Below are 53,634 nucleotides of genomic sequence, written 5' to 3' on the forward strand. Positions count from 1 at the left end.
TGAACCAGCTTCTCGGCCTGGGGCTTCAACATTCCCTTTGGTGGGTATGCGACGGACATGATCGGACCTGTGCACCATCGGCGGATCGCGGTCGACGATATCGACGTGTTCTATCGGGAGGCGGGACCGCCTGAGGCGCCCGTGGTGCTGTTACCGCATGGCTATCCGTGTTCGTCCTATGCATACCGCAACCTCATGGCGGCGCTGGCCCACCGGTGGCGGTTGATCTCGCCCGACATGCCCGGATTCGGTTACAGCGCAACCCCGTCGCCAGACGAGTTTGCCTACACCTTTGACGCCTACGCAGCGTTCTTGCAGGCATTCGTCGATGCCGTGGGCCTGTCGCGCTACGTGGTGTGGCTGCATGACTACGGGTCGCAGTTCGGTTTTCGGTTGGCGCTGCACCGTCCGGATCGGATTGCGGGCCTCGTCATCCAGAACGGTGACATCTACGAGGACGCGTTCGGGCCCAAATACGAATTCCTCAAGAAGTTGTGGGATGACCCGGGCGCGGCGTCGCGGCGTCGCATCGCCGAACACGTGACGCTGGAGGGTTTCAAGAGCGAATTCGTCGGAGAACTGCCGGCCGACATCGCTGACCGCATCAGCCCCGACCTGTGGACGCTGCACTGGTCGTTGATGTCGACGCCGCAGCGCCTCGCCAACACCATCCGGCTGCTCGAAGATCAGCCGTCGACACTCGAATGGTTCCCGCGTGAGCAGGCCTACCTGCGCGAGCACCGGCCGCCCACGCTCATCGTGTGGGGTCCGTACGACGGCTACATGCCCGAGCAATCGGCCAGGGCCTACCTGCGTGACCTCCCCGATGCACCACTGCATCTGCTCGGCGGTGGCCACTGGTTGTTGGAAACCCATCTCGATGAGGTCGTCCCGCTCGTCGACGACTTCCTCACCGCAATCTAAGGCCCCGCGGCGTCCGGCTGAAACCCGCGCCGACCAACGCGTCCTGCACGGTCGTGCGCTCGCTGTCGACGTCCGGGTCCAACACCGCGACTCCGTTCACGCGCTCCACGAGCAGCGACGATATGCGGCCGGCGCTCACCAGGCCCGCGAGCGCCGACGCGGCTGCCCGTTGCGCTTCGGGGTCAGCGCCGAAACTCAGCAGGGATTTCCCGCCGCGCTCCAAGAACCACACCAGCTGGCCGTCCACCAGCGCCACCACGGCGCCGGCCTTGCGTCCGGGGCGGTGACCGGACTCGCCGTCGTCGGGCCACGGCAATGCGGCGCCGTACGGGTTGGCCGGGTCGGTCGCGGCGAGCACCACCGCGTGGTATTCGGGACGTTGGGGGTCCACGCTGTCGAGATAGGACCGTAGCCGGTCGACGGTCGATGCGACCGCGAACTGAGCCCCGCCCAGGGACTCCACGAAGTACCCGCGCTGGCAGCGCCCGGCATCTTCGAACGCGCTCAACACCTTGTAAAGCGTGGCGAATCCGCCGGGCACTCCTTCGAGGCCCACCGCGCCCTTGGTGAGGACGCCGTACCGGTTGAGCAACAGCTCGGCCTGGAAATGCGCGCGGATGGTCGAATCCGGCTCGGGCGCAGGCAACGCCGACCACCGGCCGGACACCATCGGATCGGCGGCGCGGGCCTGAGGATGCGCGACGCTGTAGCGGCTCAGCCGTGGTGGACGTTGCCGTTGCCGATGCGCGGGGGCGCCGGAGCGACGCGGCCCGGACAGCACCGCGCGCACGGGCGCGAACGTGTCGCCCGTGACCCAGCCGGCCCAGATGAGTTCCCACAGTGCGGCTTTGAGCTCGTCGGTGGCAGTGCCGTCGGCCAGCTGACGGAAGAAGTACGCGCCGCCGGGAGACAAGGTCTCCATGATGGCGCGATGCGTGTCCGTGAACTCGATCTCGGCCGGCGCCGCGAGCGTGAGCGGTGCGGAATCGGCGAGGTGGAACGCGACCCAGCCGTCGCCGGCTCCGATCTGCCCGGCGCCCGACCACGTGACCTCACCCGACGCGAGCAGCTCGTCGAGCATGGCCGGCTGATAGTCGGCGACGCGTTGACCGAAAACCAGTGATTCGACCGCTGATGCCGGCATCGCCACCCCGGCGAGCTGTTCGATCACCGCGGCCAGTCCGTCGATACCGCTGCTGTGTACCGAGCCCACGTGCTGCCACGGGGGCAGGAACCGGCCGTAGGCCGCGGTGCTGACAGGCTCGACCTGCGCCCGCAGGGCGGCCAGCGATCGCCGGCGCAGAATCTTGAGCACCTCGGCGTCGCACCACTGATCGCCTGCCAGGTCGTCGACGAACTCGCCGCGTACCAGCCGCCCGTCGATCGCCATGCGGCCGAGCACATCCGAGGTCACCCGGAGGCCCAGACCGAACCGCGCGGCCACCTGATCGGTGCTGAACGGCCCATGAGTCCGGGCGTAGCGGCCGATCAGATCGCTCAGCGGGTCGGTGACGGATTCGGTGAACGCCGCCGGAACCCCGACCGGAACCGGCACACCGAGCCCGTCGCGCAACAACCCGATGTCTTCCACCGCGACCCACCAGGACTGGCCCGCGAAGGTCACCGGAAGCGCGCGTTTGGCCGCCTGCAGACCGTCGAGCCAGCCGCCGACGTTGTCTGTGGTCGAGCGCTCGGCGATCTCGGCCTCGGTGAGTGGGCCGAGCAGCCGCAGCAGGTCGGCCACGGCCTCGGCGTCGCGTGCTGCGCGTTCGGCGGTGAGGTGCTGCAGCTGTGCGGCGGTCGAGGCCACCACGGCGGGCTCGAGCAGCTCGCGCAGTTCGATGCGGCCCAGCAATTCGGCGAGCAGCACGGTGTCCAGTGCCAGCGCCGCCGCGCGGCGCTCGGCCAGCGGGCTGTCGCCCTCGTACATGAAGGCCCCGACGTAGCCGAACAACAGCGACGCCGCGAACGGCGACGGTGTCGCGGTTTCGACCTCCACAACCCGTAACCGGCGCTGCGCAACCCTGCGCATGAGCTCGGTGAGCGCGGGCACGTCATAGACGTCCTGCAGGCATTCCCGCACCGCTTCCAGCACGATGGGGAAATCGGGGTACTTCCTGGCGATGTCGAGCAGCTGTGCGGCGCGCTGACGTTGATGCCACAGCGGTGACCGCTTGCCCGGATGCCGTCGCGGCAGCAGCAGCGCGCGGGCGGCACACTCCCGGAAGCGGGAGGCGAACAGTGCCGAGCCACCGACCTCGGCGGTCACAATGGCTTCGACCTCATCGGCATCGAACACGAAAAGATCGGCGCCGGGCGGATTCTCGCCGCTGTCGGGCAGCCGCACGATGATGCCGTCGTCGGAGGCAGTGGGCTTCTCGTCGATGCCGTACCGTTCCCGCAGCCGCCGGCCGACCGCGAGCGCCAACGGGCCGTGCACGCGCAACCCGTACGGCGAATGCAGGATCACGCGCCAATCGCCGAGCTCGTCACGGAACCGCTCGACCACGAACGTGGTGTCGCTCGGCACCACGCCCGTAGCCTGCCGCTGCTCGGCCAGCAGCTGATGGAGGTTGTCCGTCGCGTATCCGGCGAAACCCATGTCCTGGCACTGCTCGTCGAACTCCGCGCGGTCGAGACTCGCCAGCTCGCCCGTGAACGCTCCGACCGCGGCACCCAGTTCCGCGGGACGGCCCACGCTGTCACCCCGCCAGAACGGCAGCCGTGCGGGCTGGCCCGGTGCCGGGATGACCAGCACCCGGTCATGGGTGATCTCGGTGATGCGCCAGCTGGTGGCGCCAAGTGATATCACGTCGCCCGGCCGCGACTCGTACACCATCTCCTCGTCGAGTTCGCCTACCCGCGAAGGCTTTTCCGAATCGGTCGCGAGGTACACGGTGAACAGGCCACGGTCGGGGATGGCGCCACCCGAGGTTACCGCGAGGCGCTGCGCGCCGGGCCGGGCCGTGAGCGTGCCTGCGTCGCGGTCGTACACCAGCCGGGGCCGCAGCTCGGCGAACTCGGTCGACGGATACTTGCCCGACAACAGATCCAGCGTGGCCTCGAAGGCGCTGCGCGGCAGGGTCGCGAACGGCGCACTGCGGCGGACCGCGTCGAACCACGCGTCGGCGTCGACGGGCTCCAGCGCGCACGCCGCGACGGTGTGCTGCGCGAGCACGTCGAGCGGGTTGGCCGGCACCCGCATGGTTTCGATGTCACCCGAACGCATGCGCTGCACGGTCACGGCGCAGCCGATCAGATCGGTGCGGTGTTTGGGGAAGAGCACGCCCTGCGAGATCTCTCCGACCTGATGCCCGGCACGCCCGATGCGCTGCAGCCCGCTGGCCACCGACGGCGGTGCCTCGACCTGGATCACCAGGTCGACCGCGCCCATGTCGATGCCCAACTCCAGGCTGGATGTGGCGACGACGGCGCGCAGCCGCCCGCTCTTGAGATCCTCCTCGACCTGTGCGCGCTGTTCCTTGCTGACCGAACCGTGGTGGGCCCGGGCCAGCAGCGTCGGCGCCCCGTTGGCCTGACCACTGGCCATCAGCTGGGCCGGTGCGCCGCCCCCGACCTGCGGATTGTGGTCGAGCGACAATTGGATTCCGGCGCGTTCGGCGTGGATCTCGTTGAGCCGCGACGTCAGGCGCTCGGCGAGGCGTCGGGAATTGGCGAACACGATCGAGGACTGATGCGATTCGACCAGATCGACGATGCGTTCCTCGACGTCGGGCCAGATGCTGTTGTTGTCGAGGTTGGCCATGTCGGGCACCGGAACCTGCACCGACAGGTCGAAGGTCTTGGCCGCCGGCGGCGCGACGATGGTGGTCGGGGCCTGCCCGGACAGGAAACGCGCCACTTCCTCCGGCGGCCGCACGGTCGCCGACAGCCCGATGCGCTGCGCAGGCCGGTCGAGGAGCTGGTCCAGCCGTTCGAGCGAAAGCGCAAGGTGGGCACCGCGTTTGGTCGCCGCGACCGCGTGCACCTCGTCGACGATGACGGTCTGCACCGTGGCGAGCGTCTCGCGCGCCGCCGACGTCAGCATCAGGAACAGCGATTCCGGTGTGGTGATCAGGATGTCCGGCGGCTGCGCGATCATCGCGCGCCGCTGATTGGGCGGCGTGTCACCGGACCGAACGCCCACACTGATCTCGGGGGCGGGCAGCCCGTGGCGTTCGGCGACGCGCGTGATGCCGGTCAGCGGCGTGCGCAGGTTGCGTTCGACGTCGACGGCCAGCGCCTTGAGCGGCGACACATAGAGCACCCGGGTGCCCTTCTGCGGTGGCTCAGCGGCCAGCCGGTCGATCGCCCACAGGAACGCGGCCAGGGTCTTGCCCGACCCCGTCGGTGCGATGACCAGCGTGTTGTCGCCCTCGGCGATCGCCGACCAAGCCTGAGCCTGCGCGGCTGTGGGAGCCGGGAAGGCAGCCGTGAACCACTCCCGGGTCAGCGCGCTGAACCGGGTCAGCGGATCGGGGTGAGCCATCCACCCATACTGCCGCGCGGCACCGACAAGAAGCGGTCAGCGGTGCTCAGGGGATGCCGCGGCCACCAGTTCGGCGGGTAGGCCCGGTACCCGGCCTACCGCGTCGAGCAGGGCGTGCGCGCAGGAATCGGCGACGAAGCCCGCGTCGATGGACGGGTCGATGACGCGCTGGCGGCACAGCTCGAACGTCAACGCGAGCCAGCCGTAGATGGTGGCCCGCAGGTCGCGTTCCACCTTGGCATCCAGCGGCTGGCCCACCGTCTCGCGGATGCGCTCCATGATCCGGTTGGCCTGCCGGTCGTTGTCGACGTCGTCGATACCCCGCAGCACGGGATCGGCACGCCCCATGCCCATGTAGGCCGCCCACGCGCCGTGCGGATGTTCCTCGTCGTAGCGCAGGTAGGCGAGCACGCCTGCGCGCAGCTGGTCGAAAAGGCTCTGGCCGGGTTCGGCCGGAGTGTTGGTGGCCTCGAACAGGCGCTCACCCTCGGTGCGTACGACGGCGGAGAAGAAGGCCCGCTTGTCGGGGAAGTAGTGGTACATCAGCGCGCGGGACACCCCGGCGCGTTCGGCGATCTCGTCGATCCGGACCTCGTCGTACGGTCGTTGGCCGAACACTTCGGCCCCCAACGCCAACAGCTCACTGCGCCGATCGGCGGGGGAGAGCCGTCGCCTCGACTCAGCACCCACGCGCTCAGCTTACTTGACACCTGTTGAACATCCCGGCAGGACCGCCGGGTCAGTGGCCTGACGGATCCGCGTCGTGCTCGGCGCGGGCCTCGGACCCGGTCTGGCCGGCGTCGAAGTCGTCTTCACCGCTCGCGCGGCCCACGTAGCGACCACCGCGACGCGAGCGCGCGACGTGCTCGTCGGCTTCCACGTCTGATTCCGGCTTGTCGCCACCGTCGCCCGTCATGAACGTCGAATTACCCGGTCGCATCAGGTATCAAACGCGGTGCCGCGGGGTACCGTCTGAGGTGGACGGACCCCAGCGTCCGCCGAGGTACGGCATGGACTGGTTCACGGCAACCGACTACTGGCTCGCCAGGCAGGTGGTGCAGCGGGGGACCGCGGCGATCTATCTGATCGCGTTCATCGCGGCCGCTCGCCAGTTCCGTGCGCTCATGGGCTCCGCGGGCCTGCTGCCCATCCCGCAATTCCTCGCACGCACCTCGTTCCGCAACGCGCCGAGCATCTTTCACCTGCACTACACCGACCGGTTCTGCGCCACGATCTGCTGGCTCGGTGCCGCGCTGTCGGTGCTGCTGCTGGCCGGTTTCAGTGATGCGGTGCCGTTGTGGGCGGCGATGCTGACCTGGCTGTGCGTCTGGGCCCTTTATCTGTCGATCGTCAACGTCGGGCAGACGTGGTACTCGTTCGGCTGGGAGTCGCTGCTGCTGGAAACCGGCTTCCTGGTGGTGTTTCTGGGCAATGACGACACCGCGCCGCCCATCCTGGTGCTGCTGCTCGTGCGGTGGCTGGTTTTCCGGGTCGAGTTCGGCGCGGGCATGATCAAGCTGCGCGGTGACCGCTGCTGGCGCACGCTGACCTGCCTGTACTACCACCACGAGACGCAACCCATGCCGGGCCCGCTGAGCTGGTTCTTCCACCACCTGCCCAAGCCGCTGCACCGTATCGAGGTGGCGGGCAACCACTTTGCACAGCTCGTCGTTCCGTTCGCGCTGTTCGCTCCGCAACCGGTGGCGAGCTACGCCGCCGCAATCATCATCGTCACGCAACTGTGGTTGGTGGCGTCGGGCAACTTCGCGTGGCTCAACTGGGTGACCATCGTGCTGGCGTTCGGCGCGGTGTCGGATTCCGTTCTGCCGGTCACCACGCCCGATTTACCGCCTGCACCAGCCTGGTTCATCGTCGTCGTGCTTGCGTTCACCGCGACGATCGTCGTGCTGAGCTACTGGCCCGCGCGCAATCTGGTCTCGAAGCGCCAGCGAATGAACGTGTCCTACAACAGGTATCACCTGGTCAACAGCTACGGAGCCTTCGGCGTCGTCGGGCGGACGCGTGACGAGGTGATCATCGAAGGCACCGCCGACGCACATTTGACCGAGCACACCGTGTGGCGGGAATACGAGTTCAAGGGCAAGCCCGGCGACGTGCACCGGTGGCCGCGTCAGTACGCGCCGTATCACCTGCGCCTGGACTGGCTCATGTGGTTCGCCGCCATCTCGCCTGCCTACGCCAAACCGTGGTTGCGCACGCTGCTGGTCCGGCTGCTGGAGAACGACCGCGAAACGCTCAAGCTCTTGCGCAGCAACCCCTTCGGGGACGCGCCGCCACGACATGTCCGGGCGCAGCTGTACCGCTACCGGTTCAGCACCTGGGCAGAGCTCAGGCACGAGCACGTGTGTTGGCATCGGACCCTGCTCGGCCAATACCTGCCGCCGGTCACGCTCCGCACGCCCCACGGGCAGACCGCCGGCGGCTGAATCAACCTTCGCGCAGTGAACGCTGGTAACGGCGCATGCCGGCGATCCAGCGGTCGTAGTCGGAACCCTTGTGCCGGTACATGTCCAGCACCTGCGGGTGCGGCAGCACCAGGAACCGATCGGCCCGCACGGCGTCCACCGTCGCGACCGCGACATCTTCGGCACTGATGACGCTGCCGGAGCGGACGATCGACTCGGCGCCGGCCTGTGTGTCCGGGTCGTCCGCCGCGCGCACGGCATTCAGCAGTGGGGTGTCAACGCCGAGCGGGCACACGCAACTGACGCCCACACCGTCGTCGCCATAAGTGATGGCGAGCCATTCGGCGAAGCCCACCGCCGCGTGCTTGGTCACGGTATATCCCGCCGCGCCGATCTGCGACAACAGCCCGGCGGCTGAGGCCACCGAGACGAAATAGCCGCCACCGCGGGAAACCCATTGGGGTATCAGCACATCCGCCGCCCGAATGTGGGCCCGCAGGTTGACGTCGAGGATGACATCCCACTGCTCGTCGGTACCGAGACCCGACGCGCCGATGATCCCGGCGTTCGCGACGTAGATGTCGACCGGGCCGAATTCGGCTTCGGCCAGGGCTACCAGGCGCTCGATGTCAGCGGTCGCGGCCGCATCGGCACGGGCAGCGATGGCGGCGCCGCCCGCCGTTCGGATCGTGTCGGCCGTCGCGGCGGCCTGACGCTCGTCGATGTCGCTGACCACCACGCGGGCCCCGGCTGCGCTCAGAGTCTGCGCGATGGCCCGGCCGATACCTGAGCCCGCGCCGGTGACGATCGCCACCCGGTCTTCGATGTGCATCCCATCTGCCTACCGAATTTCGGCGGCGCGCGTGCGAACCGGGCGCGACACGCCGAAAATTCCCCGCAGCGACCACATCGTGAGGGCCACGACCACCAATTCTGCGAGCAGGCTGAGCAACGCGTGCGGCGCCGGCTGCAGTCCGCGCTCGCCGAACCCGAACAACCCGGTGGTGCGGGACAGCGCGAACGCCGCGACCGCGCCCGCTGATCCCACGAGCGCCGCGAGGTGCAGCCAGGCCGGCCCGCCGACCGCGATGAGCACCCCGAGCGCGCCGAAGGTCGCGACCAGTACGAGAAACCCCGGACCGATCATCGGGATGTGCTGGTAGCCATGCAGATACAGGTAGGCATGGCTGCCCGCACTGGCGAACAATCCGCACGCGATGCCGAGATTGACCGTGGTGTCTGGGATGTTCATTGTAGTGTCTCCTCTTTGAGCGCCAGCGCGGTCTGGCCCGTGGTGTAGGTGACCTCCCGGATGCCGAGCGCGTCATGCAGCTGTCCCGCGGGGAGCGTGAGTGGCTTCGGCGCGGGACCGGCGCCGGGGTGGGGCAGCGGATAGGCCGTGGTGGTCCCGCTGTAGAACGTGACGTTGCCCTCGGTCTTCGAGAACAGCTGGTGCACATGCCCGTTGAGACACGTCACCGACGCGAACCGGCGCAGGTAGCTCAGTGCCCGGCCGGCATCGTCGGTGCCCCAACCCCAGTCCGGATACATCGCGAACAGTGGGATGTGGCTGAACACGACGATCGGCGTGTCGGACGACAACGGCGCCACGTCTTTCTGCACGAACTCCAGCTGATCTTCCCCGAGGTGGCCGAGCTTCTTGAGGTTGAGTGTGTTGACCAGGCCGATCACATGCACGCCCGCGATGTCGAAGCTGTACCACCCGTCGCCGCGCGTGCCCGCGCCGAACACCGACCGGTACTTCTGCCCGGCGTCGTCGACCGAATCGTGTTCGCCCGGCACCGTGAACACGTGCGGGGTGTGGAGCCCGGACATCATGTGCTTGACCTGATCGAACTGTTCGGGGGTCGCCAGATGCGTGAGATCGCCCGTGTGGATGACGAAGTCCGGTTGGTGGTCGAGGTTGTTGATCTGCTCGATGGCCCGGCCGAAAGATCCGACCACGTCGGGATTGGCGGTGCCGATGAACCCGATGTGGCTGTCGCTGACCTGAGCGAACCGCAACGTGGGGCGATCGATGTGCGCAGCCGGTGCGGCCGCCGCGTGCGACAGCACCTCGCCGCCCACCACGGCGAGCCCGACTGCGGCGCCGAACCATCCGCTGTGACGCAGGAGCTGACGGCGCGTCATGGTGTTGGGATCGCAAGCTTCGCTCATGCTGTCACCACCACGGTGCCCCGCATGAACGGGTGGATCGAGCAGATGTAGTCGAAGCTTCCCGGCGTGCTGAACGTGAAGCTGTAGGTACCGTTGGCATCCATCCCGGGGGAGTGGAAGGATCCGTCGCCCGCGGCCACGGTGTGCGGTTCCTCGTCGTGGTTGGTCCATGTGACGGTCTCGCCGCGCTTGACGGTCAACGTCGCCGGTACGAACGCGAAGTTGTCGATGCGTACCTCGGTGCCCGCGACCGGGGATGCCGGCGGGTCCATCGATGTCGCGGCAGGCATCGGCATGGCGGACATGCCCGTCATGGGCGCCATGCCGACCGACGTGCCGCCGTTGGCGCCGAAGTCGACGATGGTCGGGGGATCGGCAGGCGAAGGCGAGCAGGCCACCACGCCTGCCGCGGCGCTCGCCGCCGCGACGGCGATACCGATCCGCGCAAGCGCCGTGTGGCGCCGCGATTCTCGTTGCATGGGAAACCTCCGGGATGTGAGCGGTTCCACACCCGTAGATATGCCGCCGGGTTACACGTGATTCGGCTCCGGGGCCGCGTGTTCGGGTGGATCCTGAAACCGGCGGAAGCCCGTGTAACCCGGCGGCATATCTACGGGTGTGGAACCGCTGACGATGAGAGGTGTGCCGATGGCGGCGGAGACTTCCGGTGCCCGCGCAAGGTGATCCCGGCGGCGAGCCACGGCCCAGGCCCGAGTTGCACCTCGTGGGAGCGTCCGACAGCGGCCAGGCGCCGTACGCATCGTGGGAGGCGGTGTACGAGGACAACGTCACGTGGGTGTACCGGCTGCTGTTCGCGCGGCTCGGCAGCCGGGCCGACGCCGAGGATCTCACGTCGGAGGTGTTCTTGGCGGCGCTGCGCCCGCTGCGCTTGACCGCCAGCGCGGCAGAGGTCCGGGCCTACCTGCGAGCTACGGCCCGTACGGTGCTGGCCGCGCACTGGCGCGCCACGATGGGTCGCGAGATCACCACGATCGACGACGTCGAAGCGACGGGTGACCCCGACGATGCCGTCAGCACCGCGCCTGAGCGCGTCGCGACCGTGCTCGAATCGCTGCCACCGCAGTACCGGCGGGTGCTGGAACTGCGGTTCCTTGAGGGCCGGTCGATTCGCGAGTCAGCCGCCGACATGGGGGTGAGCATCGCCAACGCCAAGGTTCTGCAGCACCGTGCCCTGCGGCTGGCTGCCCAGATCAACGAGGGAGGGCACCGGTGACCAAGCGCGGGGTGCGCAAGTACGTCGACGACCTTCTCAACGGTCGCCGCCCAAGGCCTTTCCGCGCCGACGGCTTCGAAGCCGCCCAGGTGCGCACGGCCATCGAGTTGCGGGCTGCCCGCGACGGCGACGGCGACCCACGCCCGGAATTCGTCGATGCCCTCAAGCGCCGCATCGCCGAACAACTTTCGAGCGACGAGCCCGAGCGCAAAGCGCCGTCGGCCACGCGCCGCCAGGTCATCGTGGGCACGACCGCGGCGGCCACCGCGGCAGTGGTCGCGGTCTCCGTCGACCACCTGGTGACCGGCCGCCCGGCCGAGCCGCCCGCCGATGCGGAGCTGGTCCCGAACGACGGATCGTGGCAGCCCGTCGCGCAGAGTTCCGAAGTGGCGGACGGGGACATGCGGAAGTTCGACCTCGGCACCGTGACCGGATTCGTCCGCCGGGTCGACGACCGGGTCGAGGCGGTGTCCGGCGTGTGCACGCACCAGGGCTGCAAGCTGTGGTTCGACCGGGCCGACGACCGGTTGCACTGCCCCTGCCATCTCACGTCGTTCTCACCTGCCGGCGAGGTCGTGACACACCAGTTGCCGACAGCGCCGAAGCCATTGCCGCACTTTGAGGTTCGGGAGAACCACGGCGTGATCGAAGTGCTTGCGCCGCAGCCCCCGACCGAGCCGGCGTAGCCCGTGTAACCCCGGTGCGTATCGATGTATGACGCTACGCACACAGGAGTTCCCGATATGAAGACCGTCCTGGCCATCGCCGTTGTCGCAACCGCAGCCATCCCCGGTGCCGGTCTGGCCGCCGCGGCTCCTACGGCGGGCATGACCGCACCGGATGTGGTGCGCGACTTGACCGACGCCGGTTACACAGTTGCGATCAACGGTGCGGCAGGTGTGCCGCTGTCGCAGTGCACCGTGACCGGCGTGCACGGTGTGCCCGCTGACAACCACCGTGCCCCAAACCAATTCACCACGGTCTACGTCGACGTCGAGTGTGAATCGGAAGGCTGAACCGGTCAGCCGAAATGCACGCCTTGGGCCAGCGGCAATTCCGACGAGTAGTTGACCGTGTTGGTGGCGCGGCGCATGTAGGCCTTCCATGCGTCGGATCCCGATTCGCGACCGCCGCCCGTGTGCTTCTCGCCGCCGAACGCACCGCCGATCTCGGCTCCCGACGTGCCGATGTTGACGTTGGCGATGCCGCAGTCCGAACCGTCGGCGGCCAGGAACCGTTCCGCCTCGCGCACGTCGGTGGTGAATATTGCCGAGGAAAGACCTTGCGGCACTGCGTTGTTCAAGGCAATCGCGTCGTCGAGCTGATCGTAGGTCATCACGTAGAGGATGGGCGCGAACGTCTCGGTGTGCACGACCTCGGTCTGGGCGGGCATTCGTACCACGGCCGGCGCGACGTAGAACGCACCCTCGTCTCCCATGTCGTGACGCTCACCGCCGAACACGATGCCGCCGTCGGCAGCGGCCTGCTCGAGCGCACCCACCATGTCGCGGTACGCACGCGCGTGGATCAGCGGACCGACCAGGGTGCCCTCGGCGTCCGGAACCCCGATTGGCAGCGTCCGGTACGCGGACACGATGCGTTCGACCAATTCGTCGGCCACCGACGAGTGCACGATCAACCGGCGCAACGTCGTACACCGCTGGCCCGCGGTGCCCGCCGCGGAGAACACGATGGCGCGGACCGCGAGCTCCAGGTCGGCCGACGGCGTCACGATGGCCGCGTTGTTGCCGCCCAGTTCCAGCAGCGCCTTGCCGAATCGGGCGGCGACGCGTGGTCCGACCTGTTGGCCCATGCGCACCGAACCGGTGGCACTCACCAGGGCCACGCGGGGGTCGTCGACCAGGCGTTCGCCGAGTTCGCGACCGCCCTGAACGAGCCGGCTCACGGCCGCGGGCGCGCCGACGTCGGCCGCGGCCCGTTCGATCAACGCCTGGCAGGCCAGCGCGGTCAGCGGGGTCAACTCGGACGGCTTCCACACCACGGTGTCGCCGCACACCAGGGCCACAGCGGCGTTCCACGACCACACGGCGACCGGGAAGTTGAACGCGGTGATGACACCCACGACACCCAGCGGATGCCAGGTCTCCATCAACCGGTGGCCGGGCCGCTCGGAAGCGATGGTGCGGCCGTAGAGCTGGCGGGACAGCCCGACGGCGAACTGACAGATGTCGATCATCTCCTGCACCTCGCCGAGTGCTTCGGAGGTGATCTTCCCGGCTTCTATCGTCACCAGGGTCGCGAGGTCGGCCTTGTGCTCGACCAGCAGCTCGCCGAGCCGGGCCACGAGTGCACCGCGGACCGGGGCCGGCGTGGTACGCCAGACCGAGAATGCCTGTGCGGCTTCGGCAATCGCGGCATCGACCTGTTCGGGCGAGTCCGCGGGCAGGGTGAACAACACGTCGCCTGTGATGGGCGTGCTCGCGAGCAGACCGTGGCCGGATGTCGCCGCCGGGGCGGCTCCATGCTCGCTCGGCCCGCCCAGAGTGCTCCGCGCGCCGACGGCGTCGAGCGCGGCGCGTACCCGGGCGCGCAGCTCGTCGGCCGTGGGCAGGTGGGTGCGCTCGGTCGTCGTCGGGGAAGTGGTCATGGTGACGCCTTTCTGATTGGGGATACAGTGCGGGCCATGGGCGAACCCGACGAACAACCGCTGGACGCTATCGATCGGATTCTGGTGCGTGAACTCGTTGCCGACGGCCGGGCCACCTTGGCGCAGCTGGCGTCGGTCGCGGGATTGTCGGTGTCGGCCGTGCAGGCGCGGGTCCGTCGGCTGGAGTCCCGCAAGGTCGTGACGGGGTACGCCGCGCGGCTCAACCCCGAGGCGCTCGGGAACATGCTCTCGGCGTTCGTGGCCATCACCCCTCTCGATCCCTCTCAACCCGATGATGCCCCCGCCCGGCTGGAACACATCCCCGAAATCGAGTCGTGCCATTCGGTCGCCGGTGAGGAGAGCTACGTGCTGCTGGTGCGGGTCGCGTCGGCGCGGGCGCTGGAAGACCTGCTGCAACGGATCAGGACTGCCGCGAACGTGCGCACGCGAAGCACCATTATCTTGCAGACATTTTACACCGGCAGGGACTTCATTCCGTAACTCTTGCGGTTGTCAACGTATCAGAGCGTAAAAATTGCGCTAATGTGGTGGCATGACTGCAGTGCTGACCCCTGTGACCGCTCTCGTGCCCGACCGGGTGCGCGACGTGCTGGCTCGCAGCATCCTGGTCGACGGTTTCGATTTCGTGCTCGATCTCGACCGGTCGGCCGGATCCACTCTGGTGGACGCCCGCACCGGTGAGCGGTTCCTCGACATGTTCACGTTCTTCGCGTCCTCGGCGCTGGGCATGAACCATCCCGCGATCGCGGGTGACGAGGCGTTCCGCGCCGAACTCGCGCAGGCCGCGGTCAACAAGCCGAGCAACTCCGACATCTACAGCGTGCCGATGGCGCGGTTCGTCGACACGTTCCGCCGCGTACTCGGCGATCCCGCGTTGCCCCACCTGTTCTTCGTGGACGGCGGTGCGCTGGCGGTCGAGAACGCGCTCAAGGTGGCGTTCGACTGGAAGAGCCGGCTCAACGAGGCGCAAGGTCGCGATCCTGCACTGGGCACCAAGGTCTTACACCTGCGGGGCGCCTTCCACGGCCGTAGCGGTTACACGCTGTCGCTGACCAACACCGACCCGGTGAAGGTGGCGCGGTTCCCGAAGTTCGACTGGCCCCGGATCGACGCGCCCTATGTCCGGCCCGGCGCGAACATGGCCGAGCTGGAAGCGGAGTCGCTGCGTCAGGCCAGGGCGGCATTCGAGGCCAACCCGCACGACATCGCATGCTTCATCGCCGAACCGATCCAGGGTGAGGGTGGGGACCGGCACATCCGCGCCGAGTTCTTCGCCGCCATGCGCGAGCTGTGCGACGAGTTCGACGCGCTGTTGATCTTCGACGAGGTGCAGACCGGCTGTGGGATCACCGGAACACCTTGGGCTAACCAGCAATTGGGTGTGACGCCGGATGTGGTGTCGTTCGGCAAGAAGACGCAGGTGTGCGGCGTGATGGCCGGCCGGCGCGTCGACGAGGTCGCCGATAACGTCTTCACGGTGAGCTCCCGGATCAACTCAACGTGGGGCGGGAACCTGGTCGACATGGTGCGCTCGCGGCGCATCCTCGAAGTCATCGAGGTCGATGATCTGTTTGCCAACGCCGCGACGGCGGGAGCCTATCTGCTCGACCAACTACGGACTCTGACAACGGAATTCCCGGGTCTGGTACTCGATCCGCGCGGTCGCGGCCTGATGTGCGCGTTCAGTCTGCCCTCGGCGGCGCAGCGGGACGACGTGGTCCGCCGGTTGTGGGACCGGCGCGTCATCATGCTTCCCAGTGGTGCCGACAGTGTGCGGTTCCGCCCCGCACTCACGGTGTCGCGGACCGAAATTGACGAGGCCGTGGAGATCGTGCGCGAGGTGTTGAGCACGCTCGATTGACCCTCCGGTGGCCGTCGGGTGTGGTACGAAACACACGCGGGGGCTACTGGAAGGGGTGGGCCGAGCGTGCAGACGTGGTCCGAGATCACCCACGACGTAGCGACCAACTGGCCGATCTACTGTTCGATGCCGTTCATCGCGGCGCTCATCGGATGGTTCACCAAGGTCGTCGCGATCCGGATGATGTTCCGGCCGCACACATTCAAGGGAATCGGGCCGCTCGGCTGGCAGGGCATCATTCCCAAACGTGCGCCGCAGATGGTCGACGTGCTGTGCGAGACGCTGACCGGTCGGCTCATCTCGTCGGCTGAGATCGTCGACCGGGTCGATCCGCAGGAGCTGGCCTCACGGCTCGAGCGGCCCTTGCGCGCCGAGGTCGCCAAGATCATCCCGACGGTGGCCGCCGAATATCAGCCGGCGATCTGGAACTTGTTGCCGGGCACGGCAAAAGACCTCGTGGTGCAACGCGCGCAGACCGCTGCGGTGCGCGCCATCCCGGATCTGGTCATCGCGATCAGCGAGAACATCGAGGACATCTTCGATCTACGGGAGATGGTGACGAAGGAGTTTCTCGCCGATCCGGACATCCTCGAGCGGATGTTCCTCGATGTGGGGCGGCGTGAGTTCGCCTTCATCCGGCGCAGCGGTCTGGTCTTCGGCTTTCTGATCGGACTGCTGCAGGCCATCTGCTGGGCGCTGTTCCACAACCCGTTGATCATGCCAATCTTCGGTCTGTTCACCGGATGGTTCACCGACTGGGCCGCGCTGCGCCTGATCTTCAATCCCAAGGAGCCCAAGCGCTACCTCGGTGTCGTCACGTGGCAGGGCCTGTTCCTCAAGCACCGCATCCCGGTCTCCGAGGAGTACGGCGTGCTGATCGCAACTCGGGTGCTGACCGCCGAGCGCGTCGTCAGAGGGCTTTTGACAGGATCGCTGAAGGGCAAGGTCGTCGATGTGTTCGCGCCGGTCATCGAGCGCGCCGCGCGCACGGAACTCACCGATGTCGACGACGTGCTGCGCCGCACCGAGATCGGCGGCCTGTCGGTCGGCACCCTGGACCAGATCGGGGTCGGGGGAGTGTCCCTGGGATCCCTGTTCGGTGCGATCACCGGTGCGGTGAGCCAGCCGGCGCAGGCCCTCGGCGGGGTGGGGCTCGACGCCGCCCAGATCGGTCCGATGAGCCGCGCGGCCGCCGCCGAGTTGGTGGATCGACTTCCTGCGGTCATGACCGTTACGCACGACTATCTGGATGACGCACTGCGTATCAAAGAGACCATGTCGGAAAAGATGGTCGCGATGACGCCAGAGGAGTTCGAAGGGGTGCTCAGGCCGGCATTCCAGGCGGATGAGCGCACGTTGATCCTGGTGGGAGCGATTCTGGGGTTCCTGGTCGGCGAGCTGCAGGTGCTTATGGTCGAGCACTTTACGCACTGAGTAATGGTGATCTGAGTCACAACGCATTGCGTAGGGTTTCTGCGGTGCGTAACTTTTGTGGTGCGTAAGAAACGCAAACAACACCACACAGAACACCAACCAGAAAAGGAACCGCCATGGCCACCAAGACCGCCACCAAGCCCTCGAAGAAGCCCGTCGCCAAGAAGTCGGCCAAGGCGACTCCGGCCGGTGTCGAAGCCCATCTGACCGGCTACCTCACCACCGTGATCGACAGCGCGAAGGGCATCGTCGACGACCTGCTCGACACCGCGGGTGACGTCGAGAAGTCCGCGCGTGAACGTGTCAACGACGCCCGCGACCGGATCGTGCCGGACGGCGACAACATCGACGCGCTGCGCACCAAGGTGCAGAACCTGACCGATCAGGTCGAGAAGCTGGCACGGATCCGCAAAGGCAAGTGAACCCAGCCGAACGAAGCCCGTATCTTGACGTAGGGGCGCGCATATCGCGCCCCTACGTCAATACGCGAGTCAAAATGCGTGCTGAGCAGAACGATCGAAGTCAGGATGAGACCCATGTCCGATGACGGTGACCATGTGATCAAGCGGTATGCCAACCGCAAGCTCTACGACACGGTGCGCCGCCGGTTCACCACGCTCGACGAACTCGCACAGCTGCTCGAGTCGGGTGTGCGGGTCGTCGTCCGCGATCACAACACCGGGGCGGACCGTACCGACGAGGTGCTCGCACAAGTGGTCAGCCGCCAGGTGAAGAACATTCCCGGCGGCATCGACATGCTGACCGGTGTGCTGCGGGCCCCGCTGAATGTCGCGCTCGGTGTCGCGGATTCAGTTGCCGGGCCGCCCACCCCGAGCCCGACGCCCACGCCGGCCGCCCCACCAGAGCCCGCCGAAGCCGGCGAAGAGCCCGACAGCGAGCTTGACCGCCAGCAGGCCGAGATCCGCGAGTTGCGTGAACAGGTATCGCAGCTCACCCAGGCCGTGACCATGCTGCTGCAGGAGAAGGTCGGCGACACCCAGAAAAAGCCTGCCGACTGACGGCACGCTCAGCCGGCTTCCGCCGCCAGCCGGCGGATGATCGACCGCAGGCGATCGAGGTCGGCACCGCCGACCAGTTGACACCCGTGCCGCTCGGCGAGTTTGTGTGCCGCCGCGGTGAATTCGTTGTTGGTCACCACCATCGTGCGGGTGCAATCCTGCATCGGCGCGCCCGCCACGACCTCTTGCACTGCGCCCGCCCCCACCGGACGGGATTGCCTTTTGCACTGGATCGCAAGTCGATTCGGCCGGTGCCCGACGATCAGGTCCACGCCCCAGTCACCCGTGAGCGACGTCATGATCACGGGCAGGCCACACGAGCGGGCAATACGTGCGACATGGTCCTCGAACTCCAGCCCCGACATCGCGGCCGCCGCGTCTTCGCGCGGGCTCGGCGTACCGGCGCCCGTGAGGGCTCCCATGAGAAAGCGCGGGGCCAACGCCGCGACGAGCGGCACGGCGACGGCTGTTGCCGCGCTCGCAGGCCACTCCAGCCCGTTGGCGTACGCGCAGACGCCGGCCGCCACCCCCACCATGAGGTGCAGTTTGGTTCGCAGCCGTATCACGGGCCGAATGGTAGATCCCAAGGGCGACAAAACGATCACCGAACCCGCAGGCACCCGCGATAATCTTGACGTTATGACAAACGAGCTGGAATCGGTGGAGGTTCGAGCCTCTGTCGAACATGCACTCGCGGGTGGGGAGCCGCAGCGGGTTGGGTGGTTCCGGTTTTACTTTGCCGACGAGCGCTGGGAGTGGTCGCCTCAGGTCGAACGCATGCACGGCTACGAACCCGGCACGGTGCAGCCGACCACCGAACTGGTGCTGTCGCACAAGCACCCGGAGGATTACGGTCAGGTGGCCGCGACGCTCGACGAGATCCGCCGCACCTCGGGGGCGTTCAGCACCCGGCACCGGATCGTCGACACCGCGGGCGAGGTCCATCACGTGGTCGTCGTCGGGGACCAGATGTTCGCCGACGACGGCGCCGTCATCGGCACCCAGGGTTTCTACGTCGACGTCACCCCGTCGGTCGACGAGGCCAGGCAGCGCATCGTCACCGAGGCCGTCGCCGAGTTCGCCGAGGCCCGCGGCGCCATCGAACAGGTCAAGGGCATGTTGATGGTTGTTTACCGAATCGACGCCGATGCCGCGTTCGAGCTGCTCAAGTGGCGCTCGCAGGAGACCAACACGAAACTGCGGGCACTGGCCGAGCAGATCGCCGCGGACTTCCTGGCGCTGGACTACAGCGAGATCCTGCCCGACCGCGTGGTGTTCGACCGGCTGCTGATGACCGCGCATCAACGGGTGCGGCGCGACGTTTAGCCGGCCCCCGTCAGGGGAAGACCCCCGATAAGCAGTCGACGGCGATCGGGAGTTGAACCATGGCGATCTGTGCCACCTGTGGCAACGACTACGACAAAGCGTTCACGGTGAGTTGGAACGGACAGACCGAGACGTTCGACAGCGTGGAATGTGCGGCGGTTCGGATCGCGCCGGAGTGTGCGCATTGCGGGTGCCGGATCTTGGGGCATGGCGTGGAGGCCGCCGCGACGACATACTGCTGTGCCCATTGCGCCCGGCAAGCGGGGCACACTCAACTCGCCGATCGGGCGGCGGGCTGAGGCGGCCCTTGATGACGACATATCACGAACCCAACGAGATCGAGCCTGCCGACGCCGGTGTGCGAGAAGCGGTTCGGTTCGGGCTGACGGCTGCGGGGGTCGGCGTCGGCGCGCTCGCCTTCGCGGCGGTGTGGGCGAGCACCTGCACAGGTGGGGTTGCCGACAGCGTGGCCTGTGGCGCACCGGAGCGAACGCTGCTGGCGATCATCGGACCGGTGATCTTACTGATCGCCGGCCTGCGGGCGCTGGTTCCGACGCCCAAGAGACACGGAGCGCCGCGGGCGTGGCAAGCCACCGGATGGATCCTGGTGGCTTTGACGGCCGTGTTACTGGTGGTCGCCGTCCCTGCGCTGACCGGGCCGGTGACGACGCTATGACCACGCCTGCCGGTTTACACGCGCTGGCGTTGGTGTGCAGCCTCAAGCGCAGCCCGGACGAGTCGAGCAGTGGGCTCATGGCCGAGCAGGTGTGTGAGAACCTGGGCGCGCTCGGAGTCACCACCGAGATCCTGCGATGTGCCGATTATGTGATCGAACCGGGTGTCGAGGCAGACATGGGCAACGGCGATGAGTGGCCCAAGATCCGGGAGAAGGTTTTGGCCGCCGATATCCTGCTGATCTCCACGCCGGTCTGGCTGGGGCACCCCTCGAGTATCGCGCAGCGCGTGTTGGAACGGCTCGACGCCGAACTGTCCAACACCGACGACGGCGGCCGCCCCGTGATGGTGGGCAAGGTCGCTCTGGTATCCGTGGTGGGGAACGAGGATGGCGCGCACAAGACGGTCGCCGATGTTTTCCAGGCGCTCAACGACATCGGCTTCTCCATCCCGGCGCAGGGCTGCACGTACTGGAACGGAGAGGCCATGCAGGGCACCGATTACAAGGATCTCGACTCGGTTCCCGACCCTGTGGCCGACGCGACGGCGGCCGCGACCCGTAACGCGGCGCATCTGGCGGGCCTGCTCAAGGTCGGGCTGTACCCCCGTTACGAGTGACCGGCCGGCCAGACATGTTGCCACGCAGTCATTTCGGGCCTTGAGGCCCGCGCGCGAAGATGGCCCAGCCGAGGGGCTGGGCAATCTTCTTGTGTGATCACGGGCGCTGGTGCGCCTGCTCGCGCTCTTCGGCCGCCTTGGCGCCGGCACGAGCCGATTCGGCTTGTGCTTCCTTCTTGGCCGCGTCCTGCTGGGCGTCAGCCTTGTCCTGCTGGGCCTTGCCCTCGCGCACGAGGTCGTCTCGGCCGGTCACCGTACCAACGGCTTCCTTGGCCTTGCCCTTGGCGTCCTCGATGACGCCCTTGATGCCTTCTTCAGGTCCAGAGTTCTTCTTGTCGGTCATGGCAACCTTTCCGCTACTGGAGTGGATTGGTGGTTCAACACGGGCTTTCCCGCGCACTCACTGAATTCCCGATCGGGGGTGCGCCAAAACGTGACCTGGCAAACAGGGTTGGCGAGGTCGGCGACGTTTCTTCGCGCTGTCGGTGGGTACCGGATTAGCTGGGATGTCGAAAGGACCGAGATGACCGCTGTTGCCGGCGAGGGCGTTTACCCTCCGCAGGAAGATTCGCTGCTGTTGATCGACGCCATCGAACGCAGCGGAGCGGTGCCCGGTCGCCGCGTGGTGGATCTGTGTACCGGCAGCGGTGTGGTGGCCATAGCCGCGGCCCGGTTGGGAGCTCAGACGGTGACCGCATTGGACATCTGTCCCCACGCGGTGCGCTGCGCGACGGCCAACGTGCTGGCAGCCGGGGTGTCGGTCGGCGTCAGGCTGGGATCCTGGAGCCAGGCGCTGGACGACGCGCCCTACGACCTCGTGGTGTGTAATCCGCCGTACGTCCCGATCGGCTCAGCTGTCGACGCGGCGACCGTCGCGCCGTGGGCCGGCCCGGATACTGCCTGGAACGGCGGTGCGGACGGCCGGGCGATCCTCGATCCGCTGTGCGACACCGCCCCGGCCTTGTTGGGCGACGGAGGGACGCTGTTGCTGGTGCAATCGGAGTTCGCCGACGTCGAGCAGTCGTTGGTCCGCTTGGGCAAGGCCGGTATGACGGCCGAAGTCTTTGCCAGCCAATGGATTCCGTGGGGTCCGGTGGTGTCGTCGCAGGCCGGTTGGCTGAAGCAGACCGGTCGGCTCCGGCATGACCGCCGTGACGAGCGACTGGTCGTGATCCGGGCGGACAAGTCATGAGCGAGGTTCGCGTGGTGAGGGTGATCGAACACGGCCCGATGCTCGTCGAGGGCCCGGTCCGGATCGAACTCCCCGACGGGTCGGTGGTCGAATCCGACCGGTTCATGGTGGCGATCTGTACCTGCAGGCGGTCGGCGACCTACCCGCTGTGCGATACCAGCCACCGCAGGAACAAGCGATCAGTCAAGCGGTCGAAGTAGCGAACTGCGCTGGGCTGTCCAGCTTTTCATCAGATGGTCAGCCAGGCGCTCCTCCATCGCGCCGAATGCGCGGATGCCGAAGACCACGTCGGGTTCGAGGCAGGGTTCGTGCGTCAAGAGGTCACCGATCACGTTGAGGCGGACCACCTGCTCGTGTACGGCATCCGCCTCGACGTGCTCGCGATAGAACCTCACACACGGCTGCGGGGCGTGCATGCGCTCCAAGGCCGCCACCATCCGGTGTGATCCGGGGGACGACGTGATCTCCGTTGCGGCGAAGTGCCCCGCGGCCGCGCCGCGGAACTTGCGGTGAAGCCCGAACAGCGACATCAGATTGACCACCGCGAGGGCCTCGGCAGGTACCGCGTCGAGATATCCGAGGTAACTGCAGTCGAGACCCGCGGCAGCCATCAGGTCCGCGAACAGCTGCTGGTGCACCTGCGTGCCGTGGCCGGCCCCGTATTCGTCGAATTCGACTGCGACGAAGGACGCCTTGGCCTGGCCACTGAGCCGGGGGATGAGCCACGCGTGCGGGTCGCCCTCCTTGAGGTGATACAGCGAACGATGCACGAAGTACTCCCGCATCTGCTCCCACGTTGCGTGATCGCGCAGGTAGTACGACGGGCCGGTGCCGTCCACCGGTTCTATCGACAGCCGGTCCATCTCTCCGACCGCGGTGACGTCGGACGGAATGCTGCCGACCTCGTCGCGGACGGCCGCGAGGAACACCCGTTCCAGCTGCGAGCGCAAGTGGAGGAGCCCGGCGTTCCACTCCCAGTCCGGGTCGACGCCCGCGAACCCGCGGTAGTGCAGCTCGTAACAGGTGTACAACGCCAGTTGCATGTCGAGGCCCAGGGGATCGGAGTCCCGAAGCGGAACCCATACCGGTTCCAGGTGATTGTGCGGGGCCCGGCCGACGAGTTGCTCGATGACGGCCGATGACACCCGGCCACGGGGGACGGGTAGCTGAGGTTGTACGGGTGCGGGAAATGTCGTCATTTGCCGCAGTGGATTCCCGCTCCTACCGGGGTGGCAAACATCGGGATCGACGCCTGCCCTCGATATTCAACGTGTCTGCACATCGGGGTCGTCGTCGGCGGGCGGTTCCGGGTCGCGCCATTCCTCGGCGCGGCTCGACCGGTTGCCCTGGAGGGTTCCTCGCAGTTCCTGCTTGAGCTGGTCGTCCTCGCGCGGGCTGTGTTTCGAGCTTTCGCGGTCCATGCTTACCCCGCTTTCAACGGATCGTGGCCGATCGTCATCAGCCGGTGGCGCCAATGTGTGTTTCCCGCGGTGGGATTGCCGTCCTCGTCAGGATGCTCGGCGTGCACGCGGTCGACGACGACGCGCATGGTTCGCACGTCGTCGGCGGTGAGGTCGGTGCGCCGTTTGCCCAGGATGTGCAGCACCTGCTGACCCGTTTGCGTGCCGGCCTGGTCAGGCAGTTCCTCGGTCCTGGTGTCGGCAGAACGGGTGCGCAGCCAGTCGAGCAGTTCACGCGACGACATGTTGACGACGCGGTGGAATTCCTCCCACAGTCCGTCGTCGATCTCGGCATGTTGAGTCATGGTGTTCCTCGCGCTTCATTCGATCGTTCCCGGCGCCCCTGTGGTGCGGCCGCTCGTCGAGTGGGCAGTCACCTCACGCCCGAACGCCACACCGAGCAGGATCATGACCACGGCCAGCCCGAAATGCAGCCAGTTGTCCGCCGTGTTCACCGGGATGAAGTTGGCGGCACTGTCGCGGTCGATCACCAGTCCGTAGAGCCACACCACGGCATACACGATGCCCCCGCCGATCAGATAGGCGCGGGCCGACTTGACGGTGCGGCCCAGGGCCAGACCCGCGACACCGAACGCCAGATGAATGATGTTGTGCAGGACGGAAACGTTGAACACACCCAGCAACTGGGCATCCGAATGGTGTCCCGCCCACGTCAGATCGCCGTAGTCGGAGGTTATTCCGGGGATGAAACCCAGCACCCCGACAATCAGGAACAAGGCCCCAACCGCGACAGCTGCGGCCTGGATCGGGGTCGGCCCGACGCTGCCACCGGGCTCTCGAGGGTTCGGTGTCTGCATGATGCTTCCTCTCCCGTGGCCGCCGCGACAGCGCGGTAAGCGCCTGGCCTCCGTAATTGCGTGTCGTCACCGATTACCCGCCGTGGTGCCGCCGCACACGTCAGACGCCGCTCGGATAGGTCTCTGCGGGCGCGCCGACGGCGGCGAGAGCAGGCAAGGGCCGAAGTGCCGATGTGTGGTCTACGTAGATGACAGCGTCGAACTGATCGGCCACCCGCGCCAGGAAGTAATGGCTCTGCCGCTCGGTCCGTGGGCTGTAGATGACACCGATCGCGCGTTCGAGCAACGGAGACGCAGGCAGACCGGCGCCGTCGCCGTGCGACCTGATCATGAAGTCGCCCAATCCCGTTCGATGAAACAGCGCCTCGACGCTGGTCGACAGGGCGGGTGTCACGCGCATCCGGGTCGGTTCGCGGCCCCACGCTTGGCTGGCCGTGACGGTGCCGGTGTAGGTGGTGAAACCGATCGAACAACACTGCCCTGGGTAGTGCTCCCGCAACAGCTGGCCGAGGTTGAGCTCGCCGCCTGCCGACAGCTCGGTCGCGCGCGCGTCGCCGAGGTGCGAATTGTGCGCCCAGATCACACAACGGGCAGGCATCTCGCTGTGCGCGTCGAGATGTTCCAAGAGCGCCTGAACGGTTTCGAGCATGTGCCGGTCGCGGCGGTTCCACGAGGCGATGTGGCCGGCGAACATCGCGCGGTAGTACTCTTCGGCGGCCTTGACCAGGCGGGCGTTCTGATTGGCGTAGAACCGCTCGTCGTCCTCGACCATGCCGTCACGCTTGACCATGTCGAGGTCCAGGCGCTGTAGCTCGACGAGTTGTTGGACGACCTCGTCTTCACACGACTGGCCTGCGCCGAACGCGACCGCGTAGCCGTAGCGCTGTTCGTCGCGGAAGTGATCGAAACAGCGGTAGCGCTCGCGCGCCCGATCCGCCGCCGCGGGGTCGCGCGCATCCAGATAGCTGATCACCTCGTTGACCGACCGCAGCATGCTGTAGAGGTCGAGACCGTAGAAACCGACCTGCGGCGAGCGGTCCGCATTCGTGGTCCGCAACCATTCGACGAATTCCTCGACGACGGTGTTGCGCCACATCCATTGCGGGAATCGGCGAAACGCGTCGAGCGCCTCGACAGGCGTTCGGTCTTCACTCGCCGTGCGGACGTACCGGTTGATGCGGTACGCGTCGGGCCAGTCGCCCTCGACGGCGACCGCCTGGAACCCCTTCTCCTCGATGAGGCGTCGGGTCATGTGGGCCCGGGCCGCGTAGAACTCGTGCGTGCCGTGACTGGCCTCGCCGATAAGAACCAATCGCGCGTCACCGACGAGATCGAAAAGCTCGTCGTCGCCGACGATGCCTGCCGGGGCTGGCACTGCGCCGCGCCGGACCGCGGCGGCGGCGTCGCCAGGTTCGTCTGCCGCCCGCCGAGCGACGGTCGGTGCCGACAGCAGCTGGCGAACCTCGTCGTCGGTGGTCTGCTCGAAGTCCCAATAGGATTGGCCCACCGCGGTGAAGGGCTGGGGAGTGGTCGCACAGACGACCTCGTCCACCCGGTGGCGCAGTTCCTCGCAGGTGTCCTCGGGTGCCGCGGGAACGGCAACGACAACCCTTGCCGGCCCCAGCTTGTCGATGGCCCGCAGCGCGGCGGTCATCGTCGCGCCCGTCGCCAGGCCGTCGTCCACCACGATCACGGTCTTGCCCGCGATTTCGGGTGGCCGGCGGCCATCGCGATACGCCTCTTCACGGCGGCGCAGCTCTTTCTGCTCGCGTTCGGCGACCGCCTCGAGGTCTTCGGAGGTGACGTGCAGAGCCCTGATGGCGTCGTCGTTGGTCACCACGACGCCGCCGGACGCAATGGCACCCACGGCGTACTCGGGTTGGTCCGGAGGCGCGAGCTTGCGGACCACGAACACGTCGAGAGGAGCTGACAGCGCGGCGGCCACCTCATAACCGACCGGCACCCCACCACGGGGCAGCGCCAGCACGACGACATCGTCGCGGCCCCGGTGATTCTGGAGTTGCTGTGCCAGCACCCGCCCCGCCTCGCGGCGGTTCTGGAAGATCTTCGAGCCACGCATGTCGTGGCACTACCCCGGCCGGATCGTGCCGAAACTCTCCATCGCGTTTTGGTGTGGCACGCGGCGGGTAGTTGCACCCGCATGGTGATGGACATACCTCGCGTGTGCGGGTTGGAGGCAGTTGCGACGTTGAGCGATCTCGGTTTTGCCTCGGTGTCGGCCGGGGTGATCGCGCGCAGGCGCCCGATGGCACGCCTGCTGGAACGCGTGCAGGCCGACGCTCGCGCGGTGAAGCGGATTCAGCGGTTGCGGAAGGAATTCGGCAGGGGCCCTGTCGAATTGGTGCTGCCCGGGCGACGCATCGCGGTCGTGATCGATCCGGACGACGTCGGTGCGGTGCTGACGAACTCTCCGCGGCCGTTCGATCCCGCGAATCGGGAGAAGCGCAAGGCGCTGCAGTGGTTTCAGCCGCACGGTGTGCTGATCTCGCAGGGCGCGATCAGGTCGCAGCGCCGCGCGGTCAACGACGCCGCGCTCGACTCCGGGGCCCAACTGCACCGGCTGGCCGATTCGTTCGTGACCGCGATCATCGCCGAAGCCGAGACCATGGCGGCGGAGGCGATGTGGCGGGGCCAGCTGGATTCCGCGTAGTTCATGACCGGTTGGTGGCGGCTGGTGCGGCGGCTGGTGCTGGGGGAGCGCGCCCGCGACGACGAGGCGATCACCGACCACCTGTTGCGGTTGCGCAAGGCAGGCAACTGGTCGTTTCTGGCGTTGCCGCATTACCGCGCCCGTGGCCGGTTCACCGAGCAGCTGTACCGGTATGCCGAGGCGCCAGAAGCGGGAAGCCTGGTCAGCGCCCTCGCCGAAACGCCTGCCGCGGGCGCGGTCGACCCGGTCGGCCAGATTCCACAGTGGCTGTTCGGTTTCGATGCCGCGGGTATGGCGTTGCTGCGGGCGCTTGCGGTTCTCTCGACCCACCCGGCGCACCTTGAGCGTGCGATGAGCGACGCGACCGAGCCCGACCGTTGCATGCCGCGGCCGTATCTGCGTGGCTGCGTGCTCGAATCGGTGAGACTGTGGCCCACGACTCCGACGATTCTGCGCGACACGACCGAGGACACGGTCTGGCGCTCCGGCGGCGAACGATTCACGCTGGCCAAGGGTTCGGCAGTGATGATCGTGGCGCCTGCGTTTCACCGCGATGACGAACTTCTGCCGTTCGCACACGAATTCGTGCCCGACATCTGGCTCGACGGGCGCGCTGAGCGCCATCCCCAGCTGGTGCCGTTCTCGGCCGGGCCCGCCGAGTGTCCCGGCCGCAACCTGGTGCTGTTCACGACCAGCACATTGGCAGCCAACCTGTTGCGCCGGTTGCGATTCGACCTGCAGTCGACGCCGCGGCCGCTGCCCGGGCATCCCTTACCGATGACGTTCAACCAGTTCGGTCTCGACTTCTGCGTGCGTCCCGTCGAGCCGGCACTGGCCGTCGGCCCGGCGACATCATGAGCCGCGCTTGGGAACCGGGATCCGGGTCAGATCCTCGGCGATGACGAGGTCGCCATCGAACACGGCAGCCGCCTCGTCGCGGTACCGGCTCGTATCGGGGTACCGCTGCGAGAAATGCGTGAGCACCAAACGCCGGACCTTGCACTCCGCGGCGACCCGTGCCGCCTGCCCGGCCGTCAAATGTCCGTAACTGCGCGCCAACTCGGCGTCCTCGGCGAGGAAGGTCGCCTCGATCACGAGCATGTCGGCCCCGTCGGCCAGTGCGTACACCGAGTCGCACAGCCGGGTGTCCATCACGAACGCGAACCGCTGCCCGCGGCGCGGTTCGCTGACCTCCGCCAGCTGCACCAGGCGGCCGTTCACCCTGACCGTGCCGGCGCGCTGCAGTTGCCCGATTGCCGCACCGGTGATCCCGAAGCGTCCCAGCAACTCCGGCAGCATGCGACGGCCGTCGGGTTCGACCAGCCGGTAACCGATCGAGTCCACCGAGTGGTCGAGCCGCCGTGCCTCGAGAACCCCGAACGTGCCGGCGGCGACCGGTCCGTCGGTGTTCACGGGATGCTCGCGCACATCCGTGGTGTCGTGAAAGATGCTGACGTGTCGGAGCCTGGCGAAGAATTCCTGCCCTGACGCCGGATAGTGGGCATGCACTGCGTGTTGTGCACCGTCCAACGACATTCGTTGCAGCACACCGGGAACGCCCAGACAGTGATCACCGTGGAAGTGCGTCAGGCACAACCTGGTGACGGTGCCGGCCGAAACACCTGCAAGCAGAAGCTGGCGCTGCGTTCCCTCGCCGGGGTCGAACAGCAACCCCTGGTCGTCCCAGCGCAGCAGATAGCCATTGTGGTTGCGGTGCCTGGTCGGAACCTGGCTGGCGGTACCGAGCACGACCAACTCGCGGATCGACACACCGTCGACACTACGGTGCCGTCGGTCTGTCGCTCGGATCCGACAGCGCGGCGCGCGCGTGCCGTTCCTGCTCACGTTTGCCGAACGTGGCGTTGCGCACGGCATGGTCGCTCTCGAAGCTGGAGCCGAGGGCACCGGCGAAAGTTCCGAGCGAACTGGCCAGCCAGGCCAGCTGCGCGTAGTCGCGCCACGAGGTGTCATGCCCCAGCGTCGATTCCAGATGTGCCGGCGGGATGATGATCATGGCTCCTGACACGACGACCACGAACAGTGCGACGTACATCGAGGTCACACCGACGATGAGGGTCAGTACCGTCGCAGTGTTGTAGAGCACGGCGTTCTTCCGTTGATCGAGATCTCGCGGTCGCTCCCACAACCCGTTGTAGAGCATCAGCCACAGCATCATGGCCACGACTGCCACGATGCTGACAGCGGTCAGCCGCAGCGCACTCATGGCGTCGGCCATCATCCAGATGCTGGAGTAGAAGACCCCGAACGCCGCGGCCGCGACGCTTGCGGCGATCGCGCCGGACAGGCTCGGCAGCAGACGCCACGGGCGGTTGACGCGCACCATGCCGAGCAGGAGCCGAAGCCTGCCGTGTACCCGGGTCAGTTCGACGAATGCGTGCCTGCCGTCTGCGCCGTCGGTGATCTCTTGCCGCGTGGGCCCGAACAGTTGGGCGGGCGAGCGTACCGCGTCGGCGATCGTCATCGCACCCACTGCGTGCACGATCGACCTGGCGACGTGCCGTCGCAGCCGCACGGGACCGAGGGCCGGAAGCGATATCAACGCAGTCTTGTCGCGAACATCCACCTCGGAGACGATCAGCGTCTTGCCCAGCCTTGTCGTCGACTCCGTCAGGCAGACGACCACGTCGCAGGCCAGGCTGCATCTGAGCTCGTCGGCATGTCGCCGGACCTCGATGTTGCCGTCACCGTTCACCGGCAACGCGCGGCTACACATCGTCACGTTCCAGCCGATCTCGCGGCAGACGGCGTCGGCGAACCTCGTGGCGAGCGAATCGGCCAGCGACCCGGCCACTTTGGTCGACAAGCCCGGGTCGGCAACCACGCCGACGGTTACCGTTTTCACCGCAGTGCCGACGATCGTCGTGCTCGTCCTGGACGCCGCATGCGTGCCGATCTACCCCCGGCCTGGCCGGCTCAAACCGGCTCTGGCCGCGCCGCCGCGAAAGAGGTTTACCGGCGCGTGGATGGGGGTACGCCCGCGTCATGCGTGATCAGGCCACGCGTCGAGTGATGGAGCGCCGATGACAGCCGAAGCGCCGGCCAAGCCGACCCTGCAAGCACGCCGTCCGTTCCCGCAGCGGCTCGGGCCCAAGGGCAACCTGGTGTACCGGTTGGTGACGACAACCGATCACAAGCTGATCGGCATCATGTATTGCGTTGCGTGCTTTGCCTTCTTCTTCGTCGGCGGGTTGATGGCGCTGTTCATGCGCACCGAGCTCGCGATGCCCGGTTTGCAGTTCCTGTCCAACGAGCAATTCAACCAGTTGTTCACCATGCACGGCACGGTGATGCTGCTGTTCTACGCGACGCCCATCGTGTTCGGCTTCGCCAACCTGGTGCTGCCGTTGCAGATCGGTGCGCCCGATGTGGCGTTCCCGAGGCTCAATGCGCTGTCGTTCTGGCTGTTCCTGTTCGGGGCACTGATCGCGCTGGCCGGGTTCGTGAGCCCCGGCGGTCCTGCCGATTTCGGCTGGACCGCGTACTCGCCGCTGACCGACGCGATCCATTCCCCTGGCCCGGGCGGCGACCTGTGGATCCTCGGTCTGGCCGTCGGTGGGCTCGGCACCATCCTCGGTGGCGTCAACATGATCACCACCGTGGTCTGCATGCGTGCCCCGGGCATGACGATGTTCCGGATGCCGATCTTCACGTGGAACATCTTCGTGACGTCGATCCTGGTGTTGCTGGCCTTCCCGATCCTCACCGCCGCGCTGTTCGGTCTGGCGGCCGACCGTCACCTCGGCGCCCACGTGTACGACCCCGCCAACGGGGGAGCGATCCTCTGGCAGCACCTGTTCTGGTTCTTCGGCCATCCCGAGGTCTACATCGTGGCACTGCCGTTCTTCGGCATCGTCACCGAGATCATCCCCGTGTTCAGCCGCAAGCCGATCTTCGGCTACACCACCCTGGTGTATGCAACGGTGTCGATCGCCGCGCTGTCGGTCGCGGTGTGGGCGCACCACATGTTCGCCACCGGCGCGGTGCTGCTGCCGTTCTTCTCGTTCATGACCTATCTGATCGCGGTGCCCACGGGCATCAAGTTCTTCAACTGGATCGGCACGATGTGGAAGGGGCAGTTGACGTTCGAGACGCCGATGCTGTTCTCGGTCGGCTTCCTGGTGACGTTCCTGCTGGGCGGGCTGACCGGGGTCATGCTGGCCAGCCCGCCGCTGGACTTCCACGTCACCGACAGCTACTTCGTCGTCGCGCACTTCCACTACGTGCTGTTCGGCACCATCGTGTTCGCGACGTTCGCCGGGGTGTACTTCTGGTTCCCGAAGATGACGGGTCGGCTGCTCGACGAGCGGCTGGGGAAGTTCCATTTCTGGTTGACGTTCATCGGTTTTCACACCACGTTCCTGGTGCAGCACTGGCTGGGGGACGAAGGCATGCCGCGCCGCTACGCCGACTACCTGCCGTCCGACGGTTTCACGGCGCTCAACGTGATCTCGACCATCGGGGCGTTCACCCTCGGGGTGTCGATGCTGCCGTTCATCTGGAACGTGTTCAAGAGCTGGCGCTACGGCGAGCCCGTGACGGTCGACGACCCGTGGGGTTACGGAAATTCGCTGGAGTGGGCGACGTCGTGTCCGCCGCCGCGGCACAACTTCACCGAACTGCCCCGGATCCGGTCGGAGCGTCCGGCGTTCGAGTTGCACTATCCGCACATGGTGGAGGCGATGCGCGCAGAAGCCCATGTCGGGCGGGATCGGCACCGTGGTGCCGAGCCGATCGACGCGTCGAGCTGACACCGCGCGGCGTTTCGCCGGCGGGTGGCCTGGGTAGCTCTACAACGACACCGCCTGTCCAGGCGTCTGAGAGGAGAACACGCGATGGGTGACACCGCGAAAGACCCTGTGGACCATGCGCGGACCACACGTCCGCACGCCGGCGAGACGATGAAGGACACCGCCAACATGCCGGCGCTCGGATTGCTCTTCCTCGCGCTGGTGTCTTTCGTCGCGTGCCTCGCCGCCTTCGGCACCGGTCAACACGCGATCGGTATCGGGTTGGCGTGCCTGGCCGCCGTATTGTTCATCGGCTCCGGGCTGTGGCTCGCGATCGAGCACAGGCGGGTCAAGAACGTCGAACAAGACTGGAACGCCGAACATGACGGCCCGCGGACACAGCGCGAAACCTAGTCGGACTGCTCGGTGGTGAGCGCCGCAGGGTGCCGGGTGTAGCCGGGCCGCAGCGTGATTCGATCCGATCCGACGCGGGCCACGTCATCCCATGCCGCCACGAACGTCCCGCGGTGGCGCCACGCCGCGATCTTCGCGATCAGTGCCGGGGCGTTGATCGCGGTCCGCTCGTAGCCCAGATACGACGAGCCGGTGCGGGGGCTGATGACCAGTCCTGCAACGCGGGGTGTCGGGGGATGGTCGCACCGGTCTCCGGCGATGCGGAGCCGGACGTCCACCACGGTGCCGACCCGGTGATGCGCCGCGTCGACCACCTCGGTGCCGAGCAGGTTACTCAGCTGCATGTCGGCCTCCCGGAATCCGGGCCACGATGTGGTCGCGTAGCCACCGTTCGACCCATTGCACGTCGAAGTCCATGTCGGTGACCTCCAGCTGGACCGTCACTCCGATGGCTGCCACCAACTTCCACGGAATCTCCTGGAGCCGCGACCTGGGGGCTGAGCCGCCCAGAATGCGCGTGGCCACCACCTGCCCGGAGAGCAGGGCTGCGACCCGTGGCGCGGGTGTGCCCTCGGCGATGTCCTGGTCGAGTTCGACACCGTCGAGCTCGAGGTCGTCCACGATGCCGATCGGGTCACCGTCGTCGTCGACCAACTGGCGGTCCAGCAGATGCAGTCGCGCGTCGAGGGTCGTCATCGGCCCGCTCCCGTCACGATCATCAACGGGATCGCCGCGACCGAGGCCGCCAGGATGATCACCAGATACACCGAACCGAACACGTTCGTCAGCCTCCCGTTCGTCTTGTCGCCCATGTACTCGGAGTCGTTGGCCACGATGAGGATCGGCAGATAGGTCAGCGGCAGCGCGATGGCAGAGAACACCACCGAGTACTCGGTCACCATGATCGGATCGACGCCGGTGAACAGCACGGCCGCGCCGACGACGATGCTCACGAACATCACGACGTGGAATCTCGACGCCTCGGCGGGTCGGCGGAACTTGCCCCACGGCCAGCCCAGGAATTGGGCCAGGGTGTAGCCGCTCGACAAGGTGGTCTCCAGCGCGGCCCCGAACGTGGCCGCCACGATGCCGACGATCGCGAAGGCCAGCGCCAGCTTGCCGCCCGCTGCCACAACCGGCATCACGACCTGCGACAGCGAGGTCACCTCGATCTGGCGCGGCAGCAGAACCAGTGCCGCACACGATGCGATGGCGATCGACAGGATGCCGCCCAACGGGAACCCGATCACCACGTTGAGCCGCGAGACGCCCAGATCCTTTGTTTTCCAGTGTTCTTCGACCGCACCCGAGGAGAAGAAGAACACCTCGTACGGCGTCATCGCGGCGCCGAACAGCGCGATCGCGTAATACCAGTAGGTGGCCGACGATTCCGTCTCCGGGATGACGGGCTGCAGCGCCTGGTGCGTGAGATCCGACCAATGCGGTTGCAAGGCGAACACACTGACCGCGAACACGATGAGGCACAAGCCGGCCAGGCCGGCCACGTTCTCCATGATCGAGAACTTGACCCGCCAGATGACCAGCCACACCGCGAACGCCGCCACCGGAATCCACATCAGCCTGCCCACATCGGTGGCCAGCTGCAGCGCCAGTGCGACACCGCCGATCTCGGCGGTAAGGGTCATGAGGTTGATGAGGAACGAAGCACCGAGATTGGCCGCAGCCGTGCGCGGCCCCAAGCGTTCCCGGATGATCTCGAACGTGGCACGTCCGCTGACCGCCGCCACCCGGCCCGCCATCTGCGCGAAAAGACAGATGCCGACGACGCCGACCACCACGACCCAGGCCAGGGCCAGCCCGAACCGGGAACCGACGACGGCATTGGTGACGAGGTCTCCGATGTCGAGGAATCCGCCGATCGCGGTGAGGATTCCGAGGGCTACCGCGAAGAACCTCTTCATCAGCGGTACCCGGCTTCCAGCCGGTCGGCCGACGCGAGCAGGTCATTGCGCAGCGCATCGAGTGACGGCTCGTCGACGATCTCGCGGAGCCGCGCGGACGCGGTGTTGAGCTGCCCGATCATGGTGGTCATGGCCTCGGTCAGCAAGCGCTGCCGGGCGATGTCGGCCGGATCGTCGGCCTTGAGATCGGCGATTCCCTTGTACGCCTTGACGATCTCGTCGCGCGCATCGGAGATCTGCACGCTGGCCAGTTGCGCGGTGGAACGGTCATGCGTTCGCAGTTCCAGCGCAAGGGCCCCGCTGCGGGCGGCGGCGGTGCACTCTTCCATCGCCTGAGCCAGCTGACCGGGCATACCGTCCCGATTGGCAGGGCAGCACGTCAACAGTAGCCCCAGCGCGGCGATACCGAGGGCGGCCACCACGACCGCCCGAATTCGCCGCAGTCTCTCGCCTTTTCGTGCCACGGCAGTTCCCCCGTCAGCCGGGGAGCGTCTCCCCGCCGAGCGGTGCGAGAACTTCGCCGCTGTAGTAGGACGACAGTTGACCGGCGGCGAAGAACACGTACGACGGTGCGATCTCGTCGGGTTGCGCGGGCCTGCCGTACGGGGTCTGCTCGCCGAACGACTCGACGCGGTCGGCATCCATGGTCGCGGGGATCAGCGGTGTCCAAACCGGCCCGGGGGCAACGCAGTTCACCCGAATATGACGCTCGTTCAGCGACTGTGCCAGCGAATAGGTCAGCGCGATCACGGCCCCCTTGGTCGCGGAATAGTCGATGAGCGTCTTGTTGCCGCGCAGCCCGTTGATCGATGCCGTGTTGATGATCGCCGCGCCGTCCGGCATGTGTTCGAGCGCCGACTTGGTCACGTGGAAGAAGCTGTCGATGTTGACCGAGAACGTCCGACGCCATTGCTCTTCGGTGATGTCGGTGAAGTTCCCCGTCGGTGACTGATACGCGACGTTGTTGACCAGGATGTCGATGCCACCGAGCGCGCCCGCGGTCCTGGTGACCGCCGAGCGGCACTGGTCGGGTTCGCCCAGATCGCCGGGCAACCGCAGGCAGCGCCTACCCGCACGTTCCACGAGCGAGGCCGTGTGGGTCGCGTCATCGTGCTCGTCGAGGTAGGCGATCGCGACGTCGGCGCCCTCCTTGGCGAATGCAACCGCGACCGCGCGCCCGATGCCGGAATCGCCTCCCGTGATCAGGGCACGTTTACCTTCCAGAAGCCCGCGCCCGACGTAGTCGCTCATCTCGTCGCGCGGCTGCCCGGGCATGTCTGAGGTGTGCCCCGGGTAGGAGATCACAGTGTCCGGATCTTGGTGTTCAGGCGCCATCGGTGTCGTCCCCTCATCGGCTTTCGCGGTCGTATTCTTCAAGATCGGGGTCTGGAGCCACGGCTTCACGTTGCTCCTGCCAATCCGGATCCGCGGCCTCCAAGGGCGGGGAATCAGGGGGCGTCACCGGGGTTTCCTCGTCGGGAACGGGCCTGGCGGTGTCCTGCTGCTGTTCGACGGCGTCTGCCGCGGGCACCTCGTCGGGTACGTCCGGGATCTGCATGCGAACGGGATACCCGAGCGGGTGATGATCAAACTCTTCGCGTGTTTAAGAGTGAAGTGCCCGGGTACTTCGGGGCGCATGAGCACAGACTGCACGCGATCAGTCCTCGCGTGGCATGTACACGGCTCCTGGATGGAGTCGTTTGTTTCAGGTCGGCACCGCTATCTGGTCCCGGTCAACGCGGCAAAGGACGCCGACGGGCGCGGCATCTGCGATCGGGATTGGCCACGCGCACAAGAGGTTCCGCTGGACAAGTTGCGTGACGAAGACGTCGACCTGGTGGTTCTGCAACGTCCCGAGGAGCTCGAGCTCGCGACGCGGTTCCTGCACCGGCGGCCCGGAATCGATGTGCCCGCGGTGTACGTCGAACACAACGCGCCGCGGCCATCCGCGGTGGACAGTGTCCACCCGATGGCCGACCGGCGGGACATCCCGATCGTCCACGTCACCGAATTCAACGACTTGATGTGGGACAACGGCATCGCAGCGACGAAAGTGATCACGCATGGCGTCGCCGATCCCGGCCATCTCTACACCGGAGACGTCGCGTCGGCCGCCACGATGATCAACGAGCCGTTGCGGCGGTGGCGCACCGTCGGTGCGGACCTGCTCACCGAACTGAGCGGTCACGTGCCGATCGACGTGTGGGGTATCGACACCCTGGAGCTCAACCGCTCCGGCGGGTACGGCGCGGTGCGCGGCAAGGGCGACGTGCGGCACGCGCGCGTGCTGCACCAGATTGCGCGACGGCGCGTCTACCTGCACACCGCGCGGTGGACGTCACTGGGCCTTTCGTTGATCGAAGCCATGTTTCTCGGCATGCCGATAGTGGCGGTCGGGTCGACCGCGGCGCCTTTGGTGGTGCGAGCCGACGCGGGCGTGGTCAGTGCAGACGTCAAGACGCTGGCGTATGCGCTGCAGGGATTCGTGACCGACCTGCCCGCGGCGACGGTCGCGGGCAAGGCGGCACGCGAGTTCGCGCTGGCGCACTTCGGCCTTGACCGGTTCCTGAAGGAATGGGACCGCGTCATCGCCGAGGCGTGCCGATGAGTTCGAGGAGAGCATGAATGAAAATCGCAATGGTCTCCGAGCATGCCAGCCCGTTGGCGGCGCTCGGCGGAGTCGATGCCGGCGGTCAGAATGTACACGTGGCGGCGCTCTCGGCGGCGCTGAGCCGTCGCGGTCATCAGGTCACGGTGTACACCCGCCGCGATGACCCCGACATCCCCGAACGGGTGAGCGCTCCCGACGGGTACACCGTGGTGCATGTCCCTGCAGGCCCACCCGAACCGCTACCCAAAGACGAACTGTTGCAGTACATGGGGGGATTCGCCCAATTCCTCGACGCCGAGTGGGCCGACGACCGGCCCGATGTGGCGCACGCGCACTTCTGGATGTCCGGCGTGGCCACGCAGCTGGCTGCCCGGCATCTGAATCTTCCTGCGGTACAGACCTTTCACGCACTGGGCGTGGTCAAGCGGCGGCATCAGGGCGCGGCAGACACCAGCCCGCCCGAGCGGCTCAAACTCGAGGCCATGGTGGCCCGTGGCGCCACCTGGGTGGCGGCCACGTGCACCGACGAGGTGTTCGAGCTCATGCGGCTGGGCCGGGCCCGGACCCGCACGTCGGTGGTGCCGTGCGGGGTAGACCTCGACTTGTTCACCCCGGCAGGCCCGGCGCTGCGGCGGGGCACCAAACATCGCATCGTGAGCGTCGGAAGGTTCGTGCCGCGCAAGGGATTCGACCTTGCCGTCCGCGCCCTGCCGACGCTCCCGGATACCGAACTCGTCATCGTCGGCGGACCTGCCAAGACGCAGTTGGACCGGGATCCGGAAGCCAACCGGTTACGCGCACTGGCGAGTGAACTCGGTGTCGCCGATCGCGTGCGGCTGTGCGGATCGGTCGCGCGGGACAAGATGCCCGCCGTGTTGCGATCTGCCGACGTGGTGGCGTGCACGCCGTGGTACGAACCGTTCGGCATCGTGCCCCTGGAAGCCATGGCCTGCGGCATCCCGGTCGTGGCCTCGGCGGTCGGCGGCATGCTCGACACCGTCGTCCATGACGTTACGGGCCGCCTGGTTCCGCCCAAACGCCCAGACCTGTTGGCCGGCACCCTCGGCGAGCTGCTGCGCGACCAATTCCTGCGGCAGAGCCTGGGTGCGGCGGGGCGGGACCGGGCCAGGTCTCGGTACTCGTGGGACCGGATCGCCGCGGATACCCTCCGCGTCTACGACCGGCTGGGGCCCGCAAGCTATCAGCGTCCGCCGGCTTCGAGCGTGTCGTCGGGATGACGGGCTCGATGACCGCCACCGCGTTCCAGCGTCGCGAGTGCCGACTCGACGGCTGCCGGCAGCCGTCGCCGATGCACGAGCACCGCGGGCAGCCTGACTGCGGCCTCGGCCGCGGCGCGGGCATGGTGCACATCGCGCGGCGCGGCGCCCAGCAGCGCGCTTGCCGCATGCAAGCACTGTGGCACCGGGCGGCGCAGCCACGTGGTGAGCACGGCGTTGCGCAGGCTGCGGGCGTCCTGCGCTGCCGTGGACGGGCGCAGCGCCGAAGGCTGGTGAATCGCGGTCAGTTCCCGGCAGTAGCACAGATCCCAGCCGTGCGCGGCCAGATCCATCGCGAGCAGTTGTTCTTCGCCCCGGAAATGCAGGATGGGGCTGAACCCACCTGCGGCCAGGAACGCCGATCTGCGGACCATCGCCGAACATGCCAGGAATCCGAGGATCGACGGACCCGGCAGGTCGGGCCGATGACCGAGCGCACTGTCGGCGAGTTGGGCGACCAGCGGATCCTCGCGCCGTTGCGGCCACACCTCGGTACGTGCCGCGAGCACCGCGGTACTGGGATATCGACCGAAGATCTCCGCTGCGCGCCCCGGAGCCTCTGGCGCCCACCACGAATCGTCGTCACAGAATGCGACATACGGTGTGCGGCACGCCGCGACTCCGACATTGCGCGCGACCGCACCGAGATTCGACCCGAGACCCAGCAGCACGACCCGATCGCCCGCGTGCGCCGCGATCCGCCGGATGGCGTCGACCGAACCGTCGTCGGAGTGGTTGTCCACCACGACGATCGGACAGGGCGTGGTGTCGAGGAGTCTGTTGACCACGTCGGCGAGTTCGTCGCGGCGGTTGCGGCTGGCGATGACGAACGAAACATCTGCTGTGACTGTGTCCATAACGGGGCCAACTACCCTCCCCGGCGATCGGCAAACACCCATGCGTGAACTCAAACGTGTTCTGGTGACCGGTGGGTGCGGATTCCTCGGCGGGCACCTCTGCGAGCGCATGCTCGACCACGGCGTCGAGGTCATCTGCGTCGACGACCGTTCCACGAGTGCGCCCACGGCCGAATCGCTGCTGGGTGACCGCACGGGCTATGGGTTCATGTGTCACGACATCAGTGCTCCGCTGCCCGATCTGCCGCGGGTCGACACCGTCTTCCACCTGGCGTCGCCTGCCTCACCGGTCGACTACCAGCGCATGCCGGTGCAGACCCTGCGGACCGGAGCGCTCGGTACGGCCAATGTGCTGGATTTCGCCGAGCGGTGCGGCGCACGCGTGGTGTTGGCGTCGACCAGTGAGGTCTACGGCGATCCGCTCGAACACCCGCAGCACGAGAGCTATTGGGGCAACGTCAATCCGGTCGGACCCAGGAGTATGTACGACGAGGCCAAGCGGTTTGCCGAGGCATTGACGTTCGCCTACCGGCGCGCACGCTCGGCCGACGTCGGAGTCGCCCGGCTGTTCAACACCTACGGGCCGCGCATGCGCAGCGACGACGGTCGGATCGTGCCGACCTTCTGCAGGCAGGCGCTGGCCGGGGAGCCGATCACGGTGCACGGCTCAGGGCGGCAGACCCGGTCGTTGTGCTACGTCGACGACACCGTCGATGCCTTGCTGGCCCTGGCCCGCGCCGACTGCGCAGGCCCGATCAACATCGGCAACCCGCACGAACTGACCGTGCTACAGATCGCCGAGACGATCCGGGAGCTGGCCGGCAGCCAGTCGCCCCTCGAGTTCGTCGAACGCGACGACGACGACCCGCAACGGCGTTGCCCGGTGATCACCGCGGCACGCGAACAACTCGGCTGGTGGCCGCGCGTGGACTGCCAGAACGGTCTCGCCAGAACCGTCAAATGGTTTGCCCAGCAGTGACTTCAGGAGGATTACGTGCGCATTCTTGGAATAAACGCGGTGTTTCACGACCCTGCCGCCGCAGTGGTGGTCGACGGTCACGTGGTGGCCGCTGCCGAGGAGGAACGGTTCAGCCGCCGCAAACACGGCAAGTCCGCGGTGGCGTTCTCCACCTGGGAGCTTCCCGTGGAATCGGCCCGCTGGTGTCTGGAGCAGGCCGGTCTGTCGCCCGCAGACCTCGATGCGGTCGGCTATTCCTACGACCCGCGCCTGATGCAGGACGTGGATCCCGCCCTCGGCGGCCTCGACCATGACTGGGAACACCTGCGCACGCTCTACGCCGAGCGTGCGCCGAAGTTCCTGCAGTCTGCCCTGCCGGGTTTGAATCCCGATGTGGTCCAGTATGTTCGGCATCACGTGGCGCATGCCGCGTCGACCGCACTGGCCTCACCGCATCCCGACTGCGCGGTGCTGGTGGTCGACGGGCGCGGTGAGCGCACGTCGATGCTCGCGGGCAGCTACACCGACAACAAGCTCGACGTGCTGGCCACCCAGGCACTGCCGCACTCACTGGGGCTGCTCTACGAGGAACTCACGGCGCACCTCGGCTTCAAACGGTCCAGCGACGAGTACAAGGTGATGGCGATGTCGTCTTATGGGACACCGCGTTTCGCCGATCGGTTCCGCGAACTCGTGTACGCCACCGGGGACGGTGGATTCCGCACCGAACCGGTGGACTGGGCGGCATTCGGCGACAGCTGGGAGGACCGCGTCGACCTGGCCTGCAGTGTGCAGCGAGTGCTCGAAGAGGTTCTGCTCGATCTGGTGACCTGGCTGCGCGGACACACCGATCACGAAAAGCTCTGCCTCGCCGGGGGAGTGGCGCTCAACTGCGTTGCGAACTCCAAGATCTTCCGGGACGGCGGATTCGGTGACGTCTGGGTGCAGCCGGCGGCCGGAGACGCAGGTACCGCGTTGGGAGCGGCCTTGTCGGTGGCCGCCGACGCCGGTGAACGCCTCACCCCGATGCCTTCGGCGGCGTTGGGTCGCGGATGGTCCGACGACGAGATCGCCAAGGTGCTCGACGACGCCGCGATCAGCTATGAGCGCCCCGACGATCTGGCGGGCACCGTCGGCGACGCGCTGGCGCACGACCAGCTGATCGGCTGGTTTCAGGGCCGGTCCGAGTTCGGGCCGAGGGCGTTGGGCTGCCGCTCGCTGTTGGCCGACCCACGTCGGCTGGCGAACCTCGAACGGCTCAACGCCGTGAAGGGCCGCGAGCAGTTCCGGCCCGTCGCGCCGATGGTTCTCACCGACCGGGCCGCCGACATCTTCTCGGGTGCACCGATCCCGAGCCCGTACATGCTGTTCGTGCACGACGTGGCACCCCACTGGCGCGAACGCATCCCGGCCGTGACCCACGTCGACGGCACAGCGCGAATCCAGACCGTCGACGAGTCGAACCCGTTGCTGCACCGAACGATCGGCCGCTTCGCCGAGCGCACGGGTGTTCCGGTGATCGTGAACACGAGCTTCAACACCGCGGGCCGGCCGATGGTCGACAGTCCGCGAGACGCGCTGGAGTGCTTCGGCAGCGCGCCCATCGACATGCTCGCCCTCGGGCCGTACGTGGTGCGGAGGCGCCCGTGAACTTCGCGATCGTGATACCGACCATCGGCAGGCCCACCCTGGACCGGCTGCTGATGGTTCTGGAGAGGGCGGAAGGGCCACGGCCGGACGCCGTGATCGTCGTCGACGATCGGCCCGACCCTCACCCGCCGCTGCTCACCGTCGCGCGGTTGCCGGTCACGGTTTTGCGCAGCGGCGGTCGCGGACCGGCGGCCGCCCGCAACGTCGGATGGCGCCAGACCACGGCGCGCTGGGTGTGCTTCCTCGACGACGACGTCCTGCCGCATCCGGGCTGGCTCACCGCACTGGCCGAGGATCTCGCCAGGGCCGACGCCGCAGGTGCCGCCGGATGCCAGGCGACCATCGACGTCCCGGCGCAGCCGTGGCGGCGCAGCACCAACGACGACCAGCGCACGCTGCGCCTGGCCGACGCGCAATGGATCACCGCGGACATGGCGTATCGGCGGTCCGCGCTGGTCTGCTCGGGCGGCTTCGACGAGCGGTTCCCGCGCGCCTACCGCGAGGATTCCGACTTGGCATTGCGAATCACGCAGGCGGGCAACACGATCATCCGCGGAAACCGGCGCACCCGGCATCCGGTCGCGCGGGCATCGTGGTTCAGCAGTGTGCGAGCCCAGATCGGCAACCGCGACGATGCGCTCATGCGCCGCAAACACGGTCGCGGGTGGCGCGCTGCGGTCGGCGAGGGCCGCGGCCGGTTGCCGCTGCACATCGTGACGACGGCGGCGGCCGTGCTGGCCGTCGCGTCGCCGGATCGTCGTGCCGCTCGGTGGGCGCGCGCCGCCTGGCTGGCGCTCACGGCTGAGTTCGCGGTGCGGCGCTTCTCAACCGGCCGGTTCACGGTCATCGAAGCGCTGCGGATGGCTACCACCAGTGTGCTCATCCCACCGGTCGCGGTGGCTCAGCGACTGTACGGCGAGTGGACATTCCGGGCCGCGCGCCGCGATCCACCCTTGGCGGTGCTGTTCGACCGCGACGACACGATCATCGAGGACGGCCCCTATCTGAACGACCCCGCGGGCGTACGCCCGGTGGCCGGCGCGGAAAGCGCACTGCACCGCCTGCGGGAACGCGGACTGCTCTTGGCCGTGGTGTCCAATCAGTCCGGCGTCGCGAAAGGACTGATCAGCACCGAGCAGCTTGCCGCGGTCAACGCAACCGTCGACACCCTGCTCGGCCCGTTCGATTCCTGGCAGTTGTGCGTACACGACGCGGACGCCGACTGCGCGTGCCGGAAACCCGAACCCGGCATGGTGTACGCCGCTGCCGAGGCACTCGGTGTCGACACCGCACGCTGCGTGATGATCGGTGACACCGGGGGAGATGTCCAGGCCGCACTGGCGGCGGGGGCCGACGCGATTCTCGTTCCCACCGAACGCACCCTGGCGCACGAGGTTTCGGAGGCCCGTAACCGGGCCCGAGTCGCCGAGACACTCGATGACGCGGTCTCGCTCATCCTCAAGGACGCGCGATGAAGCGGGCGGTGGTGGCGAGGCTGGACAGCGCGGGTGACGTGCTGATCACCGGGCCCGCGGTGCGTGCGGTCGCCGCGCACCACACCGTGTCGTTCCTGGCCGGGCCACGCGGCCGGGCAGCGGCCGAACTGCTGCCCGGGGTCGACGAGATCGTCGAATGGCAGGCGCCCTGGGTGGATTTCGACTCGCCGGAGCTGACCGCCGATCACGTCACCGCGCTCGTCAAACAACTCCGCGACCTGGCCCCCGACCGCATGTTCATCTTCACGTCGTTTCACCAGTCGCCGCTGCCGCTGGCGCTGATCGCCCGGATGGCGGGCGTGCGATGGGTCGGCGCGATCAGCGAGGACTACCCGGGAACGCTGCTGGACCTCCGCCATCACGTCGAATCCGGGATACCGGAACCACAGCGGGCGCTGTCCCTGGTCCGTGCCGGCGGCTATGAGTTGCCGTCCGACGACGACGGGGCATTGCGGGTGACGCCACCGCCACCGCTGCCCCGCGCCGTCGCCGCAGTGATCGGCGCGGAGCCGTTCGTGGTCTTCCATCCCGGCGCTGCAGTCCCGGCGCGCCGGCCGACCACGGCGCGCAGCGCAGCCATGGTGCGGGCCCTCAGCGCCGCCGGCCACCGCGTAGTGGTCACGGGCGACCCGGGCGAGCGAGAACTCACGGCAGCGGTGGCCGGGCGTCACGGCGTCGACCTCGGCGGGCGCACCACACTTGCCACGCTGGGCGCCGTCTACGCACGGTCCCGTGTCGTCGTGGCGCCCAACACCGGCCCCGCGCACCTGGCCGCGGCTGTCGGGGTGCCGGTGGTGTCGTTGTTCGCGCCCGTGGTCCCGGCGCCGCAATGGAGCCCCTACGGCCGCAACGTGGTCCGACTCGGTGCCCAGGACGCGCCGTGCCGCGACACCCGGGCCCGGACGTGCCCGGTACCGGGACATCCGTGTCTGGACGGCATCACCGACGAAGATCTCGTGGCCGCGGTCGGCCGACTGAGTGGCAGCTGAATATGGAGGCAGGAAACATGATTGGCACACACATATCCGCGCTGGCCCACGCGGCCGACGGAATCAGCGGTGAGGAAGCCAAACTCGGATGGTGGGGAACCCATCTCGCCGAGGTGCTCACGGCCGGTGGGCGGCTCCTGGCCTGTGGCAACGGCGGCAGCGCAGCGGAGGCGCAACATCTCACGGCCGAACTGGTCGGCCGGTTCAAGGATGAACGCAGACCGCTCTCGGCCATCGCGTTGCACGCCGACACGTCCGCGTTGACCGCGATCTGCAACGACTATGGGGCCGAGGAGGTCTTCGCCCGCGGTGTCCGCGCCCACGGCAGGCCAGGCGACATCTTGGTGGCATTGTCCACGAGCGGCACCAGTCCGAACGTGCTGTCCGCGGTGAAGGCGGCCCACGAGCTGGGGCTGACGACCTGGGCGATGACCGGTCCCGCGCCCAACCCGCTGGCCGCAATGTGCGATGACGCGATTTCCGTGGAGGCACCCAGCACCGCCACCGTGCAGGAGATCCACCTGCTGCTGGTGCATTCGTTGTGCATAGCACTCGACGCCTCGCTGCCCGAAACCGCTGCGACGCCGGGAACTTCCGGTGGCTAGGCCCGTGGTGATCGTCGGCGACTGCATGCTCGACGTCGACATCGAAGGCAGCGCGACCCGGCTGAGCCCCGAAGCACCGGTTCCGGTCGTCGACGCCGAGCGGGTGTGGCGCAGGCCGGGTGGCGCGGGGCTGGCCGCGGTGCTGGCCGCCCGGGTCGAATCGGACGTGGTGCTGGTGACCGCGATCGCTGACGATGCGGACGGACGTGCGCTCGGCGATATGCTGACCGAGGCCGGAGTCACGGTCGTGGCCATGCCGCTCACCGGTACCACGGTGTGCAAGACCAGGATTCGGGCGTCCAACCAGTCGATGCTCCGGATCGATCACGGCGACGGTACGCCCGCACCCGGCGATCTGCCGCCGCAAGTCGGCCAGATGCTCGACGACGCCCGTGCGGTGTGTGTCGCCGATTATGGCAAGGGCGTGACGGCCCATCCCGGTCTGCGTCGATTGCTCGAACGCGCCGCGCAGCGCGCGCCGCTGGTATGGGATCCGCATCCACGCGGCACCGACCCCGTTCGGGGATGTCACCTGGTGACGCCGAATCAGGCTGAGGCCAACGGTTCTTCGGCCGACGGGCTGCGCCGGAAGTGGCAGGCGCGCGCGGCGTGCGTGACGCTCGGCAGTGGGGGAGCCGTGTTGGCCACCGCCGAGGGCAGCGTGCACATATCGGTGCCGGCCTCGTGTGGCGCAGGTGGCGGTCGCGCCGACACCTGTGGGGCAGGTGATCGCTTCGCCGTGGCCGCGACGCTTGCGCTGGCAGCCGAAGCGGACGTCGCCGCAGCGGTGTCCGCCGCGGTGGAGGCCGCGAGCCGGTTCGTCGCCAGCGGCGGTGCAGCCGCGGTGTCGCGCCCGGCGCGCCTGAGCTCACAGGGGCGCGTGACAACCGAACCCGCCGCGGTCACAAGCGATGTCGTCGAGGTTCGGGACAGGTTGCGCCGGCGTGGCGGCAGGCTGGTCGCGACCGGAGGGTGCTTCGATCTGCTGCACACCGGCCATGTGCGGCTGCTCCATCAGGCCCGCCAGTTGGGCGACGCGCTCGTGGTGCTGCTGAACTCGGACGCCTCGGTCCAGGGTTTGAAGGGCCCTGGGCGCCCCGTGGTCGCGGCGGCGGACCGGGCCAGGGTGCTGGCCGCGCTGGCATGTGTGGACGCGGTGGTGATCTTCGACGAATGTTCACCTGCCGCACAGTTGGAGCGACTGCGTCCCGATGTGTGGGTCAAGGGCGGTGATTACGCCGAAGCCGACCTGCCCGAGGCCGGCGTGGTCCGCAGGCACGGCGGCGACGTGGTTTTACTGCCCACCGTCGCGGGCTACTCATCGACCAAGCTGATCCAACATGCAACCGAGAGGAAGAACTCGTGAAGCTGGGAAACATCCTCATCACCGGCGGCGCGTCCGGCCTCGGGGCAGCGACGGTGGAAGCTGTTGTGCGCCACGGCGGTAAGCCCATGGTGATCGATCGCAACCGGCCCTCGGCGGACGTACCGTTCCAGTGCGCCGATCTGGCCGACACCGATGCGGTCGACGCTGCGGTGTGCATCCTTGCCGATCAGGTGGAACGGAAGATCGACGGTGTGTTCACGGCCGCGGGCATCGACTCGTGCGGCAAGCTCACCGATGTGCCCAGCAAGGACTGGGAGCGCGTCGTGCACGTCAACCTGTTCGGCACCGTCGCGGTGATCCGATCGGCACTGCCCTTCCTCAAGGCCTCCGGCGGCCGGGTCGTGACATGCGCATCGACACTCGGCATCAAGGCCGTCAGCGACGCCACCGCGTACTGCGCCTCGAAGTTCGGCGTGGTCGGCTTCAGCCGCGCGCTCGCCGCCGAACTGGCCGGGGAGGTGGGCGTCACCACGCTGATCCCGGGCGGGATGTACACGTCGTTCTTCGACGACCGCGACGCACAGTACAAGCCGCCGCCGGACGCCGTGCTGAACGAGCCCGAGAACGTCGCCGAGACCGTGGTGTTCGCGCTGTCCCAGCCGCCCGGCTGCGAGATCCGTGAACTCGTGGTGTGCGCCTCGACAGAATCCTCGTGGCCATGAGTCCCGCGGCACACCGGGTGGTTCCGCTGCGGCCGGCCGGCCGGCCCGACATCGTGGTGTTGCGGGCGTTGGGGCTAGGCGATCTGCTGACCGGTATCCCCGCGCTCCGCGGGCTGCGGCGAGCCCATCCCGACGCCCACATCACGCTGGCCGCACCGGAGCGGTTCTGCCAACTGGCCATGCTGTCGGGCGCGATCGACGAGATCGACCCCACACCGGGCCTCGGCCGCCTTCATCCTCGCCGCCGAAACCCCGACGTGGCGGTGAACTTGCACGGCAGCGGGCCCGAGAGCATCGCAGACCTGCTCGGTTTGAAGCCGAAAACCCTGCTGACTCATCGGCACAGTGACTATCCCGAGGTGCCGGGACCACCGTGGCGCGCCGACCTCCACGAGGTCGACCGATGGTGCGGGATGCTCGAATGGCACGGCATCCCGTGCAATCCGGACGATTTGGCGATCCCGCGGCCGCATGGTTACCCGGATCGATCCGGTGTCGTGGTGATCCACCCGGGGGCGGCCGCCGCTGCGCGCAGGTGGCCGGCAGATCGATTCGCCGCGGTCGCCGCCCAGTTGCGCCGTGCCGGTCACGACGTCGTCATCACAGGTGACTGCAACGAGCTCGAGCTCGCCCGCTCGGTGGCGCATCAGGCCGGTTTGCCCGAATCATCGGTGCTCGCCGGAACGTTGGGTCTGCTCGGCCTGGTTGCGTTGATCAGCGACTGCCGCTTGCTGGTCTGTGGTGACACCGGTGTGGGACACGTCGCCACGGCGACCGGTACGCCGTCGGTGGTGCTGTTCGGACCCACGCCGCCGAGCCGCTGGGGCCCACGGGGCAACGGCCCGCATATCGCCATCTGGGCCGGGGACAAAGGCGATCCGCATGCTGCCGCGCCACACAGCGGATTGCTGTTGATCACGGTATCTCGCGTCATCGAAGCCGTCGACAGTTTGTTGAGGGTACCAACATGTCAGTAGGCGTCGTCGGGGCCGGATACGTCGGCCTCACCACCGCGGTGTGTCTGGCCGAGCGAGACCATGACACCGTGTGCATCGACATCGACAGTGATCGTGTGCAGCAGCTGAACTCCGGTGTGGTGACACTGGACGAGCCGGGCCTACCACAACTACTCGAGGCGGGATTGCGTAGTGGAAGACTGCGATTCAGCGCCGACCACCGCATCCTCGCCGACCGCGACGTGGTGTTCGTGTGCGTTCCGACACCGAGCGGCACGGACGGTTCGGCCGACCTCAGCTCGGTGGACCGGGCCGTGCGTGCCCTGGCCGAGACCCTGCGCCCAGGCGCGGTCGTCGTCCTGAAATCCACCGTTCCCGTCGGTACCGCACGCGCGGTGGCAACCAAGCTGGACGGCACCGGGATCCGGGTGGTGTCCAACCCGGAATTCCTCCGAGAAAGCCACGCGGTCTACGACTTCCGGCACCCGGACCGGATCCTGATAGGCGCCACGGACGACGCGGCAGCCGACACGGTTGCGCGGCTGTACGGTGTAGGCGAGGGAGAGGCGCTGCGGATGAGTCCCGAAAGCGCCGAGTTGTCGAAGTACGCGAGCAACGCGTTCCTCGCGGTCAAGATCTCGTACACGAACTCCTTGGCGCAGTTGTGTTCGCGGGTCGGTGCCGACATCGGGGACGTCACCAGATGCATGGGCGCCGACGTCCGCATCGGGCGGCACTTCCTGCAGCCCGGTCCGGGTTGGGGCGGGTCGTGTCTGCCCAAGGACACCGCGGCGCTGGTGCACACCGGAAGGCGCCACGGGGTGGATCTGCCGGAGGTGTCATCCGCGCGCGCGACCAACCTCGCGCAGGCCGATCGCATCGCCGCAGCCCTGAGCCGGACCATGGCTGAGCCGTTGGCCTCCTCACGGGTCGCGGCACTCGGCCTGACATTCAAGGCAGGTACGTGCGATGTGCGCGATTCCCCCGCGTTGGCGATCAGCGGCAGGCTGAGCGGGCTGGGGGCTCAGATCATCGGCTACGACCCACGCCTGGCGATGATTGACCACGACGCGTTGCGGCGCTGTGCCGTTGCCGCGGTGGATGATCCGTATCTGGCGACCAAAGAGGCCGACGCGATCGTGGTGTTCACCGAGTGGCCCGAGTTCACCGAGCTGGATTGGGCGAGGATCGGCGATCAGGCGCCCGGTGCTGTCGTGCTGGACACCCGCAACGTGCTCGACTGCGCGGTGATCTCCGAGGCCGGTCTGGCATATCTCGGCAACGGCCGAGCAGCGGGCTTCTGATCCCGGCTCCGCCGCGTTTACGTCGTGGCGTCGCGGGTATCCACCGGAACCGGCACACGGACGGAGGATGGCCATGCGGAGTTGCACAACGACATCCGGTCATTGCGGTGGCGCGCCGGCCGGGCGATGAGTCACGCACGGATGGATCGAGGACACATGCGGCTGGGAGTGTTGGACGTCGGCTCGAATGCCGCGCAGCTACAGGTGGTCGACGCGTTCGCCGGAGGGCCGCCGCTGCCGATCCGCGCGGTGAAGATTCCGACCCGGTTGGGCGAGGAAGCCTGTGCTGAAGGCGAAATCGGGCAGAACGGGCAGGATCGCATCGTGGCGGCGGTGCAGCAGGCCGTCGAGGCGGCCCGCGCGCTGAACGTGGACCAGCTGTACCCGTTCGTGACCGCCGCCATCCGCGACTCGAGCAACCGGGACGACGTGCTGCAGCGAGTTCTCGACGAAACCGGTACGCGGCTGCGGTTTCTCAGCGGCGAGCAGGAGGCCCGGCTGACCTATTTCGCAGTGCGCAGCTGGTACGGCTGGCAGGCCGGCAGGCTGCTCAACATCGACATCGGCGGCGGCTCGATGGAGTTGGCCTTCGGCCGCGACGCGGAACCGGAACTGGCGGTGTCCCTTCCACTGGGTGCGGGCAGAGTCAGCACGGGCTATCTGAGGCCCGACCCGCCGTCGAAGGCACAGGTCAAGGATCTCCGCCGGTACGTCCGTCAACAGGTGCGCGAGGTGGCCAACCGCGTGCAATGGGAAGGAACGCCACGGCGGGTGGTGGTGAGCTCCAAGACTTTCAAGCAGCTGGCCAGATTCGGCGGGGCGGCCTGCGGGCGTAAAGGGCCGTTCGTGCGCCGCAGGGTGTCCCGGGCCAAGATCGCGCAATCGGTGCGTGACCTCATGTCGGTCAGCGCGCCTGAGCGTGCCCAGTTCCGCGGTGTGAAACCGACGCGGGCATGGCAGATCCTCGGTGGTGCGGTGGTCGCATGCGAGACCATGCGGTGCCTGGGCATCGAGCGGGCAGAGGTCAGCCCGTGGGCACTGCGGGAGGGCATCATGCTGCAGTACCTGTCTTCACTGCGGCTTCCGGACGGCGAATTGACGTTGCAGCCGTTGACATTCGACGAATCGGACCAGAGCGCGACCGTACGGGCCTTGACGCCCCGGAGCTAACGGTTCACTTTGCGGATCAACCGGGCGGTGCTGCTTTCCAGTAGGGATTGCCGCTTGTCGGTGGCTCGGACGCGCGCGGCCCGGCGCAAACCCGCCGCGATCGTGAGGCCGTCGCGGTACCCCTCGATCACCCGGGGGTCGACATATGAGCTGCGCGCCACGGCCGGTGTGTTGCCCAAGGCGTCGGCGACCTCACGCATGACGGCCGATTCGACGCGTTTGACCACTTTCTCGGCAACCGGCGGATCGGCCGTGGCGAACCCTTCGGCAGCCAGTACCGTGCCGTGCCAGGTGCGCAGATCCTTGACGGTGTAGTCGTCGCCCACCATCTCCTTGAACCTCGCGTTGAGATCCTCCGCATGAATGTCGACGAAGCCCGTCGAGTTGCGGTACGCGAGCAACCGTTGCTCGCGACCCGCCCGGCGCCGCAGCGCCGTGACGGCCCGCACGATCTCAGGGTCTTCGACGGTCAGAGTGCGGCGCACTCCGCTCTTCGCCGGATAGTCGAACTCAACGGTGTCGGCGTGCACCGTGACGTGTTCCCCGAGCAGGGTCGCGATACCGAAAGAGTTGTTCTCCTCGGCGTATTGGTCGCCGCCTGCGCGAAAATAGCCGAGATCGAGCAGGCGCAGGCCGACGGCCAGCACGCGCTCCCGGACGAAGCCCCGGGTCCGGAGATCGCCGGCGATCTGTTCGCGCCAATCGGGTAGTGCCGCCGACAGTTGCAGCACCCGGTCGAACTTCTCCTCGCTGCGCTCCTCGCTCCATCGCTGGTGGTACAGGTACTGTCGGCGCCCCGCGACGTCGGTGCCCACGGCTTGGATGTGTCCGTTGGGATGAGGGCAGATCCACACGTTCTTCCACGCCGGGGGGATCACGAGATCCTCGATACGGGCCAGGGTCGCGGGGTCGGTAACCGCTCGGCCGTCGGTGTCCTGATAACTGAAGCCACGGCCTCGGCGCACCCGGCGCAGCCCAGGTTCGGCTACCACGCTGCGGCGCAGTCGCATATTCGCCCGCTCAGGTCGAGGGTGCCGTCTTGACCCCGGGGCCGGGCGCGTGCATGCGCCACACCCGAGCTGTCACCGTCGTTCGGTGACCAACTGCAGGGGCCGCGGCTCGGTTTGCAGCATCGCAAGCGCGGCCGCGACGCTGGGACTGGTCGGCAGTGCGCCGTCCGGATCGCAGATCCGCAGCACCCGTGACACCGCTTTGCTGGGTGTCAGGGCCCAGTAGATACCCTCACCCGCGCACTGAACGTTGAGTGTGTGCAGGGTCGCGAAGCACGTGGCACCGAAGAACTCCACGGCATTGAGATCCAGAACCAGCTTCTGGCTGCGCGCCACGTAGCCCAGCGCGTAGTCGGCGAACTCAGGGGCGTTGGACGCGTCCAGTTCGCCGTGTACGGAGACGACGGCGGTCTTGGGCTGCGGCCATCGGGTACTGAAATGCGCGCGTTGCGCACTGTCCGAGGCAACGAGCCGTTGAGCAACAATTACGGTGGACATGATGACTCCATCAGTCGGATGCGTGTGCTTCTACGGTCGCGGCAAGAGAGGCGCTCGCTTCTGAAAACCCCGCGCAGGGAGTCACACGGCCCCGCACGTCGTTTGACGCGTCCAGTCGGCTGTGGACTCAACCTGTTTGGAACCCTACGCCACCTGGCGGGGGTGGTCTATAGAGATAAGACTGTTCTCAGGGACTTTTGACGAGGCCCGCTAATGCAGCGGCGGTGAAAGTACCTGCCCGCTACGTGGTTTGGCGGATACAGCAACGCCTCACAGCTGCTCCTGTCGTCCAGATTCGTCGCGCCTGCAATGCCGGCGAGATACCCGCCGGCCCAGAATCACCTATAGGTGATCGGTGTGCGAGGCGGTTTGCCGAAAGTTTGGCCGCGGCACATGCGGGGTACCGCTACGTCATGAGGCTAGGTGGATTATTCGGGACGCTCGTTCTGATCTGGCTCGTGATCGGAGTGGTCGCGGCGTGGCAGCGCGACTACTTCCACACGGGATCAACCAGTTGTGCCCGGGCCGGCGACATCGCATTAACGGTGCTGGCCGGGCCGCTCAATTACGCCGGTGTCAATCCGAAAGTGGATCAATGCCGACTGCCGGAACCCAGCGCGATGACCCCCATCGCCACAGTGAAGTGAGGTCAAGATGATTGTCTTCGGAGCGATTCTGCTCATTCTCGGCTTGGTGCTGAACATTTACTGGCTGTGGGTCGTCGGGATCGTCCTGTTGGTTGCTGGCGCCGTGTTCTGGCTATTGGGCTCGATCGGCAGGCCGGTCGCGGGCCGTCGGACGTGGTACTGAATTCGCAGCAACCGAGCTGCTGTGCGGCCGCGGGTCGGGATCCCCGGAGACACTCCGGGGATCCCCGTCTGTCGGGACATCGTTTGCGTCGGTCCGTTGAGTTCCTGGCGCTGCGGGGCCGCACCGTCGAAGTCGCGCGAATGCTATGCCGGTTTGACAGCCGGCGGGCCCGGATAGTTCTACCGTGGATGTCAGCCCAGGAAGTCAGGGGCACGGGATATGGCGGGAAAGGAGCAGCCATGCATGGCCCGAAGGATCCAGTTGATCACTCCAGAACCACTCGCCCACACGCGGGCGAATCCATGAAGGACAACGCGATCATGCCGGCGCTCGTCGTGATCGGTGTGGCCCTGGTGCTGTTCGTCGGTTGTCTGGCCGCCTTCGCCACCGGGCACTCCGACGTCGGTCTCACCGTGGGCATGCTGTCCGCGGCAGGGTTCATCGTCGGCTCGCTGTGGTTGGCCCTCGAACATCTCCGGGTGCGGCGCATCGAGGAGCGTTGGTACGCCGATCATCCCGGTGTGATGAGGCAGCGCCCGAGCAGCTGATCACAAGCACGCCCCCGCCCGGCCTGTGCGGCAGGCCGGACGGAGTCGTGCGTCGGTCACTGGTGGAAGGTGAGTGCCAACACGGCAAAGTCGACGGCCAGCAAGGCGAGTGCGATCAGGGGTACCACGATGCCGCGGCGCAGCCGGGCGGTGAAGATCGACACCGCGAGGGTGATCACCGGTACCACCGGCGCACCGTAGAACAGGATCCCGAACCAGAAGTCCCCGGGCCCCTCGGAGGCGCACTGCGGGCCGGTGCACCCGGCCATGCCCATGACTTTGCCCATACCGAAGAGGAACACCGCAATCGCCGCCGGGATCGTCAGAATTGCCAGCACCCAGTTCACCGACAACCGAAGTTTCCGGCTGCTCTGCTCGTCCCCACGCTTCTCGGTGTGTGTTTCTGTCATGGTGGCCGGGTACCCAGTTTCGGCCCATAGTGCACGGGTATCCCTTTCTGCATGACAAGATTCGGATACACCTTGATGACCGAACAGAGCGGGCCAAAAGATCTTGTCCGGTATGCGGTTTCGGCCGAGCAGATGGGGTTCGACTTCGAGGTGTGCAGCGATCACTACACACCGTGGCTGACCACGCAGGGGCATGCGCCGAATGCGTGGCCGGTGCTCGGCGCCGTCGCCCACGCCACCGATTCGGTGCAGCTGTATTCCTACGTGACCTGCCCGACCATTCGCTACCACCCGGTGGTGGTCGCCCAGCAGGCCGCGACCCTGCAGATCCTCGCAGACGGTCGGTTCACCCTGGGGCTCGGCACGGGCGAGAACTTGAATGAACATGTCGTCGGCAG

At 67.3% G+C, this 53,634-nt stretch carries 63 protein-coding genes (1 of these 63 only partly in view); 36 read left to right on the top strand and 27 right to left on the bottom strand.

Annotated elements, in window-relative coordinates:
- Positions 1 to 57 precede the first annotated feature (57 nt).
- Positions 58 to 924: an alpha/beta fold hydrolase gene (locus G6N67_RS22945; RefSeq protein WP_179976744.1), complete on the top strand. Its 867-nt coding sequence runs from the start codon at positions 58 to 60 to the stop codon at positions 922 to 924.
- On the opposite strand, the gene G6N67_RS22950 is transcribed toward G6N67_RS22945, so the two are convergent.
- From G6N67_RS22950 to G6N67_RS22960, 3 genes are read right to left on the bottom strand one after another with little or no spacing between them, the layout of a single operon-like run.
- Positions 911 to 5,413 carry an ATP-dependent helicase gene (locus G6N67_RS22950; RefSeq protein ID WP_036428659.1) on the bottom strand — a complete coding sequence of 1,501 codons (4,503 nt, stop codon included), beginning with the start codon at positions 5,411 to 5,413 and terminating at the stop codon, positions 911 to 913. The genes G6N67_RS22945 and G6N67_RS22950 overlap by 14 nt on opposite strands.
- Before the next feature lie 36 nt (positions 5,414 to 5,449).
- Positions 5,450 to 6,103, bottom strand: a complete 654-nt coding sequence (locus G6N67_RS22955; protein WP_036428657.1) for a TetR/AcrR family transcriptional regulator — start codon at positions 6,101 to 6,103, stop codon at positions 5,450 to 5,452.
- Positions 6,104 to 6,152: 49 nt separating this feature from the next.
- Positions 6,153 to 6,353 (bottom strand): hypothetical protein, encoded by a 201-nt coding sequence (locus tag G6N67_RS22960; RefSeq protein ID WP_131524546.1) that lies wholly within the window; start codon positions 6,351 to 6,353, stop codon positions 6,153 to 6,155.
- Positions 6,354 to 6,423: 70 nt separating this feature from the next.
- Here G6N67_RS22960 and G6N67_RS22965 point away from each other — a divergent pair, with 70 nt between their 5' ends.
- Positions 6,424 to 7,860, top strand: a complete 1,437-nt coding sequence (locus G6N67_RS22965) for a lipase maturation factor family protein (RefSeq protein ID WP_036428655.1) — start codon at positions 6,424 to 6,426, stop codon at positions 7,858 to 7,860.
- A gap of 1 nt (position 7,861) precedes the next feature.
- Here G6N67_RS22965 and G6N67_RS22970 read toward each other — a convergent pair whose 3' ends face one another.
- Genes G6N67_RS22970 through G6N67_RS22985 form a run of 4 tightly spaced genes read right to left on the bottom strand, consistent with a single transcriptional unit; the run spans position 7,862 to position 10,496 of the window.
- Positions 7,862 to 8,671, bottom strand: coding sequence for an SDR family oxidoreductase (locus tag G6N67_RS22970; RefSeq protein WP_036428654.1), 810 nt, complete (start codon positions 8,669 to 8,671; stop codon positions 7,862 to 7,864).
- 9 nt (positions 8,672 to 8,680) lie between these two features.
- Positions 8,681 to 9,091, bottom strand: coding sequence for a hypothetical protein (locus G6N67_RS22975; protein WP_036428651.1), 411 nt, complete (start codon positions 9,089 to 9,091; stop codon positions 8,681 to 8,683).
- A complete protein-coding gene (locus G6N67_RS22980; RefSeq protein ID WP_036428648.1) occupies positions 9,088 to 10,017 on the bottom strand; it encodes a metallophosphoesterase family protein in 930 nt (309 codons plus the stop codon). The genes G6N67_RS22975 and G6N67_RS22980 overlap by 4 nt, the downstream gene beginning before the upstream one ends.
- On the bottom strand, positions 10,014 to 10,496 hold the full coding sequence (locus G6N67_RS22985) for a cupredoxin domain-containing protein (RefSeq protein WP_036428646.1): 483 nt from the start codon (positions 10,494 to 10,496) through the stop codon (positions 10,014 to 10,016). Before G6N67_RS22985 ends, G6N67_RS22980 begins: the two co-directional genes overlap by 4 nt.
- A gap of 236 nt (positions 10,497 to 10,732) precedes the next feature.
- Between G6N67_RS22985 and G6N67_RS22990 the strand changes: the two genes are divergently transcribed.
- Genes G6N67_RS22990 through G6N67_RS23000 form a run of 3 tightly spaced genes read left to right on the top strand, consistent with a single transcriptional unit; the run spans position 10,733 to position 12,267 of the window.
- Positions 10,733 to 11,251, top strand: a complete 519-nt coding sequence (locus G6N67_RS22990) for an RNA polymerase sigma factor (protein ID WP_051578844.1) — start codon at positions 10,733 to 10,735, stop codon at positions 11,249 to 11,251.
- A complete protein-coding gene (locus G6N67_RS22995) occupies positions 11,248 to 11,937 on the top strand; it encodes a Rieske (2Fe-2S) protein (protein WP_036428640.1) in 690 nt (229 codons plus the stop codon). Before G6N67_RS22990 ends, G6N67_RS22995 begins: the two co-directional genes overlap by 4 nt.
- A gap of 57 nt (positions 11,938 to 11,994) precedes the next feature.
- Positions 11,995 to 12,267, top strand: coding sequence for a hypothetical protein (locus G6N67_RS23000; RefSeq protein WP_036428637.1), 273 nt, complete (start codon positions 11,995 to 11,997; stop codon positions 12,265 to 12,267).
- 5 nt (positions 12,268 to 12,272) lie between these two features.
- Here the strand turns inward: G6N67_RS23000 and amaB are convergent, their stop codons facing one another.
- Complete coding sequence (amaB, locus tag G6N67_RS23005; protein WP_036428634.1) at positions 12,273 to 13,859, bottom strand: L-piperidine-6-carboxylate dehydrogenase; 1,587 nt, start codon at positions 13,857 to 13,859, stop codon at positions 12,273 to 12,275.
- A gap of 36 nt (positions 13,860 to 13,895) precedes the next feature.
- Between amaB and G6N67_RS23010 the strand changes: the two genes are divergently transcribed.
- From G6N67_RS23010 to G6N67_RS23030, 5 genes are all read left to right on the top strand, one after another.
- Positions 13,896 to 14,360 carry an Lrp/AsnC family transcriptional regulator gene (locus G6N67_RS23010; RefSeq protein ID WP_036428632.1) on the top strand — a complete coding sequence of 155 codons (465 nt, stop codon included), beginning with the start codon at positions 13,896 to 13,898 and terminating at the stop codon, positions 14,358 to 14,360.
- A 52-nt stretch (positions 14,361 to 14,412) separates the two neighbouring features.
- The gene (gene lat, locus G6N67_RS23015; protein WP_036428630.1) at positions 14,413 to 15,741 is read left to right on the top strand and encodes an L-lysine 6-transaminase; all 1,329 of its coding nucleotides are present in this window, start codon (positions 14,413 to 14,415) and stop codon (positions 15,739 to 15,741) included.
- Between the two features lie 66 nt (positions 15,742 to 15,807).
- The gene (locus G6N67_RS23020) at positions 15,808 to 17,175 is read left to right on the top strand and encodes a DUF445 domain-containing protein (protein ID WP_036428629.1); all 1,368 of its coding nucleotides are present in this window, start codon (positions 15,808 to 15,810) and stop codon (positions 17,173 to 17,175) included.
- A 116-nt stretch (positions 17,176 to 17,291) separates the two neighbouring features.
- Positions 17,292 to 17,597, top strand: a complete 306-nt coding sequence (locus tag G6N67_RS23025; RefSeq protein ID WP_036428628.1) for a phasin family protein — start codon at positions 17,292 to 17,294, stop codon at positions 17,595 to 17,597.
- Positions 17,598 to 17,711: 114 nt separating this feature from the next.
- The gene (locus G6N67_RS23030; protein ID WP_163642272.1) at positions 17,712 to 18,194 is read left to right on the top strand and encodes a polyhydroxyalkanoate synthesis regulator DNA-binding domain-containing protein; all 483 of its coding nucleotides are present in this window, start codon (positions 17,712 to 17,714) and stop codon (positions 18,192 to 18,194) included.
- Between the two features lie 8 nt (positions 18,195 to 18,202).
- Here the strand turns inward: G6N67_RS23030 and G6N67_RS23035 are convergent, their stop codons facing one another.
- On the bottom strand, positions 18,203 to 18,730 hold the full coding sequence (locus G6N67_RS23035) for a restriction endonuclease (protein WP_036434254.1): 528 nt from the start codon (positions 18,728 to 18,730) through the stop codon (positions 18,203 to 18,205).
- A gap of 103 nt (positions 18,731 to 18,833) precedes the next feature.
- Between G6N67_RS23035 and G6N67_RS23040 the strand changes: the two genes are divergently transcribed.
- The 4 genes from G6N67_RS23040 to G6N67_RS23055 are packed head-to-tail and all read left to right on the top strand — an operon-like array spanning position 18,834 to position 20,813.
- On the top strand, positions 18,834 to 19,520 hold the full coding sequence (locus tag G6N67_RS23040) for a PAS and ANTAR domain-containing protein (protein ID WP_036434252.1): 687 nt from the start codon (positions 18,834 to 18,836) through the stop codon (positions 19,518 to 19,520).
- A gap of 59 nt (positions 19,521 to 19,579) precedes the next feature.
- Entirely contained in the window at positions 19,580 to 19,819 is a 240-nt protein-coding gene (locus tag G6N67_RS39285; protein ID WP_036428623.1) for a metallothionein, read from the top strand.
- A gap of 11 nt (positions 19,820 to 19,830) precedes the next feature.
- Positions 19,831 to 20,196 (top strand): hypothetical protein, encoded by a 366-nt coding sequence (locus G6N67_RS23050; protein WP_036428620.1) that lies wholly within the window; start codon positions 19,831 to 19,833, stop codon positions 20,194 to 20,196.
- Positions 20,193 to 20,813, top strand: coding sequence for a flavodoxin family protein (locus G6N67_RS23055; RefSeq protein WP_036428618.1), 621 nt, complete (start codon positions 20,193 to 20,195; stop codon positions 20,811 to 20,813). Before G6N67_RS23050 ends, G6N67_RS23055 begins: the two co-directional genes overlap by 4 nt.
- 97 nt (positions 20,814 to 20,910) lie before the next feature.
- Here the strand turns inward: G6N67_RS23055 and mbp1 are convergent, their stop codons facing one another.
- Positions 20,911 to 21,156 carry a microaggregate-binding protein 1 gene (mbp1, locus tag G6N67_RS23060; RefSeq protein ID WP_036428616.1) on the bottom strand — a complete coding sequence of 82 codons (246 nt, stop codon included), beginning with the start codon at positions 21,154 to 21,156 and terminating at the stop codon, positions 20,911 to 20,913.
- Between the two features lie 180 nt (positions 21,157 to 21,336).
- Here mbp1 and G6N67_RS23065 point away from each other — a divergent pair, with 180 nt between their 5' ends.
- Both G6N67_RS23065 and G6N67_RS23070 read left to right on the top strand, forming a co-directional pair.
- The gene (locus tag G6N67_RS23065; protein WP_036428613.1) at positions 21,337 to 22,005 is read left to right on the top strand and encodes a HemK2/MTQ2 family protein methyltransferase; all 669 of its coding nucleotides are present in this window, start codon (positions 21,337 to 21,339) and stop codon (positions 22,003 to 22,005) included.
- Entirely contained in the window at positions 22,002 to 22,205 is a 204-nt protein-coding gene (locus tag G6N67_RS23070; RefSeq protein ID WP_036428611.1) for a CDGSH iron-sulfur domain-containing protein, read from the top strand. The genes G6N67_RS23065 and G6N67_RS23070 overlap by 4 nt, the downstream gene beginning before the upstream one ends.
- On the opposite strand, the gene G6N67_RS23075 is transcribed toward G6N67_RS23070, so the two are convergent.
- From G6N67_RS23075 to G6N67_RS23090, 5 genes are all read right to left on the bottom strand, one after another.
- The gene (locus tag G6N67_RS23075) at positions 22,185 to 23,204 is read right to left on the bottom strand and encodes an iron-containing redox enzyme family protein (RefSeq protein ID WP_036428610.1); all 1,020 of its coding nucleotides are present in this window, start codon (positions 23,202 to 23,204) and stop codon (positions 22,185 to 22,187) included. The genes G6N67_RS23070 and G6N67_RS23075 overlap by 21 nt on opposite strands.
- Positions 23,205 to 23,270: 66 nt before the next feature.
- Complete coding sequence (locus G6N67_RS38825) at positions 23,271 to 23,426, bottom strand: hypothetical protein (RefSeq protein WP_165572146.1); 156 nt, start codon at positions 23,424 to 23,426, stop codon at positions 23,271 to 23,273.
- A 2-nt stretch (positions 23,427 to 23,428) separates the two neighbouring features.
- Entirely contained in the window at positions 23,429 to 23,770 is a 342-nt protein-coding gene (locus G6N67_RS23080) for a DUF3140 domain-containing protein (protein WP_036428608.1), read from the bottom strand.
- A gap of 15 nt (positions 23,771 to 23,785) precedes the next feature.
- On the bottom strand, positions 23,786 to 24,283 hold the full coding sequence (locus G6N67_RS23085) for a DUF4383 domain-containing protein (protein WP_036428606.1): 498 nt from the start codon (positions 24,281 to 24,283) through the stop codon (positions 23,786 to 23,788).
- A gap of 100 nt (positions 24,284 to 24,383) precedes the next feature.
- Positions 24,384 to 26,363, bottom strand: coding sequence for an erythromycin esterase family protein (locus tag G6N67_RS23090; protein ID WP_110798322.1), 1,980 nt, complete (start codon positions 26,361 to 26,363; stop codon positions 24,384 to 24,386).
- An 87-nt stretch (positions 26,364 to 26,450) separates the two neighbouring features.
- On the opposite strand from G6N67_RS23090, the gene G6N67_RS39290 reads away from it, so the two are divergent.
- Positions 26,451 to 26,954, top strand: coding sequence for a cytochrome P450 family protein (locus tag G6N67_RS39290; RefSeq protein ID WP_230022590.1), 504 nt, complete (start codon positions 26,451 to 26,453; stop codon positions 26,952 to 26,954).
- 3 nt (positions 26,955 to 26,957) lie between these two features.
- Positions 26,958 to 27,812 carry a cytochrome P450 gene (locus tag G6N67_RS39295; RefSeq protein WP_230022593.1) on the top strand — a complete coding sequence of 285 codons (855 nt, stop codon included), beginning with the start codon at positions 26,958 to 26,960 and terminating at the stop codon, positions 27,810 to 27,812.
- Here G6N67_RS39295 and G6N67_RS23100 read toward each other — a convergent pair.
- Both G6N67_RS23100 and G6N67_RS23105 read right to left on the bottom strand, forming a co-directional pair.
- The gene (locus tag G6N67_RS23100) at positions 27,807 to 28,724 is read right to left on the bottom strand and encodes a ribonuclease Z (RefSeq protein WP_036428603.1); all 918 of its coding nucleotides are present in this window, start codon (positions 28,722 to 28,724) and stop codon (positions 27,807 to 27,809) included. The two genes, G6N67_RS39295 and G6N67_RS23100, sit on opposite strands and share 6 nt — an antisense overlap.
- A gap of 10 nt (positions 28,725 to 28,734) precedes the next feature.
- Positions 28,735 to 29,817 carry a hypothetical protein gene (locus tag G6N67_RS23105; RefSeq protein ID WP_036428602.1) on the bottom strand — a complete coding sequence of 361 codons (1,083 nt, stop codon included), beginning with the start codon at positions 29,815 to 29,817 and terminating at the stop codon, positions 28,735 to 28,737.
- Between the two features lie 178 nt (positions 29,818 to 29,995).
- On the opposite strand from G6N67_RS23105, the gene ctaD reads away from it, so the two are divergent.
- Positions 29,996 to 31,723: an aa3-type cytochrome oxidase subunit I gene (gene ctaD / locus G6N67_RS23110; protein ID WP_036428600.1), complete on the top strand. Its 1,728-nt coding sequence runs from the start codon at positions 29,996 to 29,998 to the stop codon at positions 31,721 to 31,723.
- An 84-nt stretch (positions 31,724 to 31,807) separates the two neighbouring features.
- Positions 31,808 to 32,116 (top strand): protein UsfY, encoded by a 309-nt coding sequence (gene usfY, locus G6N67_RS23115; protein WP_036428598.1) that lies wholly within the window; start codon positions 31,808 to 31,810, stop codon positions 32,114 to 32,116.
- On the opposite strand, the gene G6N67_RS23120 is transcribed toward usfY (G6N67_RS23115), so the two are convergent.
- Genes G6N67_RS23120 through G6N67_RS23145 form a run of 6 tightly spaced genes read right to left on the bottom strand, consistent with a single transcriptional unit; the run spans position 32,113 to position 35,596 of the window.
- Positions 32,113 to 32,460 carry a PRC-barrel domain-containing protein gene (locus G6N67_RS23120; protein ID WP_036434246.1) on the bottom strand — a complete coding sequence of 116 codons (348 nt, stop codon included), beginning with the start codon at positions 32,458 to 32,460 and terminating at the stop codon, positions 32,113 to 32,115. The genes usfY (G6N67_RS23115) and G6N67_RS23120 overlap by 4 nt on opposite strands.
- Positions 32,447 to 32,812, bottom strand: a complete 366-nt coding sequence (locus G6N67_RS23125; RefSeq protein WP_051578429.1) for a hypothetical protein — start codon at positions 32,810 to 32,812, stop codon at positions 32,447 to 32,449. Before G6N67_RS23125 ends, G6N67_RS23120 begins: the two co-directional genes overlap by 14 nt.
- Positions 32,809 to 34,038, bottom strand: a complete 1,230-nt coding sequence (locus G6N67_RS23130; protein ID WP_036428596.1) for an NRAMP family divalent metal transporter — start codon at positions 34,036 to 34,038, stop codon at positions 32,809 to 32,811. The genes G6N67_RS23125 and G6N67_RS23130 overlap by 4 nt, the downstream gene beginning before the upstream one ends.
- The gene (locus G6N67_RS23135) at positions 34,038 to 34,502 is read right to left on the bottom strand and encodes a hypothetical protein (RefSeq protein WP_036428595.1); all 465 of its coding nucleotides are present in this window, start codon (positions 34,500 to 34,502) and stop codon (positions 34,038 to 34,040) included. Before G6N67_RS23135 ends, G6N67_RS23130 begins: the two co-directional genes overlap by 1 nt.
- A 13-nt stretch (positions 34,503 to 34,515) precedes the next feature.
- A complete protein-coding gene (locus tag G6N67_RS23140) occupies positions 34,516 to 35,373 on the bottom strand; it encodes an SDR family oxidoreductase (RefSeq protein ID WP_036428592.1) in 858 nt (285 codons plus the stop codon).
- 13 nt (positions 35,374 to 35,386) lie between these two features.
- On the bottom strand, positions 35,387 to 35,596 hold the full coding sequence (locus G6N67_RS23145; protein ID WP_036428591.1) for a hypothetical protein: 210 nt from the start codon (positions 35,594 to 35,596) through the stop codon (positions 35,387 to 35,389).
- 132 nt (positions 35,597 to 35,728) lie between these two features.
- Between G6N67_RS23145 and G6N67_RS23150 the strand changes: the two genes are divergently transcribed.
- The gene (locus G6N67_RS23150) at positions 35,729 to 36,646 is read left to right on the top strand and encodes a glycosyltransferase (protein WP_036428589.1); all 918 of its coding nucleotides are present in this window, start codon (positions 35,729 to 35,731) and stop codon (positions 36,644 to 36,646) included.
- A gap of 17 nt (positions 36,647 to 36,663) precedes the next feature.
- Positions 36,664 to 37,887 carry a glycosyltransferase gene (locus G6N67_RS23155; RefSeq protein ID WP_036428587.1) on the top strand — a complete coding sequence of 408 codons (1,224 nt, stop codon included), beginning with the start codon at positions 36,664 to 36,666 and terminating at the stop codon, positions 37,885 to 37,887.
- Here the strand turns inward: G6N67_RS23155 and G6N67_RS23160 are convergent.
- A complete protein-coding gene (locus G6N67_RS23160) occupies positions 37,851 to 38,783 on the bottom strand; it encodes a glycosyltransferase family 2 protein (RefSeq protein WP_051578427.1) in 933 nt (310 codons plus the stop codon). The two genes, G6N67_RS23155 and G6N67_RS23160, sit on opposite strands and share 37 nt — an antisense overlap.
- Positions 38,784 to 38,823: 40 nt before the next feature.
- Between G6N67_RS23160 and G6N67_RS23165 the strand changes: the two genes are divergently transcribed.
- From G6N67_RS23165 to G6N67_RS23210, 10 genes are all read left to right on the top strand, one after another.
- A complete protein-coding gene (locus tag G6N67_RS23165; protein ID WP_051578426.1) occupies positions 38,824 to 39,762 on the top strand; it encodes an NAD-dependent epimerase/dehydratase family protein in 939 nt (312 codons plus the stop codon).
- A gap of 15 nt (positions 39,763 to 39,777) precedes the next feature.
- Positions 39,778 to 41,391 carry a carbamoyltransferase family protein gene (locus G6N67_RS23170; RefSeq protein ID WP_036428585.1) on the top strand — a complete coding sequence of 538 codons (1,614 nt, stop codon included), beginning with the start codon at positions 39,778 to 39,780 and terminating at the stop codon, positions 41,389 to 41,391.
- Positions 41,388 to 42,866 carry an HAD-IIIA family hydrolase gene (locus tag G6N67_RS23175; protein ID WP_036428583.1) on the top strand — a complete coding sequence of 493 codons (1,479 nt, stop codon included), beginning with the start codon at positions 41,388 to 41,390 and terminating at the stop codon, positions 42,864 to 42,866. Before G6N67_RS23170 ends, G6N67_RS23175 begins: the two co-directional genes overlap by 4 nt.
- Complete coding sequence (locus tag G6N67_RS23180) at positions 42,863 to 43,876, top strand: glycosyltransferase family 9 protein (protein ID WP_036428581.1); 1,014 nt, start codon at positions 42,863 to 42,865, stop codon at positions 43,874 to 43,876. Before G6N67_RS23175 ends, G6N67_RS23180 begins: the two co-directional genes overlap by 4 nt.
- A gap of 17 nt (positions 43,877 to 43,893) precedes the next feature.
- Entirely contained in the window at positions 43,894 to 44,481 is a 588-nt protein-coding gene (locus G6N67_RS23185) for a D-sedoheptulose-7-phosphate isomerase (protein ID WP_036434236.1), read from the top strand.
- Positions 44,474 to 45,847 carry a PfkB family carbohydrate kinase gene (locus G6N67_RS23190; protein WP_235684056.1) on the top strand — a complete coding sequence of 458 codons (1,374 nt, stop codon included), beginning with the start codon at positions 44,474 to 44,476 and terminating at the stop codon, positions 45,845 to 45,847. The genes G6N67_RS23185 and G6N67_RS23190 overlap by 8 nt, the downstream gene beginning before the upstream one ends.
- The gene (locus G6N67_RS23195) at positions 45,844 to 46,530 is read left to right on the top strand and encodes an SDR family oxidoreductase (protein WP_036428579.1); all 687 of its coding nucleotides are present in this window, start codon (positions 45,844 to 45,846) and stop codon (positions 46,528 to 46,530) included. The genes G6N67_RS23190 and G6N67_RS23195 overlap by 4 nt, the downstream gene beginning before the upstream one ends.
- Positions 46,527 to 47,507 carry a glycosyltransferase family 9 protein gene (locus G6N67_RS23200; RefSeq protein ID WP_051578425.1) on the top strand — a complete coding sequence of 327 codons (981 nt, stop codon included), beginning with the start codon at positions 46,527 to 46,529 and terminating at the stop codon, positions 47,505 to 47,507. Before G6N67_RS23195 ends, G6N67_RS23200 begins: the two co-directional genes overlap by 4 nt.
- Positions 47,498 to 48,790, top strand: a complete 1,293-nt coding sequence (locus G6N67_RS23205; RefSeq protein WP_036428577.1) for a UDP-glucose dehydrogenase family protein — start codon at positions 47,498 to 47,500, stop codon at positions 48,788 to 48,790. The genes G6N67_RS23200 and G6N67_RS23205 overlap by 10 nt, the downstream gene beginning before the upstream one ends.
- A 156-nt stretch (positions 48,791 to 48,946) precedes the next feature.
- On the top strand, positions 48,947 to 49,960 hold the full coding sequence (locus G6N67_RS23210; RefSeq protein WP_036434230.1) for a Ppx/GppA family phosphatase: 1,014 nt from the start codon (positions 48,947 to 48,949) through the stop codon (positions 49,958 to 49,960).
- Here the strand turns inward: G6N67_RS23210 and G6N67_RS23215 are convergent.
- Together G6N67_RS23215 and G6N67_RS23220 are read right to left on the bottom strand one after the other, a co-directional pair.
- Positions 49,957 to 50,970, bottom strand: a complete 1,014-nt coding sequence (locus tag G6N67_RS23215) for a DNA topoisomerase IB (RefSeq protein ID WP_036428574.1) — start codon at positions 50,968 to 50,970, stop codon at positions 49,957 to 49,959. The two genes, G6N67_RS23210 and G6N67_RS23215, sit on opposite strands and share 4 nt — an antisense overlap.
- Before the next feature lie 72 nt (positions 50,971 to 51,042).
- On the bottom strand, positions 51,043 to 51,468 hold the full coding sequence (locus G6N67_RS23220) for an STAS domain-containing protein (protein WP_036428571.1): 426 nt from the start codon (positions 51,466 to 51,468) through the stop codon (positions 51,043 to 51,045).
- Positions 51,469 to 51,881: 413 nt separating this feature from the next.
- On the opposite strand from G6N67_RS23220, the gene G6N67_RS23225 reads away from it, so the two are divergent.
- The 3 genes from G6N67_RS23225 to usfY (G6N67_RS23235) all read left to right on the top strand — a co-directional run bounded on the left by G6N67_RS23225 (position 51,882) and on the right by usfY (G6N67_RS23235) (position 52,826).
- Positions 51,882 to 52,115, top strand: a complete 234-nt coding sequence (locus G6N67_RS23225) for a hypothetical protein (protein ID WP_036428568.1) — start codon at positions 51,882 to 51,884, stop codon at positions 52,113 to 52,115.
- Positions 52,116 to 52,122: 7 nt separating this feature from the next.
- On the top strand, positions 52,123 to 52,278 hold the full coding sequence (locus tag G6N67_RS23230; RefSeq protein ID WP_110798321.1) for a DUF6131 family protein: 156 nt from the start codon (positions 52,123 to 52,125) through the stop codon (positions 52,276 to 52,278).
- Between the two features lie 239 nt (positions 52,279 to 52,517).
- Complete coding sequence (gene usfY, locus G6N67_RS23235; RefSeq protein WP_036428566.1) at positions 52,518 to 52,826, top strand: protein UsfY; 309 nt, start codon at positions 52,518 to 52,520, stop codon at positions 52,824 to 52,826.
- A 56-nt stretch (positions 52,827 to 52,882) separates the two neighbouring features.
- Here the strand turns inward: usfY (G6N67_RS23235) and G6N67_RS23240 are convergent, their stop codons facing one another.
- Entirely contained in the window at positions 52,883 to 53,236 is a 354-nt protein-coding gene (locus G6N67_RS23240; RefSeq protein ID WP_036428564.1) for a hypothetical protein, read from the bottom strand.
- A gap of 51 nt (positions 53,237 to 53,287) precedes the next feature.
- Between G6N67_RS23240 and G6N67_RS23245 the strand changes: the two genes are divergently transcribed.
- On the top strand, positions 53,288 to 53,634 hold the start of the coding sequence (locus G6N67_RS23245; RefSeq protein WP_036428563.1) for an LLM class F420-dependent oxidoreductase. Its footprint extends 640 nt past the window's final position; 347 of the gene's 987 nt are visible here — the first part of the coding sequence; it begins with the start codon at positions 53,288 to 53,290; the stop codon falls past the right edge of the window.

It is taken from the genome of Mycolicibacterium mageritense, assembly GCF_010727475.1.
Lineage (GTDB): Bacteria > Actinomycetota > Actinomycetes > Mycobacteriales > Mycobacteriaceae > Mycobacterium > Mycobacterium mageritense.

Coding starts and splice junctions, on each gene's coding strand:
- G6N67_RS23210 (WP_036434230.1), top strand. CDS start 48,947: ATGCGGCTGGGAGTGTTGGACGTCGGCTCGAATGCCGCGCAGCTACAG.
- mbp1 (WP_036428616.1), bottom strand. CDS start 21,156: ATGACCGACAAGAAGAACTCTGGACCTGAAGAAGGCATCAAGGGCGTC.
- lat (WP_036428630.1), top strand. CDS start 14,413: ATGACTGCAGTGCTGACCCCTGTGACCGCTCTCGTGCCCGACCGGGTG.
- G6N67_RS23230 (WP_110798321.1), top strand. CDS start 52,123: ATGATTGTCTTCGGAGCGATTCTGCTCATTCTCGGCTTGGTGCTGAAC.
- G6N67_RS22975 (WP_036428651.1), bottom strand. CDS start 9,091: ATGAACATCCCAGACACCACGGTCAATCTCGGCATCGCGTGCGGATTG.
- G6N67_RS22985 (WP_036428646.1), bottom strand. CDS start 10,496: ATGCAACGAGAATCGCGGCGCCACACGGCGCTTGCGCGGATCGGTATC.
- G6N67_RS23065 (WP_036428613.1), top strand. CDS start 21,337: ATGACCGCTGTTGCCGGCGAGGGCGTTTACCCTCCGCAGGAAGATTCG.
- G6N67_RS22965 (WP_036428655.1), top strand. CDS start 6,424: ATGGACTGGTTCACGGCAACCGACTACTGGCTCGCCAGGCAGGTGGTG.
- G6N67_RS23075 (WP_036428610.1), bottom strand. CDS start 23,204: ATGACGACATTTCCCGCACCCGTACAACCTCAGCTACCCGTCCCCCGT.
- amaB (WP_036428634.1), bottom strand. CDS start 13,859: ATGACCACTTCCCCGACGACGACCGAGCGCACCCACCTGCCCACGGCC.
- ctaD (WP_036428600.1), top strand. CDS start 29,996: ATGACAGCCGAAGCGCCGGCCAAGCCGACCCTGCAAGCACGCCGTCCG.
- G6N67_RS22945 (WP_179976744.1), top strand. CDS start 58: ATGATCGGACCTGTGCACCATCGGCGGATCGCGGTCGACGATATCGAC.
- G6N67_RS23160 (WP_051578427.1), bottom strand. CDS start 38,783: ATGGACACAGTCACAGCAGATGTTTCGTTCGTCATCGCCAGCCGCAAC.
- G6N67_RS23085 (WP_036428606.1), bottom strand. CDS start 24,283: ATGCAGACACCGAACCCTCGAGAGCCCGGTGGCAGCGTCGGGCCGACC.
- G6N67_RS23040 (WP_036434252.1), top strand. CDS start 18,834: ATGACAAACGAGCTGGAATCGGTGGAGGTTCGAGCCTCTGTCGAACAT.
- G6N67_RS23155 (WP_036428587.1), top strand. CDS start 36,664: ATGAAAATCGCAATGGTCTCCGAGCATGCCAGCCCGTTGGCGGCGCTC.
- G6N67_RS23000 (WP_036428637.1), top strand. CDS start 11,995: ATGAAGACCGTCCTGGCCATCGCCGTTGTCGCAACCGCAGCCATCCCC.
- G6N67_RS23125 (WP_051578429.1), bottom strand. CDS start 32,812: ATGACGACCCTCGACGCGCGACTGCATCTGCTGGACCGCCAGTTGGTC.
- G6N67_RS38825 (WP_165572146.1), bottom strand. CDS start 23,426: ATGGACCGCGAAAGCTCGAAACACAGCCCGCGCGAGGACGACCAGCTC.
- G6N67_RS22970 (WP_036428654.1), bottom strand. CDS start 8,671: ATGCACATCGAAGACCGGGTGGCGATCGTCACCGGCGCGGGCTCAGGT.
- G6N67_RS23025 (WP_036428628.1), top strand. CDS start 17,292: ATGGCCACCAAGACCGCCACCAAGCCCTCGAAGAAGCCCGTCGCCAAG.
- G6N67_RS23050 (WP_036428620.1), top strand. CDS start 19,831: ATGACGACATATCACGAACCCAACGAGATCGAGCCTGCCGACGCCGGT.
- G6N67_RS23140 (WP_036428592.1), bottom strand. CDS start 35,373: ATGGCGCCTGAACACCAAGATCCGGACACTGTGATCTCCTACCCGGGG.
- G6N67_RS23185 (WP_036434236.1), top strand. CDS start 43,894: ATGATTGGCACACACATATCCGCGCTGGCCCACGCGGCCGACGGAATC.
- G6N67_RS23130 (WP_036428596.1), bottom strand. CDS start 34,038: ATGAAGAGGTTCTTCGCGGTAGCCCTCGGAATCCTCACCGCGATCGGC.
- G6N67_RS23070 (WP_036428611.1), top strand. CDS start 22,002: ATGAGCGAGGTTCGCGTGGTGAGGGTGATCGAACACGGCCCGATGCTC.
- G6N67_RS23215 (WP_036428574.1), bottom strand. CDS start 50,970: ATGCGACTGCGCCGCAGCGTGGTAGCCGAACCTGGGCTGCGCCGGGTG.
- usfY (WP_036428566.1), top strand. CDS start 52,518: ATGCATGGCCCGAAGGATCCAGTTGATCACTCCAGAACCACTCGCCCA.
- G6N67_RS23080 (WP_036428608.1), bottom strand. CDS start 23,770: ATGACTCAACATGCCGAGATCGACGACGGACTGTGGGAGGAATTCCAC.
- G6N67_RS23240 (WP_036428564.1), bottom strand. CDS start 53,236: ATGACAGAAACACACACCGAGAAGCGTGGGGACGAGCAGAGCAGCCGG.
- G6N67_RS39285 (WP_036428623.1), top strand. CDS start 19,580: ATGGCGATCTGTGCCACCTGTGGCAACGACTACGACAAAGCGTTCACG.
- G6N67_RS23200 (WP_051578425.1), top strand. CDS start 46,527: ATGAGTCCCGCGGCACACCGGGTGGTTCCGCTGCGGCCGGCCGGCCGG.
- G6N67_RS39290 (WP_230022590.1), top strand. CDS start 26,451: ATGGACATACCTCGCGTGTGCGGGTTGGAGGCAGTTGCGACGTTGAGC.
- G6N67_RS23225 (WP_036428568.1), top strand. CDS start 51,882: ATGAGGCTAGGTGGATTATTCGGGACGCTCGTTCTGATCTGGCTCGTG.
- G6N67_RS23090 (WP_110798322.1), bottom strand. CDS start 26,363: ATGCGTGGCTCGAAGATCTTCCAGAACCGCCGCGAGGCGGGGCGGGTG.
- G6N67_RS23205 (WP_036428577.1), top strand. CDS start 47,498: ATGTCAGTAGGCGTCGTCGGGGCCGGATACGTCGGCCTCACCACCGCG.
- G6N67_RS23150 (WP_036428589.1), top strand. CDS start 35,729: ATGGAGTCGTTTGTTTCAGGTCGGCACCGCTATCTGGTCCCGGTCAAC.
- G6N67_RS23220 (WP_036428571.1), bottom strand. CDS start 51,468: ATGTCCACCGTAATTGTTGCTCAACGGCTCGTTGCCTCGGACAGTGCG.
- G6N67_RS23145 (WP_036428591.1), bottom strand. CDS start 35,596: ATGCAGATCCCGGACGTACCCGACGAGGTGCCCGCGGCAGACGCCGTC.
- G6N67_RS23120 (WP_036434246.1), bottom strand. CDS start 32,460: ATGCAGCTGAGTAACCTGCTCGGCACCGAGGTGGTCGACGCGGCGCAT.
- G6N67_RS22960 (WP_131524546.1), bottom strand. CDS start 6,353: ATGCGACCGGGTAATTCGACGTTCATGACGGGCGACGGTGGCGACAAG.
- G6N67_RS23010 (WP_036428632.1), top strand. CDS start 13,896: ATGGGCGAACCCGACGAACAACCGCTGGACGCTATCGATCGGATTCTG.
- G6N67_RS22950 (WP_036428659.1), bottom strand. CDS start 5,413: ATGGCTCACCCCGATCCGCTGACCCGGTTCAGCGCGCTGACCCGGGAG.
- G6N67_RS23180 (WP_036428581.1), top strand. CDS start 42,863: ATGAAGCGGGCGGTGGTGGCGAGGCTGGACAGCGCGGGTGACGTGCTG.
- G6N67_RS39295 (WP_230022593.1), top strand. CDS start 26,958: ATGACCGGTTGGTGGCGGCTGGTGCGGCGGCTGGTGCTGGGGGAGCGC.
- G6N67_RS23030 (WP_163642272.1), top strand. CDS start 17,712: ATGTCCGATGACGGTGACCATGTGATCAAGCGGTATGCCAACCGCAAG.
- G6N67_RS22980 (WP_036428648.1), bottom strand. CDS start 10,017: ATGAGCGAAGCTTGCGATCCCAACACCATGACGCGCCGTCAGCTCCTG.
- G6N67_RS23165 (WP_051578426.1), top strand. CDS start 38,824: ATGCGTGAACTCAAACGTGTTCTGGTGACCGGTGGGTGCGGATTCCTC.
- G6N67_RS23055 (WP_036428618.1), top strand. CDS start 20,193: ATGACCACGCCTGCCGGTTTACACGCGCTGGCGTTGGTGTGCAGCCTC.
- usfY (WP_036428598.1), top strand. CDS start 31,808: ATGGGTGACACCGCGAAAGACCCTGTGGACCATGCGCGGACCACACGT.
- G6N67_RS23035 (WP_036434254.1), bottom strand. CDS start 18,730: ATGGTGGGGGTGGCGGCCGGCGTCTGCGCGTACGCCAACGGGCTGGAG.